This is a genomic window from Agrobacterium sp. 10T429 (assembly GCF_056393925.1).
Map to the genome: position 1 here is coordinate 1 of NZ_JBFTGV010000004.1, position 57,671 is coordinate 57,671.

53 protein-coding genes (1 of these 53 running past the window's edge) are annotated in these 57,671 nt (G+C 58.1%); 27 read left to right on the plus strand and 26 right to left on the minus strand.

Annotated features, from left to right (window positions below):
* The first annotated feature begins 457 nt into the window (after nt 1-457).
* The 3 genes from hrpB (at nt 458) to AC1DCP_RS11405 (ending at nt 4,933) form a co-directional block, all read left to right on the plus strand.
* The gene (gene hrpB, locus AC1DCP_RS11395) at nt 458-2,944 is read left to right on the plus strand and encodes an ATP-dependent helicase HrpB (protein WP_065688744.1); all 2,487 of its coding nucleotides are present in this window, start codon (nt 458-460) and stop codon (nt 2,942-2,944) included.
* 29 nt (nt 2,945-2,973) lie between these two features.
* Nucleotides 2,974-4,281 carry an ActS/PrrB/RegB family redox-sensitive histidine kinase gene (locus AC1DCP_RS11400; RefSeq protein ID WP_075807707.1) on the plus strand — a complete coding sequence of 436 codons (1,308 nt, stop codon included), beginning with the start codon at nt 2,974-2,976 and terminating at the stop codon, nt 4,279-4,281.
* Between the two features lie 67 nt (nt 4,282-4,348).
* Nucleotides 4,349-4,933 carry an ActR/PrrA/RegA family redox response regulator transcription factor gene (locus AC1DCP_RS11405; RefSeq protein WP_003516258.1) on the plus strand — a complete coding sequence of 195 codons (585 nt, stop codon included), beginning with the start codon at nt 4,349-4,351 and terminating at the stop codon, nt 4,931-4,933.
* Between the two features lie 59 nt (nt 4,934-4,992).
* Here AC1DCP_RS11405 and AC1DCP_RS11410 read toward each other — a convergent pair whose 3' ends face one another.
* Nucleotides 4,993-5,478, minus strand: a complete 486-nt coding sequence (locus tag AC1DCP_RS11410) for an MmcB family DNA repair protein (protein ID WP_013635204.1) — start codon at nt 5,476-5,478, stop codon at nt 4,993-4,995.
* A 183-nt stretch (nt 5,479-5,661) separates the two neighbouring features.
* Here AC1DCP_RS11410 and AC1DCP_RS11415 point away from each other — a divergent pair, with 183 nt between their 5' ends.
* On the plus strand, nt 5,662-6,363 hold the full coding sequence (locus AC1DCP_RS11415; RefSeq protein WP_003516268.1) for a L,D-transpeptidase: 702 nt from the start codon (nt 5,662-5,664) through the stop codon (nt 6,361-6,363).
* 152 nt (nt 6,364-6,515) lie between these two features.
* On the opposite strand, the gene AC1DCP_RS11420 is transcribed toward AC1DCP_RS11415, so the two are convergent.
* The 4 genes from AC1DCP_RS11420 to hslV all read right to left on the minus strand — a co-directional run bounded on the left by AC1DCP_RS11420 (nt 6,516) and on the right by hslV (nt 11,879).
* Nucleotides 6,516-8,684 (minus strand): malate synthase G, encoded by a 2,169-nt coding sequence (locus AC1DCP_RS11420; RefSeq protein ID WP_065688743.1) that lies wholly within the window; start codon nt 8,682-8,684, stop codon nt 6,516-6,518.
* 121 nt (nt 8,685-8,805) lie between these two features.
* Nucleotides 8,806-9,771 carry a DUF1402 family protein gene (locus AC1DCP_RS11425; RefSeq protein WP_003516272.1) on the minus strand — a complete coding sequence of 322 codons (966 nt, stop codon included), beginning with the start codon at nt 9,769-9,771 and terminating at the stop codon, nt 8,806-8,808.
* Nucleotides 9,772-9,959: 188 nt separating this feature from the next.
* The gene (hslU, locus tag AC1DCP_RS11430; RefSeq protein WP_003516274.1) at nt 9,960-11,267 is read right to left on the minus strand and encodes an ATP-dependent protease ATPase subunit HslU; all 1,308 of its coding nucleotides are present in this window, start codon (nt 11,265-11,267) and stop codon (nt 9,960-9,962) included.
* An 87-nt stretch (nt 11,268-11,354) separates the two neighbouring features.
* A complete protein-coding gene (hslV, locus tag AC1DCP_RS11435; RefSeq protein ID WP_003516283.1) occupies nt 11,355-11,879 on the minus strand; it encodes an ATP-dependent protease subunit HslV in 525 nt (174 codons plus the stop codon).
* Nucleotides 11,880-12,082: 203 nt separating this feature from the next.
* On the opposite strand from hslV, the gene hisB reads away from it, so the two are divergent.
* The 7 genes from hisB to coaA are packed head-to-tail and all read left to right on the plus strand — an operon-like array spanning nt 12,083 to nt 16,705.
* Entirely contained in the window at nt 12,083-12,679 is a 597-nt protein-coding gene (gene hisB / locus AC1DCP_RS11440; RefSeq protein WP_003516285.1) for an imidazoleglycerol-phosphate dehydratase HisB, read from the plus strand.
* Between the two features lie 23 nt (nt 12,680-12,702).
* Complete coding sequence (locus AC1DCP_RS11445; protein ID WP_025594749.1) at nt 12,703-13,197, plus strand: DUF2628 domain-containing protein; 495 nt, start codon at nt 12,703-12,705, stop codon at nt 13,195-13,197.
* Nucleotide 13,198: 1 nt separating this feature from the next.
* Nucleotides 13,199-13,849, plus strand: a complete 651-nt coding sequence (gene hisH, locus AC1DCP_RS11450; protein WP_003516289.1) for an imidazole glycerol phosphate synthase subunit HisH — start codon at nt 13,199-13,201, stop codon at nt 13,847-13,849.
* A gap of 1 nt (nt 13,850) precedes the next feature.
* Nucleotides 13,851-14,594, plus strand: coding sequence for a 1-(5-phosphoribosyl)-5-[(5-phosphoribosylamino)methylideneamino]imidazole-4-carboxamide isomerase (gene hisA, locus AC1DCP_RS11455; protein WP_013635199.1), 744 nt, complete (start codon nt 13,851-13,853; stop codon nt 14,592-14,594).
* Entirely contained in the window at nt 14,591-15,367 is a 777-nt protein-coding gene (hisF, locus tag AC1DCP_RS11460; protein WP_013635198.1) for an imidazole glycerol phosphate synthase subunit HisF, read from the plus strand. The genes hisA and hisF overlap by 4 nt, the downstream gene beginning before the upstream one ends.
* Nucleotides 15,368-15,383: 16 nt before the next feature.
* Entirely contained in the window at nt 15,384-15,707 is a 324-nt protein-coding gene (locus AC1DCP_RS11465) for a phosphoribosyl-ATP diphosphatase (RefSeq protein WP_003516295.1), read from the plus strand.
* Nucleotides 15,704-16,705, plus strand: coding sequence for a type I pantothenate kinase (gene coaA / locus AC1DCP_RS11470; RefSeq protein ID WP_019565929.1), 1,002 nt, complete (start codon nt 15,704-15,706; stop codon nt 16,703-16,705). The genes AC1DCP_RS11465 and coaA overlap by 4 nt, the downstream gene beginning before the upstream one ends.
* A 48-nt stretch (nt 16,706-16,753) precedes the next feature.
* Here coaA and lysM read toward each other — a convergent pair whose 3' ends face one another.
* The 3 genes from lysM to AC1DCP_RS11485 all read right to left on the minus strand — a co-directional run bounded on the left by lysM (nt 16,754) and on the right by AC1DCP_RS11485 (nt 19,447).
* Complete coding sequence (lysM, locus tag AC1DCP_RS11475) at nt 16,754-17,203, minus strand: peptidoglycan-binding protein LysM (RefSeq protein WP_003516300.1); 450 nt, start codon at nt 17,201-17,203, stop codon at nt 16,754-16,756.
* A gap of 86 nt (nt 17,204-17,289) precedes the next feature.
* Complete coding sequence (gene arfB, locus AC1DCP_RS11480) at nt 17,290-17,724, minus strand: alternative ribosome rescue aminoacyl-tRNA hydrolase ArfB (protein WP_019565930.1); 435 nt, start codon at nt 17,722-17,724, stop codon at nt 17,290-17,292.
* 112 nt (nt 17,725-17,836) lie between these two features.
* Nucleotides 17,837-19,447 carry a phosphoenolpyruvate carboxykinase gene (locus AC1DCP_RS11485; RefSeq protein WP_003516305.1) on the minus strand — a complete coding sequence of 537 codons (1,611 nt, stop codon included), beginning with the start codon at nt 19,445-19,447 and terminating at the stop codon, nt 17,837-17,839.
* A gap of 339 nt (nt 19,448-19,786) precedes the next feature.
* Between AC1DCP_RS11485 and chvI the strand changes: the two genes are divergently transcribed.
* The 12 genes from chvI to trxA all read left to right on the plus strand — a co-directional run bounded on the left by chvI (nt 19,787) and on the right by trxA (nt 37,339).
* A complete protein-coding gene (chvI, locus tag AC1DCP_RS11490) occupies nt 19,787-20,515 on the plus strand; it encodes a two-component system response regulator ChvI (RefSeq protein WP_003516307.1) in 729 nt (242 codons plus the stop codon).
* 52 nt (nt 20,516-20,567) lie between these two features.
* The gene (gene chvG / locus AC1DCP_RS11495; protein ID WP_013635194.1) at nt 20,568-22,358 is read left to right on the plus strand and encodes a two-component system sensor histidine kinase ChvG; all 1,791 of its coding nucleotides are present in this window, start codon (nt 20,568-20,570) and stop codon (nt 22,356-22,358) included.
* Nucleotides 22,348-22,812, plus strand: a complete 465-nt coding sequence (locus tag AC1DCP_RS11500) for an HPr kinase/phosphorylase (RefSeq protein ID WP_038489257.1) — start codon at nt 22,348-22,350, stop codon at nt 22,810-22,812. The genes chvG and AC1DCP_RS11500 overlap by 11 nt, the downstream gene beginning before the upstream one ends.
* Nucleotides 22,813-22,937: 125 nt before the next feature.
* Nucleotides 22,938-23,339 carry a PTS sugar transporter subunit IIA gene (locus AC1DCP_RS11505; protein ID WP_003516318.1) on the plus strand — a complete coding sequence of 134 codons (402 nt, stop codon included), beginning with the start codon at nt 22,938-22,940 and terminating at the stop codon, nt 23,337-23,339.
* A 12-nt stretch (nt 23,340-23,351) separates the two neighbouring features.
* Nucleotides 23,352-23,627 carry an HPr family phosphocarrier protein gene (locus tag AC1DCP_RS11510; RefSeq protein WP_003516321.1) on the plus strand — a complete coding sequence of 92 codons (276 nt, stop codon included), beginning with the start codon at nt 23,352-23,354 and terminating at the stop codon, nt 23,625-23,627.
* Nucleotides 23,628-23,757: 130 nt separating this feature from the next.
* A complete protein-coding gene (gene ahcY, locus AC1DCP_RS11515) occupies nt 23,758-25,158 on the plus strand; it encodes an adenosylhomocysteinase (RefSeq protein WP_003516323.1) in 1,401 nt (466 codons plus the stop codon).
* 208 nt (nt 25,159-25,366) lie between these two features.
* Complete coding sequence (locus AC1DCP_RS11520; RefSeq protein ID WP_065688742.1) at nt 25,367-27,949, plus strand: sensor histidine kinase; 2,583 nt, start codon at nt 25,367-25,369, stop codon at nt 27,947-27,949.
* A complete protein-coding gene (gene tsaE / locus AC1DCP_RS11525; protein ID WP_065688741.1) occupies nt 27,946-29,451 on the plus strand; it encodes a tRNA (adenosine(37)-N6)-threonylcarbamoyltransferase complex ATPase subunit type 1 TsaE in 1,506 nt (501 codons plus the stop codon). Before AC1DCP_RS11520 ends, tsaE begins: the two co-directional genes overlap by 4 nt.
* A gap of 23 nt (nt 29,452-29,474) precedes the next feature.
* The gene (locus AC1DCP_RS11530; protein ID WP_013635190.1) at nt 29,475-30,212 is read left to right on the plus strand and encodes a nucleotidyltransferase family protein; all 738 of its coding nucleotides are present in this window, start codon (nt 29,475-29,477) and stop codon (nt 30,210-30,212) included.
* Entirely contained in the window at nt 30,209-33,394 is a 3,186-nt protein-coding gene (gene addB / locus AC1DCP_RS11535; protein ID WP_013635189.1) for a double-strand break repair protein AddB, read from the plus strand. Before AC1DCP_RS11530 ends, addB begins: the two co-directional genes overlap by 4 nt.
* Nucleotides 33,384-36,941 (plus strand): double-strand break repair helicase AddA, encoded by a 3,558-nt coding sequence (gene addA / locus AC1DCP_RS11540; RefSeq protein WP_013635188.1) that lies wholly within the window; start codon nt 33,384-33,386, stop codon nt 36,939-36,941. Before addB ends, addA begins: the two co-directional genes overlap by 11 nt.
* A 77-nt stretch (nt 36,942-37,018) precedes the next feature.
* The gene (gene trxA / locus AC1DCP_RS11545; protein WP_003516334.1) at nt 37,019-37,339 is read left to right on the plus strand and encodes a thioredoxin; all 321 of its coding nucleotides are present in this window, start codon (nt 37,019-37,021) and stop codon (nt 37,337-37,339) included.
* Nucleotides 37,340-37,388: 49 nt separating this feature from the next.
* On the opposite strand, the gene AC1DCP_RS11550 is transcribed toward trxA, so the two are convergent.
* The 8 genes from AC1DCP_RS11550 to AC1DCP_RS11585 all read right to left on the minus strand — a co-directional run bounded on the left by AC1DCP_RS11550 (nt 37,389) and on the right by AC1DCP_RS11585 (nt 45,641).
* Nucleotides 37,389-38,768, minus strand: coding sequence for a bifunctional folylpolyglutamate synthase/dihydrofolate synthase (locus tag AC1DCP_RS11550; protein ID WP_013635187.1), 1,380 nt, complete (start codon nt 38,766-38,768; stop codon nt 37,389-37,391).
* Between the two features lie 85 nt (nt 38,769-38,853).
* Nucleotides 38,854-39,747: an acetyl-CoA carboxylase, carboxyltransferase subunit beta gene (gene accD / locus AC1DCP_RS11555; RefSeq protein WP_112153252.1), complete on the minus strand. Its 894-nt coding sequence runs from the start codon at nt 39,745-39,747 to the stop codon at nt 38,854-38,856.
* Between the two features lie 27 nt (nt 39,748-39,774).
* Nucleotides 39,775-40,614 (minus strand): tryptophan synthase subunit alpha, encoded by an 840-nt coding sequence (gene trpA, locus AC1DCP_RS11560; RefSeq protein WP_003516338.1) that lies wholly within the window; start codon nt 40,612-40,614, stop codon nt 39,775-39,777.
* Between the two features lie 3 nt (nt 40,615-40,617).
* Nucleotides 40,618-41,838 carry a tryptophan synthase subunit beta gene (gene trpB, locus AC1DCP_RS11565; RefSeq protein ID WP_019565940.1) on the minus strand — a complete coding sequence of 407 codons (1,221 nt, stop codon included), beginning with the start codon at nt 41,836-41,838 and terminating at the stop codon, nt 40,618-40,620.
* Nucleotide 41,839: 1 nt separating this feature from the next.
* Nucleotides 41,840-42,502: a phosphoribosylanthranilate isomerase gene (locus AC1DCP_RS11570; protein WP_065688736.1), complete on the minus strand. Its 663-nt coding sequence runs from the start codon at nt 42,500-42,502 to the stop codon at nt 41,840-41,842.
* 102 nt (nt 42,503-42,604) lie between these two features.
* Nucleotides 42,605-43,372 (minus strand): M48 family metallopeptidase, encoded by a 768-nt coding sequence (locus AC1DCP_RS11575; RefSeq protein ID WP_065688735.1) that lies wholly within the window; start codon nt 43,370-43,372, stop codon nt 42,605-42,607.
* Nucleotides 43,373-43,440: 68 nt separating this feature from the next.
* The gene (locus AC1DCP_RS11580) at nt 43,441-44,673 is read right to left on the minus strand and encodes a polyhydroxyalkanoate depolymerase (protein ID WP_019565942.1); all 1,233 of its coding nucleotides are present in this window, start codon (nt 44,671-44,673) and stop codon (nt 43,441-43,443) included.
* A gap of 125 nt (nt 44,674-44,798) precedes the next feature.
* Nucleotides 44,799-45,641: a fumarylacetoacetate hydrolase family protein gene (locus AC1DCP_RS11585; protein WP_038489218.1), complete on the minus strand. Its 843-nt coding sequence runs from the start codon at nt 45,639-45,641 to the stop codon at nt 44,799-44,801.
* A 127-nt stretch (nt 45,642-45,768) separates the two neighbouring features.
* On the opposite strand from AC1DCP_RS11585, the gene AC1DCP_RS11590 reads away from it, so the two are divergent.
* Nucleotides 45,769-46,371: a nitroreductase family protein gene (locus tag AC1DCP_RS11590; RefSeq protein ID WP_013635180.1), complete on the plus strand. Its 603-nt coding sequence runs from the start codon at nt 45,769-45,771 to the stop codon at nt 46,369-46,371.
* 103 nt (nt 46,372-46,474) lie between these two features.
* Here AC1DCP_RS11590 and gyrB read toward each other — a convergent pair whose 3' ends face one another.
* The 5 genes from gyrB to AC1DCP_RS11615 all read right to left on the minus strand — a co-directional run bounded on the left by gyrB (nt 46,475) and on the right by AC1DCP_RS11615 (nt 51,801).
* A complete protein-coding gene (gyrB, locus tag AC1DCP_RS11595; RefSeq protein WP_476774293.1) occupies nt 46,475-48,910 on the minus strand; it encodes a DNA topoisomerase (ATP-hydrolyzing) subunit B in 2,436 nt (811 codons plus the stop codon).
* A gap of 155 nt (nt 48,911-49,065) precedes the next feature.
* A complete protein-coding gene (locus tag AC1DCP_RS11600) occupies nt 49,066-49,431 on the minus strand; it encodes a helix-turn-helix domain-containing protein (RefSeq protein WP_003516346.1) in 366 nt (121 codons plus the stop codon).
* Entirely contained in the window at nt 49,428-49,997 is a 570-nt protein-coding gene (locus tag AC1DCP_RS11605) for a Smr/MutS family protein (RefSeq protein WP_013635178.1), read from the minus strand. Before AC1DCP_RS11605 ends, AC1DCP_RS11600 begins: the two co-directional genes overlap by 4 nt.
* Nucleotides 49,994-51,106 carry a murein transglycosylase A gene (gene mltA / locus AC1DCP_RS11610; protein ID WP_038489214.1) on the minus strand — a complete coding sequence of 371 codons (1,113 nt, stop codon included), beginning with the start codon at nt 51,104-51,106 and terminating at the stop codon, nt 49,994-49,996. Before mltA ends, AC1DCP_RS11605 begins: the two co-directional genes overlap by 4 nt.
* Nucleotides 51,103-51,801 (minus strand): Tim44/TimA family putative adaptor protein, encoded by a 699-nt coding sequence (locus AC1DCP_RS11615; protein WP_003516349.1) that lies wholly within the window; start codon nt 51,799-51,801, stop codon nt 51,103-51,105. Before AC1DCP_RS11615 ends, mltA begins: the two co-directional genes overlap by 4 nt.
* Before the next feature lie 141 nt (nt 51,802-51,942).
* On the opposite strand from AC1DCP_RS11615, the gene AC1DCP_RS11620 reads away from it, so the two are divergent.
* Both AC1DCP_RS11620 and secB read left to right on the plus strand, forming a co-directional pair.
* The gene (locus AC1DCP_RS11620) at nt 51,943-52,500 is read left to right on the plus strand and encodes an FxsA family protein (RefSeq protein ID WP_065688733.1); all 558 of its coding nucleotides are present in this window, start codon (nt 51,943-51,945) and stop codon (nt 52,498-52,500) included.
* A gap of 99 nt (nt 52,501-52,599) precedes the next feature.
* Entirely contained in the window at nt 52,600-53,082 is a 483-nt protein-coding gene (gene secB / locus AC1DCP_RS11625) for a protein-export chaperone SecB (protein WP_003516359.1), read from the plus strand.
* 120 nt (nt 53,083-53,202) lie between these two features.
* On the opposite strand, the gene dnaQ is transcribed toward secB, so the two are convergent.
* From dnaQ to AC1DCP_RS11650, 5 genes are read right to left on the minus strand one after another with little or no spacing between them, the layout of a single operon-like run.
* The gene (gene dnaQ / locus AC1DCP_RS11630) at nt 53,203-53,904 is read right to left on the minus strand and encodes a DNA polymerase III subunit epsilon (protein ID WP_003516361.1); all 702 of its coding nucleotides are present in this window, start codon (nt 53,902-53,904) and stop codon (nt 53,203-53,205) included.
* Nucleotides 53,897-54,505 carry a dephospho-CoA kinase gene (gene coaE, locus AC1DCP_RS11635; protein ID WP_065688732.1) on the minus strand — a complete coding sequence of 203 codons (609 nt, stop codon included), beginning with the start codon at nt 54,503-54,505 and terminating at the stop codon, nt 53,897-53,899. The genes dnaQ and coaE overlap by 8 nt, the downstream gene beginning before the upstream one ends.
* Nucleotides 54,505-55,365, minus strand: a complete 861-nt coding sequence (locus tag AC1DCP_RS11640; RefSeq protein ID WP_003516366.1) for a shikimate dehydrogenase — start codon at nt 55,363-55,365, stop codon at nt 54,505-54,507. The genes coaE and AC1DCP_RS11640 overlap by 1 nt, the downstream gene beginning before the upstream one ends.
* The gene (locus AC1DCP_RS11645) at nt 55,358-55,957 is read right to left on the minus strand and encodes a Maf-like protein (protein ID WP_019565949.1); all 600 of its coding nucleotides are present in this window, start codon (nt 55,955-55,957) and stop codon (nt 55,358-55,360) included. Before AC1DCP_RS11645 ends, AC1DCP_RS11640 begins: the two co-directional genes overlap by 8 nt.
* 31 nt (nt 55,958-55,988) lie before the next feature.
* On the minus strand, nt 55,989-56,810 hold the full coding sequence (locus AC1DCP_RS11650; RefSeq protein WP_003516369.1) for a pyruvate, water dikinase regulatory protein: 822 nt from the start codon (nt 56,808-56,810) through the stop codon (nt 55,989-55,991).
* A 407-nt stretch (nt 56,811-57,217) separates the two neighbouring features.
* Here AC1DCP_RS11650 and hemE point away from each other — a divergent pair, with 407 nt between their 5' ends.
* Nucleotides 57,218-57,671 carry the 5' end (the start) of a uroporphyrinogen decarboxylase gene (gene hemE, locus AC1DCP_RS11655; protein ID WP_019565951.1) on the plus strand. It continues 581 nt past the right edge of the window, so 454 of the gene's 1,035 nt are visible here — the first part of the coding sequence; the start codon lies at nt 57,218-57,220; its stop codon lies off the right edge, out of view.

Consider the following 57,671-nt stretch of genomic DNA (forward strand, 5'->3'; position numbering starts at 1 on the left):
CGCTCATTGCAGTCACAAAATCAAACCCCAAAAGCAAAAGCCTTTGGAAAACAACAAGCAGTCAGCTCATCAACATGATTTCTTTAGAACGAAAGACTTCGTCGCCAGCAGCGCCGCCGCCCTCGTTCAGTGAGCGGACTTATAAGAGATCACCCTCAAACAAGTCAACACACCTATCGTCAAAAAACTGACATTTTTGCTAACCGTATGAAAATAAAATATATTTTCAAGGCGGACAGCAAGGGAGGCATAGAAAGGACGGAATCCTCGTCTCTTTTGGCGGCGCATGCGGGAACCCCTTCCCACCCTTCACGACAGATAGCTTGCGAAGAACCGCAATTTTGCCGGAAGAGCTCTTGCGAAACCCTCTCCGCCGGCTGTCAAAGCACCGGGCCGTGCTTTAGAAACGGCAAAAGAGACGCTTAGACATCAACCCGATTGCCCCAGGCCTGTTTGCATGACCAGAACGCCAGCCCATATAAAGATCGATCTGCCCGTACTTCCCGTCAGCGACGTTCTGGCCGAGATTGCCCAAGCGTTGGACGGGTCAAAGCGTGCCGTTCTCTCGGCTCCTCCGGGTGCGGGCAAAACGACGCTGGTGCCGCTTCATCTCCTGCGTGAGGAATGGCGGGGCGACGGCAAGATCATTCTTCTCGAACCACGTCGGCTTGCCGCCCGGGCCGCGGCTGGACGCATGGCTGATCTTCTTCAGGAGAATGTTGGAGAAACCGTCGGCTATCGTATGCGGCTCGACAATCGCATCTCCTCAAGAACCCGGATTGAAGTGGTGACTGAGGGTGTCTTTGCCCGGATGGTTCTGGACGACCCGGAACTTGCCGGCGTTTCGACGGTGATTTTCGACGAGTTTCACGAACGTTCACTCGATGGCGATTTCGGACTGGCACTTGCGCTCGACGTTCAGGAGGGACTGAGAGACGATCTGCGCATCCTCGTGATGTCCGCCACCCTTGATGTGGAACGCATCAGTGCGCTGATGGGCGATGCCCCTGTCATTCAGAGCCTCGGCCGCACATATCCAATCGACATCCGCTACGAGGACCGCTGGCAGGGTGTGCCTGTCGAAGAGAAAGTCACAAAGGCGATTACCGAAGCTCATGCATCGGAAACAGGCTCCATTCTTGCCTTCCTTCCGGGGCAGGCAGAAATTACTCGCACGGCCAACCGGCTGGAGGGGCGTTTTTCCGACGATACAGATATCATCCCGCTTTACGGCAATCTTTCGCAAAAGGAGCAGGATGCGGCGATCAAGTCGGCACCGGCCGGACGGCGCAAGATCGTGCTTGCCACATCGATCGCAGAAACATCGATCACCATAGATGGCGTGCGTGTGGTGATTGACAGCGGGTTGCAGCGACTACCGGTTTTCGAACCGGCAACGGGAATCACGAGACTGGAGACAGTGCGGGTTTCGCGCGCCTCCGCCGACCAGCGGGCGGGCCGAGCCGGACGAACGGAACCCGGCGTTGCGATCCGCCTGTGGCATCCGGGACAGACGGCAGCGCTCAACGCCTTCACGCCACCGCAAATTCTGGCGAGTGATCTTTCCGGCCTTGCACTCGACCTTGCCCATTGGGGCGTTCATGATCCTTCCGCGCTTTCATTTCTGGATGCCCCTCCCGAAGCGGCATTGAAGGAATCGATCGCGCTTCTCAAAAATCTGGGCGCACTCGATGAAAGCGGCGCGCTCACACGACGCGGCCACCTGATGCGCAGCCTCTCATTACCGCCACGGCTTGCGGCAATGGTAATTGCAGCGGCGAGCGAAGGTTCGGGAAAAAAGGCGGCGATGCTCGCCGTCATGCTGACTGAACAGGGACTGGGCGGAACCGACATTGATCTCGATGAAAGATTGCGGCGCTTTCTTTCCGAGAGAAGCGAAAGGGCGCAAGCGGCGCGCAAGCTGGCGTCTAGACTTCTAGATGCGATCGGCGATGCGCAGACTATGAACGAACAGCCAAGCGAGGCTGGCCCCTTGCTGCTGCACGCCTATCCGGACAGGATTGCGCTTCAGCGAGGAGCGCGCGGTCGTTATGTGATGGCGAACGGCCGGGGTGCGGAACTTGCCGAAACCGAACGGCTGGCGGCGAGCAGGATGCTGGTGGTTGCCGATATTACCGGGCGTGCGGCACAGCCGCGCATCCTTTCCGCAGCAAGCATCGAGCGCACCGATATAGAAGAGCGGATGCCGCATCTTATCGTGCAGCAGGACCAGCTGCTGTTTGACAAGGCAAGCGGTCAGGCGCGTGCACGCCGTGTCACGCGCCTAGGCGCCATCATCCTCGACGAAACGCCCCTGCCCCGCCCGGAGGGTGAACAGGCGGCGCAGGCACTTGCCAACGGCGTTCGGGAATTTGGTGTCGGAATTCTTCCGTTCACAAAAGAAACCCAGCAGTTGCGCGACAGGATAGGCTTTCTGAATGCCAGCATCGGCGACCCCTGGCCGGATGTCAGCGATGCTGCATTGCTTTTACGGTTGGATGAATGGTTCGTGCCCTTCCAGCACGGCGCCCGCAGCCTTCAGGATATCCGGCCCGGCAGCCTTTCCGAGGGACTTTTAGCCCTGGTGCCTTATGAGGTCGCACGCGATCTCGGCAGGCTTGCGCCGACGCATTTCGAAGCGCCGACGGGCCAGCGGCATCCTATTCGTTACGATGCCAGCGAACCGACGCTTTCCATTCGTGTGCAGGAGCTTTTCGGGCTGACGGCTCATCCCGCCATCGCGCAGGGGCGGTTGCCGCTGCTGCTGGAATTGACCTCGCCGGCGCACAGGCCGATACAGACGACACGCGATCTTCCGGGTTTCTGGGCAGGATCGTGGAAAGATGTACGGGCGGACATGCGCGGGAGGTATCCGCGCCATCCATGGCCTGAGGACCCGGCATCGGCATTGCCGACCAGCCGCGCAAAACCGCGCGGAACGTGATGACGATGAAAAGCACAAAGGAGATGAAGGTGGCTGGCCATCCGATCGAAACAACAAGGCTTGGCCGCGCCAGCCGCAGGATAAGGCTGCAAACCATCGTATGGTTGCGCTGGCTGGCGGTGGCCGGGCAAAGTGCGACGATCCTGCTTGTTGCTTTCGGCTTGAACTTCCCCCTGCCACTTCTGGCTTGCAGCCTTTTGATCGGTGCACTGGCGCTTGCCAACCTGTTTCTCACTGCGCGTTTTCCCTCCACCTATCGTCTGGAGCCGTGGGAAGCGACATTGCTGCTGGCATTCGACCTGCTGCAATTGACGGCGCTCATCTACATCACCGGTGGTCTTTCCAATCCTTTCGCACCGCTGATCTGCGTGCAGGTCATCATCGCCTTCGCCTCGCAGCCGCTTCGGCACTCGCTTATTCTGCTCGCCTTTGCCGTCATCTGCTCGACGGCAATCGCTTTTTCGCCGTTTCCGGTTCCGTGGTATCCCGGTGAGGTGCTGCCGATCCAGCTTCTGCTGCATGTGGGCACCTGGGTCGCGATCATTGCCACGACCTCTTTCGCGGCCTTTTATGCCTATCGCGTTTCACACGAGGCCAATCAGCTGGCCGATGCGCTGGCTGCGACCGAACTGGTGCTGGAGCGGGAAAAACATCTCTCGCAGCTAGACGGTCTGGCCGCCGCTGCGGCCCACGAGCTGGGCACGCCGCTGGCGACAATCAGCGTCGTCGCCAAGGAAATGGAACGGGAACTCGGAAATGATGAAAGGTTTGGCGAAGACATAGCGCTGCTGCGCAGCCAGAGCGAAAGATGCCGTGATATTCTGCGCCGCCTCACATCACTTTCCACCGATGATGAGGAGCATATGCGTCGCCTGCCGCTCTCCTCGCTGATTGAGGAGGTGATGGCGCCGCACCGGGAATTCGGCATCCGTCTCGATCTCGTCGAAAAGAACAACCGGATCGACGAGCCGGTCGGCATCCGGAATGCCGGCGTTATTTACGGGCTGGGCAATCTCATCGAAAACGGCGTGGACTATGCGCGGGAAAAAGTGACCGTGACCGTGGACTACGATTCGCAGAATGTCGCCGTCACCATTGAGGATGATGGACCGGGTTATGCCCATGACGTGCTTGCCCGCATTGGTGAACCCTATGTGACCGAACGTCACAACGATACCCGGGCGGGAGGGCTGGGACTCGGGCTTTTCATTGCAAAGACATTGCTGGAACGCTCCGGCGCCACCGTTACCTTCGAAAATCGCGGTTTGAGCGGAACCGGAGCGCGGGTCACAATCGTCTGGCCTCGAGCGCTTATGGACGATAAAAGAGACCGTTGACTTTACCATTCACGTGGAAGCGGCGATAAGAAGAAAAAGCCGACTAAGTTGCCGAAAGGCCTGAGACATGACGACAGAAGACCAGACCCCCATCAGCGCGACAACGGATGACGACGACCCGATCGGAGCTGACAGATCGCTGCTGATCGTCGATGACGACGGTCCCTTCCTGCGCCGGCTTGCCCGGGCCATGGAAACACGCGGATTTATCGTCGATACCGCCGAGACGGTTAGCGAAGGCATTGCCCGTTCCAAGGCTGCGCCGCCCAAATATGCGGTCGTTGATTTGCGGCTTACGGATGGCAATGGTCTCGAGGTCATCGAAGCCATCCGGCAGTACCGGGACGATACGCAGATTGTCGTCCTGACCGGCTACGGCAATATCGCAACCGCCGTTACCGCCGTGAAGCTTGGGGCGCTGGATTATCTTGCCAAACCGGCCGATGCGGACGATGTCTTCAATGCGCTGACGCAGCGCAAGGGTGAAAAGACTGAAGTGCCCGAAAACCCGATGTCGGCCGACCGGGTGCGTTGGGAGCATATTCAGCGCGTTTATGAAATGTGCGAGCGCAACGTCTCGGAAACCGCCCGCCGGCTTAACATGCACCGGCGAACGCTGCAGCGCATTCTGGCGAAACGCGCGCCGAAGTAGAGCATTTACAGTACAAGTGAGAAGCGGTTTTACATCCGGATACGGTCTGGAACCGGGCATTACTCTCCGAAGCTGCGCCCGGTCGTCCACTCCGCCAGCATCAGCCGGGTTGCAGCGGTTCTCGAGAAATCCAGCATCACCGATTTGCGGGTTGCGGGCGGTAATTTATGCTCCGGCGCATCGCGAAGCATATGGGCGCCATAGCCATCCGACAGGATAAGCCCACATTCTTCCGGAAAGATTTCGACCGGCACTTCCGGATGGGTGGCAAAAAACAGCCGGTCGCAATGCAGGCGGTATTCCGGCCATTTACGATCGACACGGAAGTCCTCGATCGAGGATTTGATTTCGATAATCCAGATTTCACCCTTTGCCGAAAGGCTGATGAGATCGGCCCGTCGTCCGCTTGCAAGCGGCAGTTCCGGCAAAACCGAATGTCGCATCTCGTGCAAAAGCACCTGAACGCCGCGGCGCACCAGCATCGCCTTGTCCGACTGGCGACCGTCGATTAACGGATTATTGTTGGTAAGCGAAAGAATAGTCATGGATAAAGGCTACTGAGGCGTTTGGCCTATTGTTGCAAAAAGGCAATCAACCGGCAATTTTAAAGTCACATTCGTCCTGCAGCAGCGTATCGGCTTGCCAAGAACGGCTTAATGGAAAATAACCGATTTATCCAATTAAGCCTACTCCTTCGCACAATTTGGCGAATTTTCCGCGAGAACGATATGCGCATCCGTACCTCATTGACTGCACTCGGTCTGACGGCAGCACTGGCTCTGGCCGGCTGCGCCGAAACCACATCCCAATCATCCGGCCAGGTAGCGGCGTCAGTGCCGGTCGCTAACCCGGTTCCGGCAAAGGTCGAAACCGTCCAGATCTTCAACGATGTTTACGGCCCTGTGACCGACGCGGGCTATGCGCTGCCCGCCATCCCGATCAATCGTGTGAACGAGAAGTTCCGTCGTCAGATCGTCGAATTCCAGAATAACGAACGGCCGGGCACGATCATCGTCAATACGCGTGAGCGTTTCCTTTATTATATCCTGCCCGGCAACCGCGCAGTTCGTTACGGCATCGGCGTTGGCAAGGCTGGTTTTGCCTGGGCCGGCGAAGCCTATGTCGCCTGGAAGCAGGAATGGCCGATGTGGCATCCGCCGAAGGAAATGGCCGACCGCAAGCCGGAAGTCGCAAAGTATGTCGAGGCAGGCATGGGTCCGGGTCTTTCCAACCCGCTCGGCGCGCGCGCCATGTATCTCTTCAACGAAAAGGGACAGGACACGCTGTTCCGTATCCACGGTTCGCCTGAATGGGCATCGATCGGCACCGCCGCCTCTTCCGGCTGCATCCGCATGATCAACCAGGACGTCATCGACCTTTACAGCCGCGTCCGTCCCGGCCGCAGCACCAAGGTTGTCGTGATCCAGTAAGATCAGATACCAGACAAAGAAAAAGCCGCCGTGGAATTCCCGGCGGCTTTTTTGTTTCTGGAGCATTCCCAGTAAAAGTGCATAGCAGTTTTAAGGTAGAGCACGTCGAACATTGCATTCAGACAAGACGTGCTCTGGATTTCCTATCGGCCTCAAGCCGCCTGCTTCGCCTTCAGTTCGAGGCGACGGCGGTGCAGAACCGGTTCCGTATAACCGTTAGGCTGCTCCCGGCCTTTCAGCACAAGTTCGACGGCGGCCTGAAAAGCGACCGATCCTTCAAAGTTGGACGCCATCGGCAGATAGGCCGGATCTCCGGCATTTTGGCTATCGACCACGGCGGCCATGCGTTTCATGGTCTCAACGATCTGCTCTTGCGTAACCACGCCATGGCGCAGCCAGTTGGCCATATGCTGCGCGGAGATGCGCAGCGTGGCGCGGTCCTCCATCAGTCCGACATTGTTGATATCAGGCACCTTGGAGCAGCCGACGCCCTGATCGACCCAGCGCACGACATATCCCAGAATACCCTGCGCGTTGTTGTCGAGTTCGCGCTGGATTTCCTCGGGCGTCCAATTGGGACGCGGCACGACCGGCACCGATAGAATATCGGAGAGTTTTGCCCGGCCCCGGCTTTTCAGGTCGTCCTGAACGGCTGCGACATCGACCTTGTGATAATGCGTGGCATGCAGCGTCGCAGCCGTGGGTGAAGGTACCCAGGCGGTGTTGGCGCCTGCCTTCGGATGCGCGATCTTCTGCTCCAGCATGGCGGCCATCAGGTCAGGCATGGCCCACATGCCCTTACCGATCTGCGCATGGCCGGAAAGGCCGCATTCCAGACCGATATCGACGTTCCAGTTCTCGTAAGCCGCAATCCAGGCCGCCTGTTTCATATCGCCCTTGCGGATCATCGGACCCGCTTCCATCGAGGTATGAATTTCGTCGCCCGTGCGGTCGAGGAAGCCGGTATTGATGAAGACGACCCGGTCTTTTGCCGCGCGAATGCTTTCCTTGAGGTTGACCGTGGTGCGGCGTTCCTCGTCCATGATGCCCATTTTCATGGTGTTCGGCGCCATGCCGACAAGCTTTTCGGCACGCGTGAAAATCTCGTTGGCGAAGGCGACTTCCTCCGGCCCGTGCATCTTCGGCTTGACGACATACATGGAACCGGCACGGGAATTCTGGCGACGGCCGGAGGGGCCGACATCGTAAAGCGCAATCAGCGCTGTGACGACGGCGTCCATGATACCTTCCGGCACCTCGCGGCCATCCTTGTCAAGGATCGCCGGATTGGTCATGAGGTGACCGACATTACGCACCAGCATCAGGGAGCGCCCCGGCAGAGTAAGTGCTCCACCATCGGGGGCGGTGTAATAACGATCCGGGTTGAGACTACGGGTGAAGGTGTTACCACCCTTGGAAACCTTCTCCGTCAGGTCGCCGCGCATCAGGCCAAGCCAGTTGCCATAAACCAGCACCTTGTCCTCGGCATCAACAGCGGCAACGGAATCCTCGCAGTCCATGATGGTTGTCAGCGCCGATTCGAGAATGACATCCGAGATGCCCGCCTTGTCACCCTTGCCGATTTCCGTCGAGGGATCGATGACGATCTCGGTGTGCAGACCATTCTTGCCAAGCAGGATCGTTGCCGGCTTTTCCGCATCGCCGGTAAAGCCCTTGAATTGCTCGGCATCTTTCAGGCCCGTTTTGCTGTCACCGATTGCAAGCTGCAAGAGGCCGTCAACGATCTTGAAGCCGGTCACATCCGACCAGCCTGCCGTTTCGAGCGGAGCTGATTCGTTGAGGAAGTTCCGCGCCCAGGCAATGACCTTTTCGCCGCGTTTCGGATTATAGCCCCTGCCCTTTTCCGCACCATCGGCGTCAGAAATGGCATCCGTGCCGTAAAGCGCATCGTAAAGCGAACCCCAGCGGGCATTGGCGGCGTTCAGCGCATAACGGGCATTCATGACCGGCACGACAAGCTGCGGGCCTGCGACAGCGGCAATTTCCGAATCGACGTTGCTGGTTTCGACCTTGAAGCCGGGTCCTTCCGGCAGCAGATAGCCGATTTCCTTCAGGAAGCCCTCATAGACATCAAAATCCGTCGGGGCGCCATTCTGCCGGTACCAGCCATCCAGTTTTTCCTGCAAGGCGTCGCGCTTTGCGAGCAATTCACGATTCTTCGGGGAAAGCTCGTGGACGATGGCGGAAAAGCCTTCGAAGAAGATTTCTGCATCAAGACCCGTGCCCGGCAGAACGTCATCCGTCAAAAAAGCATAAAGCCTGTCATCAATGGAAAGACCGAATTTATTGGTGCGGCTCACATGCGCCTCCTCTTTATCTTAAGGGCGCAGATTGGACGCTGAGGCAGGCGCTCGTCAATTGCGAGAGGCAACCAAATATTATTTCCGTTTTGGAAAGAATGCCGACGATAATCGTCTTTTTCTACAAAAGCGCCTGCAAATCCTTGATGCGATCGTTCACCAGCCAGCCGTAATAGTTTTCTTCCGGCAAAAGCGGCTGTTCCCCACCTGCGGCGCGCTGACGATTTTTCTGGGCGAGAGCGGCAGCGCGCTGCGCGGATCCGCCGACATTATAAAGCGTGGACGTTACACCAGGATTTTTGGAAACATCCATGTCGGCAATCGACCTGTAGTCGTCGATCGATTTGCGGATGGAAGCTGCCATGAAGGCGAGCGAGCGATCCGGGTCCATGATCGCGGTATAAACGGCGGTCGCATCGTTTTCGTCGAGCTTCTCATAACCTGAGGTTTTCGACACCATGTCGGACAACATCAATGCCGTGAGCGGATTGATCTGGCCGAGACCGAAGGTCTGTCCGGCATAAAAGGGCTGGAAAAATACAGCGCTGAAACGATTGTTCGGATAGGCAACGCCATCTACCGTCTTACCGCGGAAGCTGTCGTCCCAGACGTCTTCCCGACAGTTCCAAAGGCTATAGGAATCCTTTTTCGACTGGCACCTGGCGAATTGCGAATGCGTCAGAAACTGCGCGATGGTTTCGTCCTTGTAGCCGAAACGGAAGCTGCTGCCGGCATAGGAGGCAGCCTTGACGTAGTAGGATTGCAGGCGGTCATAGGCGTCGACGTTATAGGTATGCTCGCCGACAATCGCCCCGATCATGTGGATCGGATCGATACCGTAGCGCCCGGCAGTAGACTTGATCTTGCCGATCAGTGCCTTGTCGGAAGACAGGAGGTCGATCACCTTCTGGTATTTACGCTCGAAAGACGTATTGGAACCCTTGGTTCGACGTGCGGAAGCCCCCGGAATGCCCGGCTGTTCGGCATTGCGATTGCCAGGCGGGACGACCGTCGCGGCCTCGGCATAAGAAGACGAGACGACGGTGAACGTCAAAGCGGCGGCAAATGCCAGAAGAGTTTTGCGCACGAGCGAATGCCTTTTCTCAAGCCGACCTCTCCCGAACCAAGAGAAAACCGGACCATTCCATAAAGCGGTTCCAACCGGAATGCAGCCTTTCCCATAAACAAAAAGGGGGCTGAATGCGAGACAAGGCCATAAAATAAAAGAGTGCGGCAAATGTGGCCGCACTCTCGTGTCTTTGCTGTCCAAGATATTCAGAGAATATAGCGGGACAAATCCGTATCGGCGGCAAGATCGCCGACGTGCTTTTTGACATATTCCTGATCGATCTTGACGGCAGAGCCACCACGATCGGGTGCGTTGAAGGAAATCTCGTCGAGAACACGCTCCATCACTGTCTGAAGGCGGCGCGCACCGATATTCTCGACCGACGAGTTGAGATGAACAGCCACGTCGGCCAGAGCGTCGATCGCATCGTCCGTGAAGTCGAGATCGAGTTCTTCCGTCGCCATCAGCGCCTTGTACTGGCGGATGAGGCTTGCTTCCGTCTCGGTCAGGATACGGCGGAAGTCCTCCTTCGTCAGCGGCTTCAGCTCGACACGGATCGGCAGGCGGCCCTGAAGCTCCGGCAGAAGGTCGGACGGCTTTGCCACATGGAACGCGCCGGAAGCGATGAACAGAACGTGGTCGGTTTTCACCGGCCCGTATTTGGTCGAGACAGTCGTGCCTTCAACGAGCGGCAGAAGATCGCGCTGCACGCCTTCACGCGAGACGCCGGCACCCATGCCGCCATCGCGCGCAGCAATCTTGTCGATCTCATCGAGGAAGACGATGCCGTCATTTTCCACCGACTTCACCGCTTCGCGCTGGATCATGTCATTGTCGAGCAGCTTGTCGGATTCGTCGCGAACGAGATCGGTATAGGATTTCGAGACGGTGGTGCGCACCTTCTTGGTACGTCCGCCCATCGCCTTGCCAAACATTTCCGACAGGTTGAGAACGCCGATATTGGCGCCCGGCATGCCGGGTATTTCAAAGCCGGGCATGCCCGAACCGCTGTCGGCCACTTCGATGTCGATTTCCTTGTCGTCCAGCTCGCCATCGCGCAGCTTCTTGCGGAAGCTCTCACGTGTCGCGGGTGACGCGGTCGATCCGACCAGTGCGTCGAGCACCCGCTCTTCGGCGCTCTGATGCGCCTTGGCCTGTACTTCCGCGCGCTTCTTTTCACGCACGAGGCCAATGCCGATCTCGACCAGATCGCGGATGATCTGCTCGACATCGCGACCGACATAACCGACTTCGGTAAATTTGGTCGCTTCGACCTTGATGAAGGGCGCGCCGGCAAGCTTGGCGAGACGGCGCGAAATCTCCGTCTTGCCGACACCGGTCGGTCCGATCATCAGGATGTTTTTCGGCATCACCTCGTCGCGCAGGCTCTCATCGAGCTGCTGGCGACGCCAACGGTTGCGCAGCGCAATCGCGACCGCACGTTTCGCATCATGCTGGCCGATGATGTGGCGATCCAGTTCCGAGACAATTTCCCGGGGAGAAAAAGTGGTCATTCTGTCCTCTCGGCTTTCCTGTTCCGGCCGGCCATTCTGGCCCGGCCCACAGGACCCTTGGGTGAGAAATGGGGGTGAGAAATATGCTTATTCGGCGTCGAGGGTCTCGATGACGAGGTTATGGTTGGTGTAAACACAGATATCGGCGGCGATATCGAGCGACTTGCGCGCCACCTCCTCTGCCGACTTGTCCGTATCCATCATGGCGCGGGCAGCCGCAAAGGCGTAGTTGCCGCCGGAGCCGATGGCGATCGCGCCATGTTCGGGTTCCAGCACGTCACCATTACCGGTGATGGCGAGTGTCGTGGATTTGTCGGCCACCAGCATCATGGCTTCGAGGTTGCGCAGATATTTATCCGTGCGCCAGTCCTTTGCAAGCTCTACGGCTGCGCGCATGAGCTGACCGGGATATTGCTCGAGTTTCTTTTCGAGACGGTCGAGCAGCGTGAAGGCATCCGCCGTTGCGCCGGCAAAACCTGCAATCACTTCACCCTTGCCAATGCGTCGAACCTTGCGGGCATTGCCCTTCATGACGGTCTGGCCAAGACTTACCTGACCATCGCCAGCCATGACGACCTTGCCGCCCTTCCTGACTGTAATAATCGTTGTCATCAAACACCTGTCTGCCCTACCGGGCCTGCGGTTAACGGGCCGGCATCCGGCCCTTCTGGGCATCTATGTAAGTTTGCTTTTCACGATTGCAAATCCTGCCCGCACTGCACTGTTTTGCGCAGATCATGCAAGACGATGGAACAACTGGATATTTATGTCTCGTGCTGATAAGGAACGGCGACATTTTCACGGAGCGGCCAAAGATGGCAGAACGTAAAGGCGAGATCATCCGCAAGACCAACGAAACCTCGGTTTCGGTGCGCGTGGATATCGACGGCACCGGCAAGTCGACAATTTCCACCGGGGTGGGATTTTTCGATCATATGCTGGACCAGCTGAGCCGCCATTCGCTGATCGACATGGATATCGAGGTTCAAGGTGATCTGCATATCGATGATCACCATACGGTGGAAGATACCGGCATCGCCATCGGCCAGGCCATCGCGAAGGCGTTGGGTGACAGGCGCGGCATTACCCGCTACGCCTCGCTCGATCTTGCCATGGATGAGACGATGACCAAGGCTGCCGTGGATATTTCCGGCCGTCCCTTCCTTGTGTGGAATGTCAACTTCTCCGCGCCGAAGATCGGCACATTCGACACCGAGCTTGTGCGCGAATTCTTTCAGGCGCTGGCCCAGAATGCCGGCATCACGCTGCATATCCTGAACCATTACGGCGCCAACAACCATCATATCGCCGAAACATGCTTCAAGGCCGTTGCCCGCGTTCTTCGCGCGGCAACCGAGATCGACCCCCGGCAGGCAGGCCGCGTTCCCTCGACAAAGGGCATGCTGGCCTGACCGCCAAAGCTGTCAGGAAGCCCATGACAAGCTATCTCGTTCTGGAAGCCCCCAACGGGCCGGACAGGGACCACAAGACGACCCGCTTCATAGCAGACCGTTTCGTCTGGCTGGCACTTATTGCGCCCTGGCTGTGGCTGGCCGTAAACCGGCTGTGGCTGGCCGCGATCGTCGTATTTGCAGTTCTCGTTCTGGCCGGTTGGGCATCAATGTTACCCGGATTCGAACCGGTGGGCATTTTGTGCAGCGTCGCCATTGCCCTCATCACTGCACTGGAGGGGCGCGATTTTCTCGTCCGGCACCTGATAGGCAAGGGCTGGAAGATGACTTCGGTCATTTCCGCCCCTGATCTTTCGAGTGCCGAAGAGATATATTTCTCCGATCTTTCCGAAAATACCGAGCCGTCGGGACAGCTGTCGCAGCCGGTATGGACCCCCTCGCCGCAGAAGAGCGGTGACAAAAACTTCGTCAACGATCCCTCCGGATCGTTTCTTTTCGACTTGAATGGAAGGCGCTGACATGCGCGTCGCGATCATCGACTACGGTTCTGGCAACCTGCGTTCGGCCACCAAGGCTTTCGAGCGCGCCGCCCGCGAAGCCGGCATCAATGCAACCATTGACCTGACCGATAAGCCGGATCACGTCGCATCTGCGGACCGCATCGTACTGCCAGGCGTCGGCGCCTATGCCGATTGCCGCGCCGGTCTCGAAGCTGTGCCCGGCATGCATGAGGCGCTTATCGAAGCCGTCGAGAAAAAAGCTCATCCCTTCCTCGGCATCTGCGTCGGAATGCAGCTGATGTCTTCGCGCGGTCTCGAAAAGACTGTCAGCACGGGGCTTGGCTGGATCGAAGGCGATGTCATTGAAATGACGCCCTCCGATCCGACGCTTAAAATCCCGCAGATTGGCTGGAATACGCTGGAAATCCGGCATCAGCATCCCCTGTTCGACGGTATCAGGACCGGCGCTGACGGCTTGCATGCCTATTTCGTGCATTCCTATCATCTGGCGGCGAAACATCCGGCGGATGTCATCGCCACCACCAATTACGGTGGCGCGATGACGGCTTTCGTTGGTCGCGACAATATGGCTGGCGCGCAGTTCCACCCGGAAAAAAGCCAGACGCTCGGCCTCGCCCTGATTTCCAATTTCCTGCGCTGGAAGCCCTGACATGATTCTTTTTCCCGCAATCGATCTTAAAGACGGCCAGTGCGTTCGCCTGAAACTCGGCGATATGGAGCAGGCAACCGTTTACAATACGGACCCTGGCGCACAGGCGAAGTCCTTCGAGGACCAAGGCTTCGAGTGGCTGCATGTCGTCGATCTCAACGGCGCCTTCGCTGGCCAGACGGTGAATGGCGAAGCGGTAGATGCCATTCTCAAGGCCACGACAAACCCGGTGCAGCTTGGCGGCGGCATCCGCACTCTCGATCATATTGAGGCGTGGCTCAGCCGTGGGCTTGCCCGCGTCATTCTCGGCACCGTGGCGGTGCGCGATCCCGTTCTGGTTATCGAAGCCTGCAAGCGTTTCCCCGGTCAGGTCGCTGTCGGCATCGACGCCAAAGGCGGCAAGGTTGCTGTTGAGGGCTGGGCGGAAGCCTCAGAACTCGGCGTCATCGAACTTGCCAAACGTTTCGAAGGTGCCGGCGTTGCCGCCATCATCTACACCGATATCGATCGCGACGGCATTCTGGCTGGCATCAACTGGGCCTCTACACTCGAACTGGCAGATGCCGTGTCGATCCCGGTCATCGCCTCCGGCGGCCTTGCTTCCATCGAAGACATCAAGCGCATGTTGCAGCCGGATGCCGCAAAGCTAGAGGGCGCAATTTCAGGCCGCGCGCTTTATGACGGGCGCATCGATCCTGCCGAGGCGCTCGCCCTCATCAAGGCTGCCAAGGAGATAAGCGCATGACCCTCAAAGCCCGCGTTATTCCCTGCCTCGATGTAAAAGACGGCCGCGTCGTCAAGGGTGTGAACTTCGTCGATCTTATCGACGCCGGCGACCCAGTCGAGGCGGCGAAGGCCTATGATGCGGCGGGAGCGGACGAACTCTGCTTTCTCGACATCACTGCCTCGTCCGACAATCGCGACACGATTTTCGACGTCGTATCGCGCACCGCAGACCATTGCTTCATGCCGCTGACCGTCGGTGGCGGCGTCCGCGCCGTCGCTGACATCCGCAAGCTGCTTCTCTGCGGTGCTGACAAGGTCTCCATCAATTCCGCAGCGGTGAACGATCCTGATTTCGTCGCGCAGGCCGCCGACAAATTCGGCAACCAGTGTATCGTCGTCTCCATCGACGCCAAGCGGGTTTCGAAGGACGGGGAAGACGGCCGCTGGGAAATCTTTACCCATGGCGGACGTCAGCCAACCGGAATCGACGCCGTGGAATTTGCCATCAAGATGGTCGAACGCGGTGCCGGCGAATTGCTCGTCACCTCGATGGACCGCGATGGCACCAAAAGCGGATACGATATCGGCCTGACACGCAGCATTGCCGATCAGGTTCGCGTGCCCGTCATCGCCTCGGGTGGCGTCGGAACGCTGGATGATCTGGTAGCCGGCGTTCGCGATGGCCATGCGACCGCGGTGCTTGCCGCTTCCATCTTCCACTTCGGCACCTATTCGATCGGGCAAGCCAAGAGCTACATGGCCGAGCATGGCATCGCCATGCGTCTCGACTGATTGCAGGAACCTTTCCATGAGCGCATTTTCCCTTTCCGATCTGGAACGCATCGTCGCGACACGCGCCGCCGCCTCTCCCGATGAATCCTGGACGGCCAAACTTGTTGCGGCGGGCCAGGAACGTGCGGCGAAAAAACTGGGCGAAGAGGCTGTTGAGGCCGTGATCGCCGCCATCGCGAAAGACCGCGACGGGCTGAAAAACGAAGCCGCCGATCTGCTTTATCACCTGCTGGTGGTGTTGAAGATCGCCGACATTCCCCTTGCCGACGTCTTTGCGGAGCTGGAGCGCCGGACCGGACAGACCGGACTTGCGGAAAAGGCAGCGAGGCCGACATCATGAATGTCAAGGCAGGCAGCGGGGAGAGAGGCATGCCGAGCACACTCGATCATTTCCGCCCGGATGAATATTCGCCCTATCACTTCTTCAGCTCGGAAGAATGGGCAAAGTTTCGCGCCGACACACCACTCACCCTTTCCGCCGACGAGGTCAAAAGACTGCGTTCGCTGGACGACCCGATCGATCTGGACGAAGTGCGGCGTATCTATCTGTCGCTGTCGCGCCTCCTGTCATCGCATGTGGAAGCATCGCAGCTGCTGTTCGAACAGCGCAACCGCTTCCTGAACATGGCGGATGTCAACAAGACGCCCTTCGTCATCGGCATTGCCGGGTCGGTGGCGGTTGGAAAATCGACAACGGCGCGTATTTTGAAGGAGCTTCTGGCCCGCTGGCCTTCCAGTCCGAAGGTCGATCTCATCACCACCGACGGGTTTCTTTACCCGAACGAGGTGCTGCGGCGCGAAAACCTGATGGAGCGCAAGGGCTTTCCGGAAAGCTACGACATCGGTGCGCTGCTGCGTTTCCTCTCGGCGATCAAGGCGGGCCAGCCAAATGTGAAGGCGCCACGCTACTCGCATCTGACCTATGACGTGCTGCCCAACGAATTCACTGTCATCGACCAGCCGGATATCCTCATCTTCGAAGGCATCAACGTGCTGCAATCACGCGACCTGCCGGCGGGCGGGCGGATCGTGCCGATCGTTTCCGACTTCTTCGATTTCTCGATCTACATCGATGCGGATGAGGACTTCATTCACAACTGGTATGTGAACCGTTTCATGAATCTGCGGCAAACCGCCTTCCGAGACCCGAATTCATTCTTCAATCGCTATGCGTCGATCAGCGAAGAGGCGGCGCTCAGCATTGCCGAGGGCCTCTGGCAGAACATCAACCTGAAGAACCTGCGCCAGAACATCGTGCCCACGCGTCCACGCGCCGATCTTATCCTGCGCAAGGGCAAAAACCACCTGATCGACACGGTGGCGCTTCGCAAGTTGTGAAAGATGCCGCAAAAGCGGCATCTCCATCGCAGCGGTTAAAATCCGTTATTAGGCAAGGTCAGGAATGCGCAGAACCTGACCGGGATAGATTTTATCGGGATGGGTCAGCATCGGTTTGTTGGCTTCGAAGATGATGTTGTTCTTGCCACCATTTGCCTTGCCGTACTGGGCTTCAGCGATCTTCCAGAGATTATCGCCCTTTTTGACCGTGTAGAAAACGGGTTCCTTCGCCGGCGCTTCTGCCACCGTCAGTTCGCCGGCCTCGACCTTGGAAATGCCGAGCGTATTGCCAACGGCGATGACTGCCTTTTCGAAAATCGACTGGTCGGCCACTTCGCCCTTCAGAACGACCTTATCGTTCACCACCTCGACCTGAACCTTGTCGGTGCCGAGATCGTGGGAAGCGAGTTCTTTTTTGACGGCTTCGACATCGGGGGCATCATCTCCACCGATACCAAGCTTCTTTCCCGCTTCCTTGATGAAATTGAACAGACCCATAGCACCCTCCTTGGTTGTAGGAGGTCTACCAGACGATATCTGAAGGTCTATGACAAGTGCGAAACATTTTGCCATCCAGCTGCGACCTAGTCGCCTGATGGCTTGCCACGCATTTTCTTGACATCCGACCGGCCGGATTTTGCCTTGAGGCGGCGCTCGACGGAACCCTTGGTCGGCTTGGTGGCCTTGCGCACCGGCGGCGGCGGCGCTGCCGCTTCAAGAATCAGTTCCTTCAGCCGTTCACGCGCGTCTTCGCGATTGCGCTCCTGGCTTCGAAACCGGCTAGCCTCGATCATGAGCACGCCTTCTTTCGAAACACGCCGCCCGCCCAGACGCAGGGCATTCGCCTTCACCCGTTCCGGCAAGGAGGGAGAATTGGCGATGTCGAAAAACAGCTGAACCGCCGTCGAGACCTTGTTGACATTCTGGCCACCCGGCCCGCCGGCCAGCACGAATTGCTCCGTCAGCTCCCAGCCGGCGATGGTAATTCGGTTGCTGATGTAAAGCGGGGCGCTGGCCATGTTTTTTCTCCGCGCCGGTGATGCCACAGATCGGGAAAAATGAAAACAAGGCACGAAACGAAAGAACCCGGCACAAGGCCGGGTTCCCCTCCTCCTCATAAATGAGGCTTATTCATTCTGCCGCAAGCAGCAGTCCCGGTGCTGCATCGCGCACCTTGCTGTCGACGTGATCTTCGAACTTGGTGAAGTTCGTAACGAACATCGACACAAGCTTCTTCGCCTGCGCGTCGTAAGCTGCGCCGTCGGCCCAGGTCGAACGCGGGTCGAGGATCGCGGCATCGACGCCTTCCAGCGACAGGGGCACGGCGAAACCGAAATTCGCATCGGTGCGGAATTCGGCACCCTTCAGCTCGCCGGTGAGGGCTGCCGTCAGAAGCGCGCGGGTCGCCTTGATGGGCATACGCTTGCCGATGCCGTAAGCACCGCCGGTCCAGCCGGTGTTGACCAGCCAGCAGTCCACGCCATGCTTGCCGATCAGCTCACGCAGCAGGTTGCCGTATTCCGCCGGGTGGCGCGGCATGAAGGGTGCGCCGAAGCAGGTGGAGAACGTCGCTTCCGGCTCAGTCACGCCCTTTTCCGTCCCGGCAACCTTTGCCGTGTAGCCGGAAAGAAAGTGGTACATGGCCTGTTCCGGCGTCAGCCGGGCAATCGGCGGCAACACGCCGAAGGCATCCGCAGTCAGCATGATGATCGTCTTCGGATGACCGGCAATGCCCGTTTCCGATGCATTCGGAATGAAGTGCAGCGGATAGGCACTGCGGGTGTTTTCCGTCAGCGAATTGTCGTTGAAATCCGGAACACGGTTTTCGTCCAGCACGACGTTTTCGAGAACGGTGCCGAAACGGCGGGTCGCGGCATAGATTTCCGGCTCGGCTTCGGCCGACAGCTTGATCGCCTTGGCGTAGCAGCCGCCTTCGAAATTGAAGATGCCGTGTTCGCCCCAGCCGTGCTCATCGTCGCCGATCAGCGTACGCGACGGATCAGCCGACAGCGTGGTCTTGCCGGTGCCGGACAGGCCGAAGAACACGGCGGAATCACCCTCGGGACCGACGTTGGCCGAGCAATGCATCGGCATGACGCCCTTGGCCGGCAGCAGGTAGTTCAGCACCGTGAAGACCGACTTCTTGTTTTCACCGGCATAGGAGGTACCGCCGATGAGGACGAGACCATTGGTGAGATCGCAGGCGATGACGGTTTCCGAACGGACGCCGTGACGCGCCGGATCAGCCTTGAAGCTCGGCAGATTGATGATGGTCAGCTTCTGTTTGAAGCCTGCCAGTTTCTCCCGCTTCGGGCGGATGAGCAGGTTGCGGATGAACAGCGAATGCCAGGCAAGCTCAGTGACGACACGGGTCGACAGGGCGTTTTCCTCATCGGCACCGCCGATCAGGTCCTGAACATAGAGCGTCTTGCCGGCGGCGTGCGCAAGCATGTCCTGACGCAGCAGCTCGAAGTTTTCCGGCGACAGCGGCTTGTTGTTGTCCCACCAGATAGTGTCTTCGGTGGAAGCGTCGCGGACGACGAATTTGTCCTTCGGAGAACGGCCCGTATGCTGACCGGTAACGGCACGAAGTGCGCCATCCGCCGTCAGCTCGGCTTCGCCGTTGCGGATCGCCTCTTCGTACAATTCGCTTTCGTTGAGGTTATAAAAGACGCGGGAGGCCTCGCCCAGTCCGAGTTCCGCAACTCCATTGGCAGGATTATGAACCCCAAGCTCGTTCATGACGCGTTCCTTGTAAATGACGATAAGGCCGTTGAAATTTTCACGGAAAATACGTGGCGGCTTTTAGAAACGCAAGAGTGAAACTTTAAATAACTTAGTGATTTCAATATATTAATCGATTTAAAAGATTTTATTTCTTTTTAAATCGGTTGAAGACGCATTAGAATCCAGCTGCGGCGTTTTCCCGGAATTGCCCTAGTCACACCAGGCGATTTGGTTGTGAGTTTTCCTTTGCCACAATTTGTTCCACCTTTATACTCATGAGAGTGGCTCGCGGCGCGCAACCTTGGCTGGGTGGATGTCGGGAGTTACGAGAAAATGACGATGGAGACCAACTACATGCAGACGATCGCGCTTGTCGACGACGACCGGAATATTCTCACTTCGGTATCGATCGCGCTCGAAGCCGAAGGCTACCGGGTCGAAACGTATACGGACGGCGCCTCCGCGCTTGACGGACTGATTGCCCGTCCGCCGCAGCTCGCCATTTTCGACATCAAGATGCCGCGCATGGACGGCATGGAGCTTTTGCGGCGTCTTCGCCAGAAATCGGATATTCCGGTTATCTTCCTGACCTCCAAGGATGAAGAGATCGACGAATTGTTCGGCCTGAAGATGGGTGCTGACGATTTCATCACAAAACCCTTCTCGCAGCGCCTTCTGGTGGAACGCGTCAAGGCCATCCTGCGCCGCGCCAGCAGCCGCGAGGCTTCCGCTGCGACCGGCGGCAGCACGCTGAAGCCGACGGCTGATCAACAGGCGCGCACGCTCGAACGCGGCCAGCTGGCCATGGATCAGGAACGCCACACCTGCACCTGGAAGGGCGAGCCGGTGACGCTGACCGTTACCGAATTCCTTATCCTGCATTCGCTTGCACAGCGACCAGGCGTGGTGAAAAGCCGCGACGCGCTGATGGATGCGGCCTACGACGAACAGGTCTATGTTGACGACCGCACGATCGACAGCCACATCAAGCGCCTTCGCAAGAAGTTCAAACTGGTCGATGGTGACTTCGATATGATTGAAACGCTTTATGGCGTAGGATATCGCTTCCGCGAAGCGGCTTGAACGAGCCGCAATCGGGAGAGACCACCGGAATTGTGGTGGCGAGGACATAGACTTGTTGAAGAAAACGCCGGAAACAGTCTCGGACAGTGACGATGCCGAAGATCGCGGCAGCGAACGCCGCCATCGTATCCATCCGCTGACGATCGTCCGACGCATTTTTGGCAATGCTGTGTTTTCCAGCCTCACGCGCCGCATCCTGTTCTTCAACGTGGCCGCGACGGTCGTTCTGGTCGGTGGCATTCTCTACCTCAACCAGTTCCGCGAGGGGCTGATCGATGCGCGGGTGGAAAGCCTTTTGACGCAGGGCGAGATCATCGCCGGCGCCATCTCGGCCTCCGCCTCGGTGGATACCAACTCCATCACCATCAATCCGGAAAAGCTGCTGGAATTGCAGGCGGGGCAAAGCATCACGCCCGCCCCCAATGACGAGGACTTGAGTTTCCCGATCAATCCGGAACGGGTGGCGCCGGTGCTGCGCCGGCTGATTTCGCCGACACGGACCCGCGCTCGGCTTTTCGATGCCGATGCCAACCTGCTTCTCGATTCCCGCCATCTCTATTCACGCGGCCAGGTCCTGCGCTTCGATCTGCCGCCGGTGACGCCGGAAACCCAGACCTGGGGTGAATGGTTCACCAGCATGTTCAACCGCATGCTGCAACCGAGCAGCCTGCCGCAATACAAGGAAGCGCCAGGTGGCGACGGCTCGATCTATCCGGAGGTGATGAATGCGCTGACCGGCGTGCGCGGCGCAGTCGTTCGCGTTACCGAAAAGGGTGAGCTGATCGTTTCGGTCGCCGTTCCGGTGCAGCGCTTCCGGGCCGTGCTCGGGGTTCTGCTCCTGTCCACGCAGGCCGGCGATATCGACAAGATCGTGCATGCGGAGCGCCTTGCCATCATGCGCGTGTTCGGCATCGCCACGCTCGTCAACATCGTACTTTCCCTGTTGTTGTCCTCCACCATCGCCACGCCGCTTCGGCGGCTTTCGGCGGCTGCGATCCGCGTGCGTCGCGGAGCGAGAACCCGCGAGGAGATACCGGACTTTTCGGCGCGTCAGGATGAAATCGGCAACCTTTCCATAGCGCTTCGTGAAATGACGACGGCGCTCTACGACCGTATCGACGCAATCGAAAGTTTCGCCGCCGATGTCAGCCACGAGCTCAAGAACCCGCTGACTTCGCTGCGCAGCGCCGTGGAAACCCTGCCGCGTGCCAAGACGGAAGAGTCCAAACAGCGGCTGACAGAGATCATCTTCCACGATGTCCGCCGCCTCGACCGCCTGATCAGCGATATCTCGGATGCCTCGCGGCTCGATGCCGAACTGGCGCGCGTCGATGCATCGCCGCTGGATCTCGACGTTCTTATGAAGGGTCTGGTGGATATCTCCCGCCAGATCAGCACAAAGAAAAAGAGCGTGGCGATCGACTATGTCGCCGACCGGAAGGCGGGAGCCAAAACCTCCTTCGTCGTGAACGGTCACGATCTTCGCATCGGGCAGATCGTCACCAACCTGATCGAGAATGCGCGCTCTTTCGTTTCCGAGGAAAGCGGCCGCATCACCGTGCGCCTTTCCCGTCACAAGGACCGCTGCATCGTGCAGGTGGAAGACAATGGCCCCGGCATTCAGGCCGAGGATATCGACCGGATTTTCGAGCGCTTCTACACCGACCGACCGGCAAGCGAAGGTTTCGGCCAGAATTCCGGCCTTGGCCTTTCCATCAGCCGCCAGATCGCCGAAGCCCATGGCGGCAGCCTGAGGGCAGAAAATGTCGTCGACAAATACGGCGTGATATCAGGCGCGCGCTTCACCCTGTCGCTGCCGGCGGCCGAAACCCATGAACGCTGAACGCTTCAACCTGCACGCAACCGCCATTGTCGTCGACAACACCGGCATTCTCTTCACCGGACCGTCCGGCAGCGGCAAAAGCGAGCTTGCTTTCAGCTTTCTGACGGAGGCGCAACGGTGCGGATTGCCGGCGGCACTGGTCGCGGATGATCAGATTTTCGTGTATCGCGACGGCGAAAACATTATCGCCGAGCGGCCGGAAGCGATTGCAGGACTACTGGAATTGCGCGGCAGCGGCATCGTTAACGTCAACAGCGTCCCGAGCGCCGGACTAAATTTCGCCGTTACGACAGTTCTTTCACCGGAAAATCCAAGACTTCCGGAAGATGACGAGGTGTTGTTGCTGCCCTGCGGCGGGCATCTTCCGCTTCTGCGTATTCCGCTTTCCAGTCTTACGCCCTATGGAAAATTTGCTGCACTTGCTCAAAATCTTTTTAAAACGAACGTGAAGTGACCACGATTCAGGCGATTTTAGGCTTGCGATTCGCATTTTCCTCATCAAGATGAAATCCCACCGATGGACAGGATTGCCGCGTTGCGATAGTCGGCAATGAGAGTGCGTGTGCAAGGGAGCATTTCATGATCGGACTAGTGCTTGTCACCCATGGCAAGCTGGCTGAGGAGTTTCGCCATGCGTTGGAGCATGTCGTCGGTCCCCAGAAATTGATCGAGACGGTTTGTATCGGTCCCGAAGACGACATGGATCAGCGCCGGCAGGATATCATCGACGCCGTTACGCGCGTCAATGATGGAAATGGCGTTATTATTCTGACGGATATGTTCGGTGGCACACCGTCCAATCTTGCCATCTCCGTCATGAACAACGGTAATGTCGAAGTCATCGCCGGGGTCAATCTTCCCATGCTGATAAAACTCGCAGGCGTTCGCAGCGAAGACAACATGGACAAGGCGCTCCAGGACGCATCCGACGCCGGTCGCAAATACATCAACGTCGCCAGCCGCGTTTTAAGCGGCAAATAAGAAGTCAGCCCCATGTCGCCTCACTCCCGGGAATTGCCGATCATCAACAAGCGCGGTCTCCACGCCCGGGCATCTGCAAAATTCGTGCAGATGGTCGAGGGTTTCGACGCGACGATTACGGTGTCGAAGGACGGAATGACCGTTGGCGGCACCTCCATCATGGGTCTGATGATGCTGGCGGCCAGCCCGGGATGCAGTGTCTATGTCGAGGCGAGCGGCAACCAGGCGGAAGAGGCGCTCGCCGCACTCGAGGCACTTGTTGCCGACCGCTTCGGCGAAGAAGCCTGACCCCCACCCCCATATAAAGACATAAAGACTTCTTTATATCGTTATTGCCAGATCGTTTTTGGCCTGCTAAACCGCTGCTACGTTTAAAAGCCGGGCCAATAGGCATGGCATTTCTGATCTGGAGAACTTCATGAGCCTTGAGAAGGACTACATCATCGCCGATATCAACCTTGCCGCATTCGGCCGCAAGGAACTGGACATCGCCGAAACCGAAATGCCTGGCCTTATGTCCTGCCGCAAGGAATTCGGCGAGAGCAAGCCCCTGAAGGGCGCGCGTATTACCGGTTCTCTTCACATGACGATCCAGACCGGCGTTCTGATCGAGACGCTAAAGGAACTGGGCGCAGACATCCGCTGGGCGTCCTGCAACATTTTCTCGACGCAGGACCATGCCGCAGCAGCCATTGCAGCGGCCGGCATTCCTGTTTTCGCGGTCAAGGGTGAGAGCCTGACGGAATATTGGGAATATACCGACAAGATCTTCCAGTGGACCGATGGCGGCCTCTCCAACATGATCCTCGATGATGGCGGCGATGCCACCATGTACATTCTGCTCGGCGCGCGCGCCGAAGCCGGTGAGGACGTTCTTTCCAACCCCGGTTCGGAAGAAGAGGAAATTCTTTTCGCGCAGATCAACAAGCGCCTCAAGGCTTCCCCCGGCTGGTTCACCAAGCAGCGTGACGCGCTGAAGGGCGTGACGGAAGAAACGACGACAGGCGTTCATCGTCTCTACGATCTCGCCAAGAAGGGCCTCCTGCCCTTCCCGGCCATCAACGTCAACGACAGCGTCACCAAGTCCAAGTTCGACAACAAATACGGCTGCAAGGAATCGCTGGTAGACGGCATTCGCCGCGCAACCGACGTGATGATGGCTGGCAAGGTTGCCGTGGTCTGCGGTTACGGCGATGTCGGCAAGGGTTCCGCCGCCTCGCTGCAGGGCGCTGGCGCCCGCGTGAAGGTCACGGAAATCGACCCGATCTGCGCGCTTCAGGCCGCCATGGACGGTTTCGAGGTCGTTCGCCTGGAAGACGTTGTGTCTTCCGCTGACATCTTCATCACCACCACCGGCAACAAGGACGTCATCCGCATCGAGCACATGCGCGAGATGAAGGACATGGCCATCGTCGGCAATATCGGCCATTTCGACAATGAAATTCAGGTCGCTTCGCTGCGTAACCTCAAGTGGACAAACATCAAGCCGCAGGTCGACATGATCGAGTTCCCGAAGGGCAACCGCATCATCCTGCTGTCCGAAGGCCGCCTGCTGAACCTTGGTAATGCCACAGGTCACCCTTCCTTCGTCATGTCGGCGTCGTTCACCAACCAGGTGCTGGGCCAGATCGAGCTTTTCACCAAGCCGGGTGAATACAAGAACGAAGTCTACGTGCTGCCGAAGCACCTCGACGAAAAGGTTGCACGCCTTCATCTCGAGAAGCTTGGCGTGCGCCTGACCGAACTTTCCGACCTTCAGGCTGATTATATCGGCATCTCGAAGCAGGGTCCGTTCAAGGCAGAACACTACAGATATTAATTTCATAGTTAATATCCACTGAAATTACACAATATGTAGATGCCGTGCGCTTGACAAAGCGCGCGGCATCTTTTTTGCGCGCTCCCTTTCCGCAGATTTATGAAGACGGTATTGTCATCGAACTTGATTCGGACACGCCAAAGGGCGGCGGGGACGAAATGGGATGTCTTGTCGAAGATGCGGCACATAGGACGGAGACAGACCGGGGATGACGGTTCACAATTCGGATCTGCGCGAGCAGACAGTTCAACGCGTTGAAAACACGCATGCTGGCGTGGCATTGGGCGCGGCCATGGCGCGTTGCCGGCTGGCGATCAGTGCTGTGCGGACAGGCTTTTCGCGGCTTCCCGTCCTGATGTCCGGCACGGTTCTCGCCGGCTCTGCAAATGTGGCGCTGGCGCAGGACGGTCTTGTCGCAAAGACCGGCGCGCGGCTGTTTTCATCCGGAGAAACCATCACCTATTCGCTTTTTGTCGGCATGCTTTCGGCAACGCTGTTTTCCGTCGTCTGGCTGGTGCGCCAGCGCGGTAATATCGAGGCGGAGAGCGGTGAATACCGCAAGGCGCTGGCAGAATCCCACCACAAGATCGCGAAATACGAGGCGCTTATCTCCGACAAGAGCCGGCGCATCGTCATCTGGGACGGCGTGGACAAGCGCCCCGAATTTCTGGGGCAGCTGCCCGTAGAGACGGGCGCACCGCAGGCGGATCACGATTTTCTGGCCTTCGGGCGCTGGCTGAAGCCATCATCCGCGAGCCAGCTTGAAAAATCCCTCGAAAAACTTCGCAGCCACGCACAGAGTTTCGATCTGACCATCGAAACGCAGCGCGGCGAAGTCATTGAAGTTCAAGGCCGGGTTTCCGGCGGCAATGCCTTCGCGCGTTTCGTCGCCCTCAACAACCTGCGCGCCGAACTGGCCGAATTGCAGGTGGAGCGCGAGCGCCTGATCGCCTCGGTCTCCACGTTTCAGGAACTTCTCGATTCAATCGAACAGCCCGTCTGGCGGCGCAATGGCGAAGGCGAACTCATATGGGTGAACCACGCCTATGCGCACGCTGTGGATGCGCGCGATGCCGAACAGACCATTCAGGAGAAACGCGAGCTTCTTAACACCGTTACCCGGCAGAAGATACGTGCGGCTGCCACGCCGAGTTCCCCCTACCACGATCGCATTTCGACGGTGGTTTCCGGAAACCGTACCTTCTTCGACGTTGTCGATATCAAGACGGCGGGCGGTTCTGCAGGCATCGCCATCGATGCCACCGAAGCGGAAACCACCCGCGAGGAAATGAAGCGGGTTCTGAAAAGCCACGCCGAAACGCTGGATCATCTCGCAACGCCCGTCGCCATTTTCGACGGCCGGCAGCGGCTGCAATTCTACAATCAGGCCTTTGCCACCCTGTGGGGCTTCGATCTGGTTTTTCTGGAATCCGGCCCCGATAATTCCGAGCTTCTCGACAGGCTGCGCACCGCCGGCAAATTGCCCGAGCAGCTGAACTGGAAAAACTGGAAAGAGACGGCACTCTCCGTTTACCGCTCTCTCGATACCAAGACCGATCTGTGGCACCTGCCCAACGGCCAGACGTTGCGGGTTATCGCGACCGCCCACCCGCAGGGTGGCGCGACATGGGTCTTCGAGAACCTGACCGAACAGGTCGATCTGCAGATGCGCTACAACACCTTGGTGAAGGTGCAGGGCGAAACCATCGACCATCTGGCCGAAGGTGTCGCCGTGTTTGGTGCGGACGGACGTATTCGCCTTTCCAACCCGGCATTCAGGGCCCTCTGGGGCGTTACCGCCGAGCAGGCGGAAACTGGAACCCACATCCGCGCCGTGGAGGCCGCCTGCACGCAATCCTACGACAAGCCGGATGGCTGGCGCTCTTTCAGCCAGTTCATCACCAGCTTTGACGATGAACGCCCGTCGAGACAGGGAACGCTGGAGCTACTATCCGGCCTGGTCCTCGACTACGCCATTATTCCGCTGCCGGATGCGCAGACCATGCTGACATTCGTCAACATGACTGACAGCGTGCGGGCCGAGCGGGCGCTCAAGGAAAAGAACGACGCACTGCTCAAGGCCGACGAGCTGAAGAACGATTTCGTACAGCACGTCTCTTATGAGTTGCGCTCGCCGCTGACCAATATCATTGGCTTCACCGATCTCCTGAAGACCCCGGGTATTGGAGAATTGACGGACCGGCAGGCAGAATATCTCGACCATATTTCCACCTCGTCCTCGGTTCTTCTGACCATCGTCAACGACATCCTCGATCTCGCGACCGTCGACGCGGGCATCATGCAGTTGAACTACTCGGACAACGATCTCAACGAATTGCTCGATGACGTTTCGGTGCAGATTGCCGACCGGCTACAGGAAAGCGGTATTTCGCTCGAGATCGTCGCACCCGCGCATCTCGGCAGTCTGGTGGCGGATCACCAGCGCCTGAAGCAGATCCTCATCAAGCTCCTCACCAATGCAATCAATTTTGCGCCGGAAGGGTCTTCCGTTCAGCTTTCATGCCAGCGCAGCGAGGGTGACTTCCTGTTCTCGGTGGCCGACAAGGGACCGGGTATCCCCGAAGACATGCTCAAGGCCGTGTTTGACCGCTTCGAGACGCGCGGCAACGGCGGACGGCGGACCGGCGCTGGCCTTGGCCTTTCTATAGTGGAAAGCTTCGTCAGCCTGCATCACGGCACTGTCAGCATCGACAGCCGGCCCGGCAACGGCACCATCGTCACCTGCCGCATTCCTTCGGGCGTGCACCCGCATTCCATCGCCGCAGAATGAGTGACGATATCCTGCCGATCACCCTTTCCCTTAATGGGGAGAAGGACACCATCCGGTTAGGCGAAGATCTGGCGCTGGCTTTGGGAGCTGGCGATTGCCTCGCGCTGATCGGAGATCTCGGCGCGGGCAAATCCACTCTCGCCCGCGCCTTCATCCGGGCGATGGCGGATGCACCTGATCTTGAAGTTCCAAGCCCCACATTCACGATCATCCAGACCTATCCAACACGTATTCCCGTTGCCCATCTTGATCTATACCGACTGTCTGACGTCTCGGAACTGGACGAACTCGGCATCGACGAGATGCTGGAAGACGGTATCTGCCTGATCGAGTGGCCTGATATTGCCGCCGACATCCTACCGCCAAACCAGACCATCAGCCTGCGGCTGGAGCACTCCGGTGACGGGCGTCTGGCCGTAATCGATGCTCCCGCGAAACAGAAAGCACGGCTTGAGCGCGTTTTTGCCATTCGCGATTTTCTTGCGAAAAATGGCAAGGGCGATGCGACCCGCCATTTCCTAAGCGGCGATGCTTCCACACGCGCCTATGAGACCATTTCCACCGATGGTCCGGACCTTATCCTGATGGACTGGCGACGCCCTTTGAGAGGTGCGATCGTTGCTGACGGCAAGACCTATGCGGAAATCGCCCATCTTGCCCAGAATGCCCGTTCCTTCGTGGCGATCGGCAATTATCTGCGAAATAGCGGCTTTCGCGCGCCTGAAATACTGGCGGCGGATACCGGTCAGGGCATTCTCCTCCTGGAGGACCTCGGGCGGGATGGGGTGCTTGCGCCTGATGGAACGCCGATTGAGGAACGTTATCTGCAAAGCGTCGCGTGCCTCGCCGCCCTTCATAAAGCTCCGGCACCGCGCAAGCTGCCGGTCGGTGACGGCAGCACCTACGAAGTGCCTCCTTTCGATCGACCGGCGATGAAGATCGAGGTGTCGCTGCTGGTGGAATGGTATCTGCCCCACAAACGCGGCAAATCACTGTCCGATACCGAGAAGCGTGACTATTATGCTCTTTGGGACGGCCTGATAGACGCGCTCAGTGGCTGCGAAAGCGGGCTACTTCTGCGCGATTTCCATTCGCCGAACATTCTCTGGCAAGAGCAAAATGCAGGCATACGGCAAGTCGGACTGATCGATTTTCAAGACGCGATGATCGGCCCGACTGCCTACGATCTCGCCTCCATCGTGCAGGATGCGCGGGTTACCATTTCGCCCGAACTGCAGGAACGCCTGCTTTCGCACTATCTCGACATTAGACGAGACGAGCCGTCCTTCGATGAGGCGTCCTTTCTCAAGGCTTTCGCCATCATGTCGGCGCAGCGCAACTGCAAACTGGCCGGTATCTGGGTAAGGCTGTTGGAACGCGATGGCAAACCCGGTTATATGAAACATATGCCAAGGACGTTTCGCTATCTTTCCGCAGCGCTTTCGCATCCCGAACTGGCACCGCTCAAAGACTGGTGCGTCCACATGGGCATGGAATTTTAAAGACTGAAAGACGGTTGACCACAATGACGATCAAGAACGCGATGGTGCTGGCCGCCGGGCTCGGCACCCGGATGCGCCCGATCACGGATACGATCCCGAAACCGCTCGTCAAGATCGCCGGCAAACCGATGATCGACTACGCGCTCGACGCCCTTGTCGAGGCCGGCGCCGAGAAGATCGTCGTCAACGTCCATCACCATGCCGATCAGATGATCGCCCATCTTGAAACCCGTACCGACGCCGAAATCCTGATTTCCGACGAGCGGTCGCAGCTGATGAATTCCGGTGGCGGGCTTGCCAAGGGCCTGAAACTTCTGGAGCCAGGTCCCGTCTTCGTCATGAATGCCGATCTTTTCTGGATTGGCGAACAGCTGAATGCCGTCAGCAACCTGCGCAAGCTTGCGCAATTCTTCGATGCCACGCGCATGGATATGGCGATGCTCTGCGTCGATATGGACCGTACCACCGGTCATAACGGCAAGAGGGATTTCAACCTCTCTTCGGATGGTAGACTGGCGCGGTATCGCGACGGGGACACGAACCCGGTGGTTTATGCCGGGGCCATTGCCATGGATTCGCACCTGCTGGATGATGCGCCGGGGGATGCTTTCAACTTGAATATCTATTTCGACCGCGCCATCGAGAAAGAACGACTTTTCGGACTTTCACTGGATGGCCACTGGATCACCGTCGGCACTCCCGATGCTATAGACGATGCCGAAAGTATCATCCGGCAATTCAGGGAAAAGCGCTCTGCATGACTTTCACCCATCACGCAAAGCGCGTCCTGACGATCGCTGCGGGAACACCGTTCCTCAAAACGCTCGCGGAAACGCTGTGTGACGGGACACTGACAGCCGGCTATAAATATGACCCTGCGGATCCGCTTTCGCTTGCCAAGGTGACGATCTATGTTCCGACCCGGCGCTCCGCCCGCGTGCTGCGCTCAGAGTTTGTCGATCTTCTGGGCGGTCGTTCCGCCATTTTGCCACTGATCCGGCCGCTCGGCGAAACCGATGACGACAGCGGCTTCTTCGAGATCGAAAATCCTGAGATCATGGATCTGGCGCCCCCGATTTCCGGCACCGGCCGGCAAATCGAGCTGGCGCGCCTCATTCTGGCATGGCGCAACAGCCTGCCGGACGCCATCAGGGCCATCCATTCGGACTCACCACTTGTCGCACCAGCCAGCCCTGCCGACGCCATATGGCTGGCGCGCGCGCTTGGCGAAGTGATCGATGCGATGGATACGGAAGAAAAGGAATGGGAGGCGCTCGCGCATCTCGATACCGGCGATCACGCCCAATGGTGGCAGCTGACGGCGGATTTCCTGAAAATCGCCAGCGTCTTCTGGCCTGCCCGTCTTGCCGAACTCAATCGAACTTCCGCAGGCCGACATCGCAACGGCATCCTGAGGGCGGAGGCGAACCGGCTTGCCAACCTGCCGGACACCGGACCGATCGTCGTTGCGGGCTCCACGGGCTCAATTCCGGCAGCAGCAGACCTTATCGCCTCTGTCGCCTCGCTGCCCCAGGGCGTCGTCGTGCTTCCGGGCCTCGATCTTACGATGCCGGAGGAGCAATGGGAGGCTATTGCCGAGGACCCTACTGATCCTTCAAGCCGCACCCATTCGCAATACGGGCTCTACATGCTGTTGCAGAAGCTCGACATCATGCGAGACGATGTCGTTCAGATCGGCGTCATCGATAGCGATCTTGAAAAACGCGCGGCGGTTTTTTCGGCAGCACTTGCTCCTGCCAAATCCACCAGTGACTGGAACCGCTGGCGTGAGGACAAGCAACCCGGATTTTTCGACGATGCTTTTGCGGCAGCGACCCTGATAGAAGCTGCCAACGAGCGCGAAGAGGCAACCGCAATTGCGGTGGCGCTGCGGCTGGCGCTTGAAGCGCCGGGCGCTGGCCGCCCGTCTCAGGCCGCGCTGATCACGCCCGATCGCGGACTGGCCAGGCGCGTGGCGACGGAATTGCAGCGCTTCGGTATCGAAGCCGACGATTCCGCCGGTACGCCGCTTTCCGCCACGCCGCAGGCCGGACTGACGCAACTCGCACTGGAAGCTATCCTCAGGCCCGGAGATCCGGTGCCGGTCATTTCCCTTCTGAAACATCCGCTCAGCCGTTTCGGGCTTTCGCTGGAGGCTTTTACAAAAGCATCAAAGGCGCTGGAATTGATCGCACTTAGAGGCGGCCGCGTCGAAACCGAAATCGGCAATCTGGAGGCGGTTCTCGATGCGCAACTGGCGGCACAGCGCGATGACCGGCATCCGCCTGCCTGGAGGCTGGCACTGCCCGAGGGAAGCGTAGACGCCGCGCGCGATCTGGCACGCCGGATCGCCGTTTCGACAGAGCCGCTTGGCAGCGCATTCGTTCGTCGCGACCGCTCAGGCCGGTCTTTCACGGACAAATTGCCGCTTTCCGATTGGGCCGAGCGGACGGGCCGGGTGATCGAAGCCATCTGCGCGGATGACAACAACGATCTTGCCACTCTCTGGTCCGGCGAGGCAGGCGACAAGCTTTCCGGCCTGTTTGGCGAATTGATGGAAAGCGGCGAAATCCTTGATGCGGATGGTCCGCAATGGGCTGATATCTTCGCGGCACTGGTGGCTGGCGAATCGATCAAGCCGCGATCCATGCGCCATCCGCGCATTTTCATTTTCGGTGCCCTTGAGGCAAGACTGCAAAGCGTCGACACTGTCGTGATCGGCGGTCTCAATGAAGGGCTTTGGCCGGGCCAGACGGCAAACAACCCGTTTCTGTCCCGCAACATGAAGACAGCCATCGGTCTGGAACCGCCGGAGCGGCGCATCGGCCAGCTGGCGCACGATTTCGAGATGGCGAACGGGACACGGCAGATTTTCTACAGCCGCGCGCTCAGACAGGGCTCGACACCCGCAGTCGCATCGCGCTGGCTGCAGCGATTGCTGGCACTCGGCGGCGAGGATTTTGCCGACCAGCTGAAGAAGCGCGGCGAGACCTATCGCCACTGGGCGGCACTGATGGATGCGAGCATCGACCAGGAAGCAGCAAAGCGCCCTGCCCCCAAACCGCCGGCCGACTTGCAGCCGAAGAGCTATTCCTTCAGCGAAGTGGGCAGGCTGCGCCGTGACCCCTATTCGATCTACGCGCGGCGTATCCTGAAGCTCAACCCGCTTGATGGCTTCAACCGCGATCCCAATGCCGCCGACCGTGGCACGCTCTATCATGCAATCATCGAGCGCTATTCCCGCGAGGGGCATATTCCCGGCACGCCGGCATCGCTCGAGGCCATGCAGCGTATTCTGGATGAAAGTTTCGACGCGGAAGATCTTCCTGCACATGTCGATGTCATCTGGCGCCCGCGATTCGAGGCGGTGGCACGCGCCTTCATCGACTGGGAGAAAGAACGACATCCATCCATCCGCCGCAGCTTTTTCGAGGCGCGTGCCGGACAGGAAATCCCCGAGGCAGGAATAAGGCTGACCGGCATCGCCGACCGCATAGATATCAAGACCGGCGGTCAGGCGGATATTATCGACTACAAAACGGGGCTTGCGCCTTCAGTCAATCAGGCGCGCGCGCTGCTCGACCCCCAGCTCGCGCTGGAAGCGGCAGCACTGATGCGGGGTGCCTTCCGCGAGGCGGGTTCGCAGACACCTGAAAACCTTATCTATGTGCGCCTGCGGCCGGGTACCCGTTTTTTTGCCGACCAGGTTAACAACGAACACTCCAACCGGGGTGGCAAAAAAGCACCGAAATCGGCAATTGAGCTGGCAACCGAATCAATCGATCAGCTGGCCAAGTTCGTGCGTTCGCTGCGTGATGGCGAGAACGGTTTTGCCTCGCGGCTGGTGCCGGAGGAGCAGCAGTCCTACGGTGGGGAATACGACCACCTCGCCCGCGTTTCGGAATGGTCGACGGCAGAACCGGGAGACGGCGATGATGATTGACCCTATCGATCACGGGCCTGCCACGGACACCCCGCAAAGCTGGATAGACTGGACGAGCGACCGGCAGCGGCTCGCCTCCGATCCGGCAAGTTCCGCCTGGGTTTCGGCCAATGCCGGTTCCGGCAAGACCCATGTGCTGACCCAGCGCGTCATCCGCCTGCTTCTGGCCGGGTGCCGACCCTCCGCAATTCTGTGCCTCACCTATACCAAGGCAGCGGCGTCCGAAATGTCGAGCCGCGTTTTCGACCGTCTGGCGGAATGGGCTACGTTGCCGGATAACGATCTTGGGGATCGCGTCGCTGCCATCGAAGGAAAGATGCCGGATCGCATCAAGCTGGCCGAAGCGCGGCGGCTGTTCGCCAAGGCGCTGGAAACGCCCGGTGGGCTGAAGATCCAGACGATCCACGCCTTCTGCGAAGCCTTGTTGCATCAGTTCCCGCTGGAGGCCAATGTCGCCGGCCACTTCTCCGTCCTTGATGACCGCGCCGCAACAACCCTGCTGGCCGAGGCACGTCGGTCGCTTTTAACGGCGGTTTCGACGGAGGGAGACACCGATCTCACGCAGTCTCTCGCTTATGTGCTTGATTTGGCGGACGAAAGCGGGCTCGAATCGCTACTCACCGCCATCATCGCCAATCGCAGCGCCCTTCGTGCCTTTTTGATCGATGCAAAACAGGCTGATGGCATCGATGCCCAATTGCGGCAGGCAATGCAGATAGACGCGGGTGAAACCGAAGAAACGGCAGCGGCGGCATTCTGGCCCTTGCCAGGTCTCTCGGGGCTTTCCCTCGATACCTATCTGACGCTTGCCGATGAAGTGGGCGGATCGCGCGTCATAGATGTCGCTTATGCCCTGCGGGAAGCGAAACGGCAGACGGATTCCGTGCGGCGCATGGAATTCATCGAAGCTGCGCTGTTGACAGCCAAGGGCGAGAAAAAATCCGATGCCTATGTCATCAACAAGGGCATGCAGAAATCCGCACCCGATCTCGTCGACGCGCTGACGCTTGCGCGGGACCATGTCGTGGCCTGTCGCAACCGCTATCGTCTGGTGCGAATGCTGGAGGCGACGAAATGCGCGCTTGTTCTGGCTGAGAGACTGATCGGCGATTTCGAGGATCTGAAAAAGCAGCGAAGCCAGCTCGATTTTGAGGATCTGATCGAGCGCGCCGCCAATCTCCTCAACCGCGATACGGCGGGCGCCTGGGTACATTACAAGCTAGATCAGGGTATCGACCATATCCTCGTCGATGAGGCGCAGGATACCAGCCCTGTGCAATGGTCGATCATCCAGTCGCTGGCGGCGGACTTCTTCAGCGGCGAGAGCGCCCGCATGGGGCGGCGCACGCTTTTTGCCGTCGGTGATGAAAAGCAATCGATCTATTCGTTCCAGGGCGCGCGACCGGAGCGGTTTTCGCAGGAGCGCGACGAGACCAAAAGGCGTGTCGATTCGGTGGAGCAGGCATTTCACCGCATCCGCCTGCCGCTGTCCTTCCGTTCCACGGAAGATGTGCTGGCCGCCGTCGATCAGGTCTTTTCGGACCCTAAAAATGCCAGCGGCCTCAGCGCCGATAACGAGCCAGTCGAACACCGCTCCAACCGCGCCGGCCACCCCGGCACCGTGGAAGTCTGGGATATGGTGGCGCCGGAAACCGCCGAGGACGAAGAAGACTGGACGGCGCCTTTCGATGCACTTCGGGAAAGCGCGCCGGCCACCATCGTTGCCCGCCGGATCGCCGCGCGCATTGCCGGCATGATCGGCAACCAGACAATCATCGAAAAGGGCGTGGAACGCGCTATTGAGCCCGGCGATATTCTTGTGTTGGTTAGAAAACGCCATGCTTTCGTCAATGCGCTGACCCGTGAGCTGAAACGGCGCAAGAACATTCCCGTCGCCGGTGCCGACCGTCTTCGCCTGACCGATCACATCGCCGTGCAGGACCTTCTGGCGCTTGGCCGTTTTGTCGTGCTGCCTGAGGATGACCTTTCTCTGGCCGCGCTGTTGAAAAGCCCGCTTTTCAATCTCTCCGAAGACGATGTTTTCGACGTCGCTGCCACGCGATCCGATACGGAGAGCGTGTGGCAAAGATTGCAGACGCTTTCGCAAGACGAGAACAGCCGCTTCTCCGTAGTCGCCAACAAGCTCAAGAACTTTATCGCGCTTTCGAAAACGGCAACGGTGCATGATTTCTTCGCTGCGGTTCTGACCCTGCATGACGGGCGCAAAAAATTCCTGGGTCGTCTCGGCAACGAGGCGAGCGATGTTCTGGACGAGTTCCTGTCCTTTGCGCTTGACCATGAAAGGACCGGCTTGCCCGGCCTGCAAGCCTTCCTATCCGTCCTGGAAACGGATTCGCCGGAGGTGAAACGCGAACAGGACAAGGATCGCGGTGAAGTGCGGATCATGACCGTGCACGCCTCCAAGGGTCTTGAAGCGCCGGTTGTTTTTGTGGTCGATGGCGGTTCGAAGGCCTTCAACCACAGTCATGTCCCGAAACTGCGCTTCGTTGAAGCAGACGGGGATGCCTTCCCCGTCTGGCTGCCTGGCAGCGGTTTTTCCAATCATCTCATTCGCGCCGATGAGGAACGCCTGAAGACGGCCGCGGAAGACGAATATCGTCGGCTGCTTTATGTGGCGATGACACGTGCCGCCGATCATCTGGTCGTTTGCGGTTATCGCGGCCAGAAGGAAAATCCCGAATGCTGGCACGCCATCGTCAAGACAGCACTTGCCGACAATGAAAAGCACTGCCAGCCGCAACAGTTTATGGCCGATGGTGAAGAGTGGCAGGGGCTTGTCTGGCGCAAGTCCGATGCTCGTTCGACCCCCGCTCCGCAAAGGCTGCCTGAACCACAGACGCAAGAAGAATATGCTCTCCCGGCGGGGCTTCTTACCCCCTTGCCCGCCCTGCCATCATTGCCGAGGCCACTCAGCCCTTCCGGCGCGGGCACCATCATTGATGACGGTGCGGACGATCTTGCCGTGCGTTCGCCGCTTTTTGGCGAAAAAGCCGATGTCTCCTCGTTGGCATTGCAACGCGGTCGGCTGGTGCATCGCATGCTGCAGGCCCTGCCGGATTTTGCCGAGAGTGAGCGGGAAGAGGCAGCTCGCCGTTATGCCGAACGTGCCGCACGGTTCTGGCCGTCTGCCGAGCGCGAACATCTGATACGGGCGGTTTTGCGGGTCATGTCCGAACCAGCGGTGCAGCCGGCATTTTCGCCCAATAGCCGCGCAGAAGTTTCCATTATGGGGACCATGACGATCGGCAGGCAGCATTATGCGGTTTCCGGCCGTATCGACCGGCTGGCGGTGGATGGCGACCGCGTCATTCTGGTCGACTACAAGACGAACCGCGTGCCGCCGCGCGACGCGCACGAGATACCCTTCTCCCACACGGCACAGCTTGCCATCTATCGCGAAATTCTGTCACCGCTTTATCCCGGCAAGGAATTTGTCTGCGCGCTGATTTATACGGAAAATGCCGCTTTTATGACGGTTGGTGACGATGCCATGATGCAAGCCCTTGCCGCAATAAAGACAAAGTGAGATACCGGGGCATTGAAATTTCGACGCGCCCGCATCACATCGATAGTGGAAAAGATTCACTGAAAGGAGAGCCAGATATGGCTACCGTAAAAGTCGACGCCGCCAACTTCCAGTCCGAAGTCCTCGAATCCTCCGAACCAGTCGTGGTGGATTTCTGGGCCGAATGGTGCGGCCCGTGCAAAATGATCGCGCCGAGCCTTGAAGAAATTTCGTCCGAGCTTGCCGGCAAGGTCAAGGTCGCGAAGCTCAACATCGACGAAAACCCGGAACTGGCTGCCCAGTTCGGCGTTCGCTCAATCCCGACTCTTGCCATCTTCAAGAGCGGCGAAGTGGCTGACATCAAGGTCGGTGCTGCGCCCAAGACAGCGCTTTCGGCCTGGATTTCCGGCGCCGCGTAAGCGACTTTCCATGGAATAAAGAAAAGCCCGGCAGCGATGCCGGGCTTTTTTATTCGGGAACCGTACCGTTCAATGCAAGCGCGTTTCCGGCAAGATAAAGCGAGCCGCCGATCAGGATGCGCGGCGGCGGCCCTTCGGGATCGAAGCGACGCGATAGCTCGTCCAGCGCCTCGGTCAGCGAAGATGTAGGTGCCGCAACCAGACCGGCATCAAAGGCCGCATGGGCAAGCACGACGGGATCGATCGCGGCATCTGTACCGCCGATCGGAACCGTGAAGACATACTCCGCGATATCGGCGAAAGCCTTGAAATAGCCCACCGGATCCTTGGTGTTGATCATGCCGGCAATGATGAACAGCGGGCGCGGTGTCTTTTCTTCAAACCCCGCCATTGCCTCGGCAATGACTTCGCCCGCGCCCGGGTTGTGACCACCATCGATCCAGATTTCCGCATCCTTCGGAGCGATTTCAGCGATTTTTCCGGTTAGAACACGCTGAAGACGGCCGGGCCATTCCACTGTTGTCATGGCCTTTTCGATCATCCGCTCCGTCACCTCAAAACCGGCAGCCTTGACGGCCCGGATCGCGGCAGCGGCATTGGCAAGCTGGTGTCGACCGGGAAGACGTGGCAGCGGCGCGTCGGTCAGGCCGAATTCATCCTGGTAGACCATACGGCCGAATTCTTCATGGGCGGAAAAATCCTGCCCATAGACTGATGCCGGGCAACCAAGACGCTCAGCCGTGGAAACGAGGGTATCCAGCGCCGCATCATACTGCTGATGACCAATGACGACAGGGAAACCCGACTTCATGATGCCGGCCTTTTCAGCGGCAATCAGTTCCACCCGGTCGCCGAGATAGGCCTGATGATCGAGCGATATCGGCATGATAACGGAAACGGCCGGGTTGTTGATCACATTTGTCGCATCGAAGCGCCCACCGAGCCCAACCTCGACCACGGCAGCATCTGCCGGATGCTCCGCGAAGAGCAGAAACATCGCGGCGGTCAGAATTTCGAAAACCGTTATCATCTGGCCGCCGTTGGCAGCTTCGATGCGGCGCAGCGCATCCGCAAAGACGGCATCATCGACATAACGGCCTTTTTCGCCGGAAACGCCGATGCGATAACGTTCATGCCAGTTCACGAGATGCGGAGAGGTGTGAACGTGCACGGAAAGTCCTGCCGCCTCCAGTAATGCGCGGCAAAAGGCCGTAACCGAACCCTTGCCGTTGGTGCCTGCGACATGAATAACCGGCGGCAACCTTTTCTGAGGGCTGCCTAGTTTTTCCAGAAGACGGGAAATTCTGTCCAGTGAAAGATCAAAACCCTTGGGGTGAAGCTGCATCAGCTTTTCGATGATCTGTTCGGCCTCGCCGATTGCGGGCTTCGTCATATCTTCTGTTCGCCTTTCAGGCGTTGTATTAGCCATTTGTCCGCCGCACCCGAGATGAAATCATGCAACGTGTAACGTCATCCCGAAGGCGCTTCCCGCCTCCGGGCGACATATTTTTCCGTCAGGCCGAAGCCGCAAGCGGAATGACCGCGTTTGCTTCTGCCGGAGCCTTCATCATGATCTTGAGAAGGCTTGCCAGCGTATCGGGAATTTCGCGGCGATCGATCACCATATCCACCATGCCGTGCTCCAGCAGGTATTCCGATGTCTGGAAGCCTTCCGGGAGCTTTTCGCGAATGGTCTGTTCGATCACGCGCTTGCCCGCAAAGCAGATTTCGGCGCCCGGCTCGGCGATATGCACGTCACCCAGCATGGCGTAGGAAGCAGTGACACCACCCGTCGTCGGGTTCGTCAGAACCACGATGTAGGGCATGCCCGCTTCTTTCAGCATGTTGACAGCAACCGTGGTGCGCGGCAGCTGCATCAGCGACAGAATGCCTTCCTGCATACGGGCGCCACCGGAGGCCGGGAACATGACCAGCGGGCAACGCTCTGAAATGGCGCGCTCGAACGCCTTGACGATGGCTTCGCCGGCCGCGATGCCGAGAGAACCGCCCATGAACTGGAATTCATGCACAACGGCAACGATCTTCAGGCCTTTCAGGAGACCAACGCCGGCAAGGATAGTATCTTCCTGCTCTGTCTTCGTGCGGCTGTCGCGCAGACGGTCGGTGTATTTCTTGGAATCGCGGAACTTCAGCGGATCCTGCGCTACCTTCGGCTGCGGCAAGGCCTCATAGACGCCACCATCGAAAAGATCGACGAGACGCGCCTTTGCCGGCATCTTCATGTGGTAACCGGAAGCGGGAATGACCCACTTGTTATCTTCCAGATCCTTGTGGAAGACCATCTCGCCCGTTTCCGGGCACTTGATCCACAGGTTCTCAGGAACCTCCGGGCGGCGGCCAAGCATGGAATTGATCCGGGGCCGTACGTAATTGGTGATCCAGTTCAACTGACTACTCCTGACTGGGCCGCGCGCTTATTCCGCAGCGGCAAGGCGCGACGCACGCACGCCCGTTGAAAGTCCTTTTACCAGCGTCGTGACGGATGGCACGGTATCGGCGGTTGCCTGCCCGTCCTTCGTCAGACTGCCGGCAATCTGGTTGACGATGGCCGAACCGACCACCACGCCATCCGCCACGGCACCGATCGCTTTGGCATGATCGGCCGTCTTGACACCAAAACCGACGCAAACCGGCAGTTCCGTATGCGCCTTGATACGACCGACCGCGCCAGAGATCAACGAGGGATCGGGCAGTGCGGAACCGGTAATACCGTTCATCGATACGTAATAGACGAAACCTGAGGTATTTTTAAGAACGGTCGGCAAGCGCTTGCCATCCGTCGTCGGCGTGGCGAGACGGATGAAATTCACGCCGCGGGCCAAGGCGGGCACGCAAAGCTCATCATCCATTTCAGGCGGCAGATCGACCACGATCAGACCATCGACGCCAGCCGCCAACGCATCGTCCAGAAATTTGTCGACGCCGTAGATGTAGATCGGATTGTAATATCCCATCATCACGATCGGGGTCGCGTCGTCTTCCTTGCGGAACTCGCGGGCGAGATCGAGTGTGGTTTTCAGCGTCTGGCCGCCTTTCAGCGCGCGCTGTCCTGCCAGCTGGATCGCCGGGCCATCCGCCATCGGGTCGGAAAACGGCATGCCGAGCTCGATAACATCGGCGCCTGCTTCCGGCAGGGCCTTCATGATGCCGAGCGAGGTTTCAAAATCCGGGTCGCCGCCCATGAAATAGGTAATCAGAGCCGGGCGGTTTTCAGCGCGCAGATCGGCAAAGCGCTTGTCCATACGTGCAGTCATGTCTTACATTTCCATTCCGAGGAACTTGCTGACGGTGTGGACATCCTTGTCCCCACGACCCGAAAGATTCATCAGGATGATCTCATCCTTGCCCATCTTCGGTGCGCGCTTGATGACTTCCGCCAGCGCGTGGCTTGGCTCCAGAGCGGGAATGATGCCTTCGAGGCGGGTCAGCATCTGGAAGGCGTCCAGCGCCTCATGGTCCATGATCGGTACATATTCCACGCGGCCGATATCGTTCAGCCAGGAATGCTCAGGGCCGATGCCGGGATAATCGAGACCTGCGGAGATGGAATGGCCTTCCTTGATCTGGCCATCCGCATCCTGAAGAAGGTAGGTGCGGTTTCCGTGCAGAACGCCCGGCGAACCGGCCGTGATCGAAGCGCAATGCTCCTCGCCCGAAAGACCCCTGCCGCCAGCCTCGACGCCGACGATACGGACACTCTTGTCATCAAGGAAAGGATGGAAGATGCCGATGGCATTCGAGCCACCGCCGACAGCCGCAATGACCATATCCGGAAGACGGCCCTCCGCCTCCAGCATCTGTGCCTTTGCTTCCTCACCGATGACGGCCTGGAAATCGCGAACCATTTCCGGATAGGGATGCGGGCCGGCAGCTGTGCCGATCAGGTAATAGGTGTCATCGACATTGGTGACCCAGTCGCGCAGCGCCTCGTTCATGGCATCTTTCAGAGTGCCGTGGCCAGCCGTTACCGGCTTTACCTCAGCGCCCAGAAGCTTCATGCGGAAAACATTCGGCGCCTGACGGGCAACATCCGTCGCGCCCATATAAACGACGCAGGGCAGGCCGAAGCGTGCGGCGACGGTCGCCGAGGCAACGCCGTGCTGGCCGGCACCGGTTTCGGCAATGATGCGGGTCTTGCCCATGCGCTTGGCAAGCAGGATCTGGCCAAGGCAATTGTTGATCTTGTGCGAGCCGGTGTGATTCAGCTCTTCGCGCTTGAAATAGATCTTGGCGCCGCCCAGTTCGGCCGTCAGGCGTTCCGCGAAATAAAGCGGGCTCGGGCGGCCGGTGTAATGAGCGCCGAGATATTTGAGTTCTGCCTGAAATTCGGGATCGGTCTTTGCCTTCTCCCACTCCGCCTGCAAATCCAGAATAAGCGGCATCAGCGTTTCGGCAACGAAGCGGCCTCCGTAAATGCCAAAACGGCCGTCCTCATCGGGACCGGCGCGGAAAGAATTGGGTGTTGGCGCGTCGTTCACTTCAAGCTCCCTTTGGGCCTTTCGACCAATCATTCACCACATCGAAGAATGCATCAATCATCGCAAGATCCTTGACGCCCGGCGCGCTCTCCACACCGGACGACAAATCCAGTCCGCCAGCTCCGGTTTCGGCCAGAGCCTCCGCGACATTGTCCTTGTTCAATCCCCCGGAAAGCATGTAATCGATACTTCCGTCAAGAGAGCGCAGGATGGTCCAGTCGAAGGATACTCCGTTGCCGCCCGGCAAATCGGAACCCGCAGGCGCCTTGGCATCCAGCAGGAAACGGTCGGCTATGCCTATATAGGGATCAATCTTGGCAAGATCAGTGGCGTCGCGAACGGAAAGCGCCTTCATTACCGGAAGGCCGTAGAGTGCTTTGATGTTCAGCACCCTCTCCGGGCTTTCACTACCGTGCAATTGCAGAATATCCGGTCTCAGCAGATCAACGATCTCGTCCAGATCATCATTGTCGGCATTGACGGTAACGGCGACCACCTTTGCGGCGCCACGGACGGCTTCCGCCAGTCTGCCGGCGATATCGGGCTCGATGTTGCGGGGGCTCTTTTCAAAGAAAATAAAGCCGACATGGGAGGCGCCGCGCCTGACGGCACGCTCCAGCGCTTCCGGTGTCTTCAATCCGCAAATCTTGATATCCGGTTTCATACCCGCGACCTGACACGAAATGCGACAAGAGTCGAGCCAAATCGCACCCGTTTTCCATGGAATGTTTCACGTGAATCCAGATGGCGATGCACGCCTCCACTTTCAATCAAAATCGATGGCGTGGAGTTTAGAGCCGTGACGTTTCAGCCATTCCTTGGCTTCCTGCGTATGCGGGCAGAGTTTTTCGCACAGGGCCCAGAATTTCGGGCCGTGGTTCATTTCCCGCAGATGCGCGACCTCGTGGGCTGCGAGATAATCGATGACCTTTTCCGGAGCCATGACGATACGCCACGAGAAACTCAGATTTCCATCATGGGAACACGAACCCCAGCGGCTGCGGGTGTCCTTCATGCTGATGGATCGCACGGGCTTTCCGGCCGCGCTCGCGTGAACCGCAACAAGCCTCTCCAGATCAGTCTTCGCTTCCTTTTTCAAAAACATGGCCACCCGTCTGCGCAGGTGTTCGGGCGCTCCGCTGACTTTCAATACCGCGGTGCCGTCCTCGTCTTTGGAGATATGAGTCAGGCCACGCAGGCTGCCAGTGTGATGGATACGATGGGATACGCCGCGAATATCAACCGACGCACCATGACACAAACCGTCATCTGGGGTGATTTTCGAAAGCTTGCCTTCAATCCAGCCCTGATGCCTTTCGAGAAAATCATCCACCTGGCCATGGTGAAGCCCCATCGGGATCGTCAGCTTCAGGGCCCGGCCGCCGGGTTCGATGCGCAAGGTGATGCGCGTGGCGCGCGGGTTTTCCTTCACCGTAATGGGCACATGACGGCCAGCCACCTCGACGGTGCGCTGGCTGGGCGCTACCTTTTTCGGCGCCGGCGAATTCACGGATTTTCTGAGGAACGAAAACATGGACTGTTCATAGCCGATTCGACACCGGCTTGGCCACGCAAATGCGCGGCATCGCCTGGCTTCCAGCGCTAGACAGTCTGATTCTTGCGGATGAATTCCACCATGCGCGGCACAATCTCCTTGCGGAAACGCGACCCGTTGAAAACGCCGTAGTGACCGACGTCGGGCTGCATGTAGTGCGCACGCTTTTCATCGGGGATGTTCCGGCAAAGATCGTGCGCGGCTTTGGTCTGGCCCACACCGGAAATATCGTCGTTTTCGCCTTCCACGGTGAACAGCGCGACGTTACGAATGGCAGCGGGATCGACCGCCCTGCCCCTATGCTGCATGTTTCCCTTGGGAAGCGCGTGTTCGATGAAGACGGTTTCCACTGTCTGCAGGTAGAACTCCGCCGTCAAATCCATCACGGCCAGATATTCATCGTAAAAATCGCGATGCTTCTCAGCGGAATCGCCGTCGTTCTTGACGAGGTTCAGGTAGAAATCCTTGTGTGCCGTCATGTGCTTGTCGAGGTTCATAGACATGAAGCCGGATAATTGCAGGAAGCCGGGATAGACATTCCGGCCAAAAGCCGGCTGCGGCCACGGTACCTGCATGACGACATTGTCGCGGAACCATTCGATTGGCTTGGCCGTGGCCAGACCGTTGACAGCTGTGGGATTGATGCGCGTATCGATCGGACCGCCCATCAGCGTCATGGATGCAGGCGCGAAACCGTCACCATCGGCTTCCATCAGGGACACTGCGGCCAGAACCGGAACCGAGGGCTGACAAACGGCGACCACATGGGCGCCGGGCCCGATCTCGCGCAGCATATCGATGACGTAGCTGATGTAATCGTCGAGATCGAATGTCCCTTCGGTGACTGGCACCATGCGGGCATCGATCCAATCGGTGATATAGATATCCGCCGATGGCAGCAGCGCCTCGACCGTTCCCCGCAGCAATGTGGCGTAGTGGCCTGACATAGGCGCCACCAGCAGCACCTTCGGATCTGGTTTGCGGGCCGCATCGAGTTCTTTTTTGAAATGAACGAGATTGCAGAAGGGACGCGACCAGATGATCTCTTCAGTGACGGCAACGGTCCGGTCATCGACGGTGGTAGTCGCCAAACCGAACTCCGGCTTGATGTAACGGCGCGTCAGCCGCTCGAATACCTCAAAGCCTGCGTCGAGGCTTCGCCCGAAGGCGGTGCTGGAAAGCGGGTTCAAAGGATTGCTGCATGCCTGGCGCATCATATCGGCACCGGCGCGCAATGGCGCCATCGCCGCATGGTTCATTTCATAGAGGTGGTAGAACACTGATTACGCCTCCTCGCGGATCAAGCTCTTTTTTTGACCATAGCAGCTTTTCGCAACTGCACAAAATCGAAGGCGCCGGTGGTTTCCCTCCGGCGCCTCAATTTCAGTTGAACGTTTGTTGATAATCAGATGTCGGCAACGAAGGTCTGTTTCTGGGAACCGAGGCCTTCAATGCCGAGTTCAACGACATCGCCGGTCTTGAGGTAACGCGGGGGCTTCTGGCCCATGCCGACGCCGGGAGGCGTGCCGGTGGAAATGACGTCGCCGGGATGCAGAGACATGAACTGGCTGAGATAGGAAACGACATGCGCAACGCCGTAAACCATGGTCTTGCTGGAGCCGTCCTGCATTGTCTGGCCGTTGACCTTAAGCCACATTCCGAGGTTCTGCGGATCGGTGATTTCGTCCTTCGTGACCAGCCAGGGGCCGATCGGACCGAAGGTGTCGCAGGATTTACCCTTGGTCCACTGTCCGGCACGCTCCGTCTGGAACGCCCGCTCGGAAACATCGTGCGAAACGCAATAACCGGCGACGTAGTCGAGAGCATCGGCCTCAGATACATATTTCGCGGTCTTGCCGATGACGACGCCGAGTTCGACTTCCCAATCGGTCTTCTCAGAACCGCGCGGAATGACAACATCGTCGTTCGGACCGACGATTGCCGAGGTCGCCTTCATGAAAATGACCGGTTCCGGCGGTACGGTCGCACCGGTTTCAGCGGCGTGGTCAGAGAAATTGAGGCCGATGCAGATGAATTTTCCGGTTCCGGCAACGCAAGCGCCAATGCGCTCTTCGGAGATTACGGGAAGAGTGCCGAGGTCGATGGCGGCAATCTTCTTCAGGCCTTCCGGAGAAATGGCTTCACCGCCGATGTCTTTGACATGAGCAGACAGATCGCGGACTTTTCCTTCCGCGTCGAGGATCGCAGGTTTTTCCTGGCCAGGCTGGCCAACGCGCATCAATTTCATGGAACTCTCTCCCGGTTGTCAGACAAGGTGATGCATATATGAACGATACATTCATACTTGTCACCCCTTGACTGCTTCGACTTTCGAAAAATACCTTTTCCCTCCCGACAATCAAAAGGACACGCCCGTGACGAACAGCAATTCCCGGCAATCCGAATATCCAGTCGATCCACTCTTCCTCGATCGGTGGTCTCCTCGCGCATTCGATGGAGATGCGATGCCAAACGAGCATCTGCTGACCATTCTCGATGCCGCGCATTGGGCGCCATCGGCATCCAACCAGCAACCGTGGCGGTTTGTCTACGCGCACAAGGATAGCGAGGATTGGCCGCTCTTCGTGGAACTGCTGATGGAAGGAAACCAGCGCTGGGCAAAAAATGCCTCAGTGCTACTCTTCGTCCTTTCCCGCGACCACAATATTTCACGAGAGGGTGAGAAAAAGCCTTCAGCGACCCATTCCTTCGATGCCGGTGCGGCATGGTTTTCACTTGCCATGCAGGCGCATCTGCTCGGTTACCACGCCCATGGCATGGCAGGCATATTTAAAGACCAGATCGTGGAAAAGCTTGATGTTCCGGATGGATATAAGGTGGAGGCCGCAGTTGCCATCGGCACATTGACCGACAAGGCTGTTCTTCCTGACGATCTGGCAGAACGGGAAGTGCCCAGCAAGCGCCTCCCCCTTTCGGACGTAGCTTTCAAGGGGCGGTTCACCGGCAAGGCCGATTGATATCCGACAACACAGATGACAAAAGGCCCGGCGGAAATTGACCGCCGGGCCTTTCGTTAAAGTTTCGTTTCACGTGAATCGTCACGCGAGACGTCCCACAGGATTAAATGTCGAGATTGGCAACGCTGAGCGCATTTTCCTGAATGAAGTCGCGGCGCGGTTCCACCTCATCGCCCATCAGGCGCGAAAACAGACCATCGGCATCCGTCGCATCGTTGACCTTGACCTGCAGCAGCGAACGTACATTGGCGTCGAGTGTGGTTTCCCACAGCTGCTCGGCGTTCATTTCACCGAGACCCTTGTAACGCTGCATGGAAAGACCCTTGCGGCCGGCGGCGAAAATAGCATCCAGAAGCGCACGCGGTCCGGCCAGTTCCATAGTGCCGTCCTTGCGTTGCAGAACCGGCGGAGTGACGTAAATATCGCGCGTGCGGGCCGCGAGCTGATCGATATGACGGGCATCGACCGAACCGATCAGGCCCATATCGAGCGTCGAGATTTCCTTGACACCGCGTACCATGCGCTCGAAGCGCAAGCCGCCATCTTCCAGCACCATGCCGGACCAGCCGCGTTCGGTTTCTTCCGCGATCATGTCCAGACGCCGGGCCACTTCGGCAACGGTTTCCTGGGCACGGGCAGCATCGGCCGAAAGCTCGGGGTTCAGGGCGCCGGCAATGGCGGCCTGTTCCACGATGGAGCGGCTGTAGCGGGAATGCAGACCGTCGATCAGCGTGCGCATGCGCACCGCATCGAGAATGACCTCACGAAGGTCAGCGCCGATGCGTACTTCGCCGGAGCCGAGCGTCAGCGACGTATCCTCGATGCCCATCGAGATCAGATATTCTTCCAGCGCCTTCTCATCCTTGAGATACTGCACGGATTTGCCGCGCGTCACCTTATAAAGCGGCGGCTGGGCGATATAGAGATGGCCACGCTCGATCAGTTCCGGCATCTGGCGGAAGAAGAAGGTCAACAGCAGGGTACGAATGTGGGCGCCGTCGACGTCAGCATCCGTCATGATGATGATCTTGTGGTAGCGCAGCTTGTCTGCGTTGAATTCGTCCTTGCCGATCGACGTGCCGAGCGCGGTGATCAGCGTGCCGATTTCCTGGCTGGACAGCATCTTGTCGAAACGGGCGCGCTCAACGTTCAGGATCTTACCGCGTAGCGGCAGGATGGCCTGCGTTTCGCGCGAGCGGCCCTGCTTGGCCGAACCGCCTGCGGAGTCACCCTCGACGAGGAAGAGTTCGGATTTCGCCGGATCGCGTTCGGAGCAATCGGCAAGCTTGCCGGGCAGAGAGGCGATATCGAGCGCACCTTTGCGGCGCGTCAGTTCGCGCGCCTTGCGGGCGGCTTCACGGGCAATGGCCGCTTCCACCACCTTGCCGACAAGGATCTTGGCGTCGGACGGATGTTCCTCGAGCCAGGTGGACAGGGCCTCATTGACGAGACTTTCCACGACAGGGCGCACTTCGGACGAAACGAGCTTGTCCTTCGTCTGTGAAGAAAACTTTGGGTCGGGAACCTTGACGGAAAGAATTGCCGTCAGTCCTTCGCGGCAGTCCTCACCCTGCAAGCTGACCTTTTCCCTTTTCATGATGCCGGAAGTCTCGGCATAGGATGTCATCTGACGCGTGAGCGCCGCGCGGAAGCCGGCCATATGGGTGCCGCCGTCGCGCTGCGGAATGTTGTTGGTGAAGCAGAGCACATTTTCGTGGTAGCTGTCGTTCCACCAGAGCGCGACCTCAACCGTGATGCCGTCCTTTTCGCCATGAATGGCCACCGGCTTGTCTACCAGCGGTTTCTTAGCCCGGTCGAGATAACGCACGAAGGCTTCAAGACCGCCATCGTAGAGCAACTCTTCCTGCTTGATATCAGAATGACGCTTGTCGGTGAGCACGATACGAACACCGGAATTCAAAAACGCCAGTTCGCGCAGGCGATGCTCCAGCGTACCAAAATCATAATCCGTCATGGTGAAGGTGCCGGGGCTCGCCAGGAAGGTGACTTCCGTGCCGGAGCGGCCTTCATATTCGCCAATGACCGAGAGCGGAGCATCGGCAACCCCATGGGTGAAGCCGATTTCGTGCAGCTTGCCATTGCGGCGGATTCTGAGCTTCAGCCAAACCGAGAGCGCATTTACGACCGAAACGCCCACGCCATGCAGACCGCCGGAAACCTTGTAGGAGTTCTGGTCGAATTTTCCGCCCGCATGAAGCTGCGTCATGATGACTTCCGCGGCGGAAACGCCTTCGGAAGAATGGATATCAGTCGGAATGCCGCGTCCGTTGTCCGTTACCGTCACCGAACCGTCGGCGTTMAGCGTCACCGTCACCAGATCGGCATGACCCGCGAGCGCCTCGTCGATGGCGTTGTCGACCACCTCGTAGACCATGTGATGCAGACCGGAGCCGTCATCGGTATCGCCGATATACATGCCGGGCCGTTTGCGCACAGCATCAAGACCCTTGAGGACCTTGATCGAATCGGCTCCGTATTCAGTGTTGGCGCCGACTTCGCTTGACGATGTTTCGGTCATAAGTACTCTTTCCAAAATTTCCTGGCCAAGTTTTCAGTGAGAAGGCCTGAAGCCCGCGAATCACTCAAATCCGACATACGACTATAGAAATTCTACACTCAATCCCAAAGGCCACATGCCTCAGAACGCTGCATAAAGCAGGGGATAGAGGGGTTTCAATCGCAAGAACGGCTTTTTTGTAGCACCGCTGACAGTTCCTCTATCACACTCAGCGGCAGCTTGCGAATATCCCGCGCCAGCCGATTGGCAAAAGCCGTATATTGCGGCGGCAGACCGACCGTGTCGATCGCCACTTTGGGGTCGGAGGAGCCGGCGAGAAAGAACAATTCCTCCGCCTCATCCCAGATGATGTTGAAATATCCGGCGATGCGCTGGAGGAGATCGAAGCTCGGTTTGCCGCGTTTGCCGTGCTCCAGTGCCGAGAGATAAGCGGGGGAAACGCCGATTGCCGCTGCCATCTCCTTCTGTGTCACGCCCTTGCGCTCACGAAGCAGCCGCACAGCTTCTGCAAAGGGCGTCATGATTTTTCACCCTTGCGGCGCGCCAACCGGACATAGAGAGCGCCATCGCCGCCGTGATTGGCGGATGCGTCCTCATAGGATGAAATCAAATAACGATATTCCGGTTTGGCGAACCACATGGGCACGGCCCTTTTCAGCGCACCATCGCTGCCGATGGAGCGACCCTTGCCGGTGATGACGAGCACGTGCCGGAGGCCCCGTTCGTGCGCCCGCAATAGAAAATCGAGCAGAACCGCATGGGCTTCGCTCTGAAACATGCCATGCAGATCGATACGGCCTTCCAGCGGCAACCGCCCGCGCGTCAACTTGCGCTTAACCGGCTTTTCCATCGGTTGATGAATTTTTGGCTTCTTGTCCGGCGTAAAGGGCGAAACGTCCACCGGCTCCGCGAGCATCCTAGGGAAGACGGCGTTTGCCGTTTGCGGGACGACAGGTTCCGCCGCGGCTTCCTCGATATCGTCGAAAGCCAGCAAATCCTCCAGCCTGCCGGAGATGGGTCGGGCTGTTCTTGCGACCTTACCCCACAGAATGCGTTCTTCCTTGCCAAGCTTTCGACTGCCCTTCATCGCCGATACCTTTTCGCAGCAACATGCGGCAGCAGCATATAGAAATCGGCGTCGTTGCGCACTGTGCCTGCAAGTTCCCCGGCTTCAAAACCCGAGCCGGTGAAAATGTCGCCGCGTGCCGGGCCAACGATGGCCGAGCCGGTATCGAGCGCCAGCATCAACCGCGCGAAGGGCTTGCCATTATCCAGGTGGGTCAATGACGGCGCATGGATAAAGAAGGGAAAACCGAAGGTGTGGATGAGCCTGTCCACCGCAAGCGCCCGCCCGGCGACCAGCGGCACCTTGGCGGCGGCGATCGGTCCCATATCCAGGCCGGCAACATCAGCCTCCCGGAAAAAAATATAGGAGCGATTATGCCATAGCACCCCATCCACCTCATCCGGATGGTCGGCGAGCCATTTGCGAATTGTCTGCATCGAGATCGTTTTCGGATCCAGTTCCCCACGATCCAGAAGCAACCGACCGATCGGCGAGAACGGATGCCCGGCCTTGGCGGCATAGGTGATGCGTTTCACCTCTCCATCAGGAAACAGAAGACGGGCAGCACCCTGAACGTGGACGAAAAACAGATCGACCTTCGATCTCGCCCAGGCAATCTCAAGCCCCCTGCCCTGCAGATATCCTTCGTCGATCGCGCGGCGATCGGGAAAATAGGAAATGCCGTCCTCGCCCTCTCTGCCAAAAGCATAGGACGGATCAAAACCGCTCGGGCGATTTTCGTCGTCGATATCCACCAGCTCCGGTGGGCGGCGGTAGACCGGATACTTCCAGACATCGTCGCGGACTGACGATACCTCAAGCTCCGGTTCATAAAAGGCAGTTACAAAACCGCGTTTTCCGCCGGGTGGTGAAATTTTGAAAGGTACACAATTCGTCTCGAAAAACCGGCGGGCCTGCTGGGGACTATCCGCTTGTTCCTCATCGGCCAGTTCCAGAAGCGAGGCCAGTTCGCCGGCGGTGAGACCCAGCGCGCCGGTCCTGTAGGGTTTTGAATTCCGAAGATGTGACAGGATCGTCCGCATCGCCGGAAACAGCTTACGCGGATCATCCTCCTGCCATCCCGGCAGATCACCGAAAGAAACTTCTTCGAACGAAAAGGGCGTGTTCATTGCTCGGATTCAGTGGCGATCAGCTTCCAGTTGGGATCGCGCGAGCGGACATCACGCGAGAAGGTCCAGATGTCGTCCACTTCCGCAACCGCATCGGGATCGCCGTCCACCAGCTTGCCATCCTTGTCATAGGTGGCCGAAATCAGCTGGCTGACTATTCTGAGCGTGATCTGCTCTTCGGAATCGCGGATACCGGCCTGGGTGATATCGGCCTTCTCTATTCCCACGAAAGTGGACTTGACCACCTCGCCGCGACTTTCCCGCTCGGAAATGGCCGCCTCGAACCCGTCGAAAACTTCCTTCGACAGAAGGTTCTTCAACGTCTTGCGGTCACCATCGGCAAAACCCATGACGATCATCTCATAGGCCATGCGGGCGCCGTTCAGGAATTCCTTGGGGCGGAAGGTCGGGTCCTTGGTCATCAGCTCGCGCAGGGATGTATTCAAGGCAGTATCGACGGGTGCCAGAGCATCCGCCTCGGCAAAGCGGTTTTCGTCCTCCGCCTCAGAGCGTTTGGGCAGGGTCACGACCTTGTTATCGTCCGTGACGGGGCCTTTCGCGACATCGCGCGGCGTGTAAGGGTCGAATGGCGGCTTCTCATTGCCGGTTCGGCGACCAAGAACGCTGCGCAGCTGAAGAAAGATCAGCACCGCTGCAACGAGAAAAAACAATGTGATAAAGTCGCTAAAGCCCATCTTTTACCAAAACCGCCATTTAAATTCAAAAACCTGAACATCATATAGTCTGCATCTTATCATCATTCAAATGTGCAGATTCAATCATCGGTGTTCTCGGGAACCGGCAATCTGCCAGAGATGCACACGCAAGGCTAGAAGATGCGTTTTTCCTTTCTCCCAATTGTCATCCTGATGATGCCAATCCTGGAAATTGCCGGTTTCATCATCGTCGGCAAGACAATCGGTCTGTGGCTGACATTGGCGCTCGTCCTGTTCACGTCGTTTCTGGGGTTGCTGATCCTGCGGCTCGGCGGCATCGGCATGGTGAGAAATCTCCAGGCCGCAGGGCGCACCGGCGCCCAGCCTGCCGATGAGCTGGTCAATGGCGCCATGCGCGTCGTGGCGGGCATCCTGCTGTTCATCCCGGGTTTCATCACCGATATCCTCGGTCTCCTGCTTCTGTCGAAAACGGTGAGACGTTTTTTCTGGAAGATCCTCGGACCCCGCGTCGTCGTGGCCGGTTCTTTTCGCCAGTCGGGTCAACCCGGCGGCCAGACCGGCCCGCAACCCGGTGACTTTTCCGGGTTCAGCAATGGTCAGGCAAATAAGGGTAGCTCCAAGGTCGTGGACCTCGACGAAGAGGAGTTTCACCGCGAAGGGCCCAAGGATTCTCCCTGGTCCCAAAAGCCGGATGATCGCAACCTGCCCAAACCCTGAAGCACGGCAAAGGGTTAGAGAGGCGAGAGCACGAGGGTTGTAAGGCTCAAGTCGAAATGATAGACCGCCTTCCACGAAATCACGCCGCGAGGAAACGTAATGACCGCTGAAAATGGCGCACAGGGCGCAGTTAGTCCTTCCCTCAACATTCTTACCCAGTACATCAAGGATCTTTCTTTCGAAAATCCGGGTGCTCCTCGTTCGCTTCAGGCTCGTGACAATGCGCCGTCGATCAACATCAATGTCAATGTCAACGCAAACCCGATTTCTGGTTCGGATTTCGACGTTGTGCTAACGCTGAATGCCGAAGCCAAGGATGGCGACAAGGTTCTGTTTGCTGCCGAGCTGGTTTATGGCGGCGTGTTCCGCATTGCCGGTTTCCCGCAGGAACATATGCTGCCGGTGCTGTTTATCGAGTGCCCGCGCCTGCTGTTCCCCTTCGCACGCCAGATCATCGCCGATGTCACCCGCAATGGTGGCTTCCCGCCGCTGATGATCGATCCGATCGATTTCGCGCAGATGTTTTCGCAGCGCGTTGCCGAGGAACAGGCCAGAGCCAAGGTTCAGGCCGTACCGAACTGAATTGTACGTGACGCCGCTCTTTTTAGAGTTCACACAAAACAAAACCCGGGTTCATCGCCCGGGTTTTTTATTTGACGCTTCTCGTCATTTTTCAACGGCGCATCTAAGCGCCAGGCGCACTTAATTCTGGTAACGGTTCCAGATCGCCTTGTCGCCCATGCCGAGAACGAGCTTGCCGTGCGCCGCGATGGTCTCCGCATCCAGTCTTGATGGTAGAGGATGGGGCCTTTGCAACGGCTCATTCGGGACATCATCATCCTCGATAGTGACCGCTTGCTGTTTGGAGCCGGAACCGAAACCGAGCGCTGTCTGGCGCCCACCAATCATTTCTATGTAGACTTCGGCGAGCAGTTCGGAGTCGAGAAGCGCGCCGTGCTTGGTGCGGTGGGAGTTGTCGATCCCGTAACGTCGGCAAAGTGCATCGAGGGAATTCGGACCCATCGGGTGCTTGCGGCGTGCAAGCGAAAGCGTATCCGTCACCAATTCAGACGAGACCGGCGCAATGCCGAGGCGGGCAAATTCCGCATTGATGAAACCCATGTCGAATGTCGCATTATGCGCCACCCAGCGGGCACCTTCAAAAAATTCGCGGATTTCGTCGACGACTTCGGCGAATTTCGGCTTGTCTTTCAGGAAGTCGTCGGTGATGCCATGCACCGCAAGCGCGTCCGGGTGAACCTTGCGATCTTCCGGGTTGATATAAATATGCAATGTGCGGCCGGTCGGAAAATGGTTGTTGAGCTCGATGCCGCCGATTTCGATCACGCGGTCTAGTTTCGATTCAAGGCCTGTGGTTTCCGTATCGAAAATGATCTCACGCATTTTTCTCTCCGTTGCCCGAACCGGCACTTAGTCTCTGCAGAATTTCTCTTACCTGATCCCGTGCCGCTTCGACACCATTTCCGCTATCGATGATAAAATCGGCGCGCCGGCGCTTTTCGGCATCGGGCATCTGCCGGGCCAATATCATTTCGAATTTCTCTTCCGTCATGCCGGGACGGGACAAAACCCGCTGGCGCTGTATTTCCGGCGCGCAACTAACAACGACTACTTTATCGACCCTCGTTTCCCCGCCGGTTTCAAACAGTAGCGGGATATCGAGAACGGCGAAATTTTGATTTTCCTCTCTCGCCTTACGGAGAAAAGCTTCCTGTCTTTCACGAACAAGCGGATGGACGATTGCTTCCAGCATTCTAAAATTAGCCGGATTCTCCCTGAGGATGTTACCGAGTTCAAGACGGTCGACCGTGCCGGAAATGGTCGTGCCCGGAAAGGCGGCTTCGATCATCGGCACGGCTTCTGCTGAATAGAGGTCGTGCACAACCGCATCAGAATCGAGAACCGGTATACCTTCCGCGGCAAACAGTTTCGCCGTGGTCGTTTTTCCCATTCCGATCGAGCCGGTGAGACCGATGACGATCATCAATGTTTCTCCATATCCTCAATGATGAGGCAACGAAGAGTGTCATCAACTTCCGGCGTTTTGCCGAACCATTTTTTAAAGCCGGGTTTTGCCTGATGAAGGAGCATGCCAAGCCCATCGACCGTCGCAATACCCTGCGTCTGCGCCATCTGGAGGATGGGGGTTCTCAACGGCACATAGACGATATCGGTTACAACAGCACTTGCAGCAAGCGGCGAAAAATCAATCTCGGGCGCTTCCGTTCCGTCCATACCCAGCGATGTCGTGTTCACAAACAACCCGGCGTCCTGCATGACTTCATGAAGCGCGCCCTGAGGATGAGAAAAAACCCGTGCACCGAAACGGTCGGCCATTTCACGGGCACGTTCGACCGTGCGGTTCAGGACATGGATTTCGGCAATGCCGCGGTCCCGCAGCGACTGAACGACGGCCCTGCTTGCACCGCCGGCTCCGAACACCACCGCCCGGTCGGTTTTCTCCCATCCGGGATGGCGCTCATCGAGATTGGAAACGAAGCCATAGCCATCCGTGTTGGTGGCATGCAGCCTGCCCTCTTCCATCCAGACGGTATTGGCTGCACCCAGTTCCTCCGCCAGCTCGTCGGGACTATCCGCCAACTTAAAGGCCGCTTCCTTGTGCGGGATGGTGACATTGCCACCCACCGCAGCACCAGGTCCCTGTTCCTTTAGTGCCGTGATGAAATCGGGGAAGTCATCGGGGGCAACCTCAATGGCCTTATAGGAGCCGGGTATCCCGAATTTCTTCAGCCAGTAGGAATGGATGATCGGTGACCGGGAGTGCTTGATCGGATAACCGACAACGAAGGCGTTTATAGTTAATGTTTCACGTGAATCAGCCATCGATGACATCCATGTCGCGCAGTTTCATTAAGAGAGGCAGAAGCGGCAGGCCAAGAATGGTGAAATAATCCCCCTCTATCGAAGTAAATAGCTGGATTCCTTCGCCCTCGAGCTGATAGGCACCAACACTGCTCAAGGCCTTTTCACCCACGCGTTGCAGGTGGCGGGAGACGAATTCGGCGCTCAAATTTCGCACCGAAAGCTCGGCACTGGAAATCGTCTGCCATACGACATCACCGCCGCGGGCAAGAACGGCTGCACTGTTCAGGCGATGAACCTTGCCGGATAATGAGAGCAGATGTGCTTCGGCTTCGGCCATGTTTTTTGGCTTGTGGTACACCCGGGCACCGAGCGCCATCGTCTGGTCGCATCCAAGAACGAGTGCTTGCGGATGCAGGGCACTTACCGCGAGCGCCTTGGCCTTGGCCAGTTCCAGCGCAACCTCTTCCGGCTTTGCGCCATTTTTTTCCAGCTGCTCGTCGAGCGCGCGCTCGTCAATATCCGCCGGGATTGCCGAAAAGGTCAGCCCCGCATTACGCATCAACATCTGACGGGATGCGCTGGACGAGGCGAGGATCAACTCTTGTTTCATCGACTATCTGCTCCGAATGGTGCGATCCGGATTATCGTGTCCTCGGGCGAAGGGCAAGGATTGCCGCGGCCGTTTCCTCTATGGAGCGGCGTGTAACATCGATCAGCGGCCAATTGTTACGGGCACAGAGCGCACGCGCATATTTCAGCTCTTCCATGATGGTGGCGCGATCCGTGTAGCGTCCGCTGTCAAATCCGCCGGTCGTGCCGAGTTCCCGGTTTTCACGAACCTGGGATATGCGGTCCGATGTCGCGACGAGACCAACGATCAAAGGACGGGTGGCGGCATAAAGGCTTTCCGGCAACGGCACGTTTGGAACGACCGGTATATTGGCGGTCTTTATGCCTCTGTTGGCGAGATAGATGCTTGTCGGTGTTTTCGACGTTCGACTGATCCCAATGATGACGATATCGGCTTCGTCATAGCTTTCCGGCATTTGCCCGTCATCATGGTCCATCGCAAAATTGAGCGCTTCGATCCGCGCGAAATAATCCGCGTTCAGCGCGTGCTGCGCCCCGACCCGCCGTCTCGAAGGTGCGCCGAGATAGGTCTGGAAAATGCCGATGATCGGTTCGAGCACGTTGACACAGGGCACCCCGATCGCGTGACAGCGCAAATCCAGGAACTCGGCCAGCTGCTGATCCACGATCGTATAAAGAACGATGCCCGGTTCCTTGTCGATCAGATCCACCACCTGGGCGAGCTGCTTCTGGTTCCTGATCATCGGATAAACATGTTCCACCGGCATCGAAGCGTGGAACTGCGCCGAGACGGCACGACCGGCCGACATGAGAGTCTCTCCGGTTGAGTCCGAAATCAGGTGCAAATGGAAGAAACTTTTTTTGTTCTCCACGCTGTTTTTCTCTCGCTGTTGATAAACCGGGACAAACTTCCGAATTGTTCCGCGGGCCGAGCCGCCTCGTGGATAAAGTGGGTTTTTTCCACAATCCGCAAGTGGCGTCCTTGCTATCAGGCATGCCTGTGAATTGTCTGGAAACTCTGAACTTGTTCAAAACTGTCCACAGATGATCCACAGGCAACGGCTTCAAAGGATATAACTTAAATCTCTGAAAATATTATATAAATATCTATTATCCAATTTATTGCCATGAAGCGATGAAATGCCGTGTTCAGGTATTGGCGCTTACACCCGACTGCGGCATATCGACTGGAAAGATTTTAATCCTTGCTACTCACCGACTCTAAGAAATAGAAAATCTTTTAAATCTCTTAGATTTTATTTTTTGGAAGTTGGGTGGCATGAGCGAGCGTAAGGTTTTAAAGGTGTTGAACGGGCAGACGGTCACACCTCCGCCCATATGGCTGATGCGGCAGGCAGGGCGTTACCTTCCGGAGTACAGGGAAACGCGAAAGAACGCCGGCAGTTTCCTCGATCTCTGTTATAATCCCGAACTGGCAACCGAAGTGACCCTTCAGCCCATTCGCCGGTTCGGTCTTGATGCAGCTATCCTCTTTTCCGATATTCTGGTGATACCGGATGGGTTTGATCGCAATGTTTCCTTCAGCGAGGGAAAGGGTCCGGCCATGGATCCGATCGACGCGGATGGCATCGACAGGCTGGATGCGAGCAATGTCATTGCGCATCTTTCGCCCGTTTTCGAAACCGTCTCACGCTTGCGCCAGACCTTACCGGATGAGACGACGCTTCTCGGTTTTTGTGGTGCGCCCTGGACGGTTGCAACCTACATGATTG

Bases quoted from the DNA above. Each gene is read 5' to 3' on its own strand.
- hrpB (WP_065688744.1), top strand. From the start codon at position 458: ATGACCAGAACGCCAGCCCATATAAAGATCGATCTGCCCGTACTTCCC.
- AC1DCP_RS11405 (WP_003516258.1), top strand. From the start codon at position 4,349: ATGACGACAGAAGACCAGACCCCCATCAGCGCGACAACGGATGACGAC.
- AC1DCP_RS11410 (WP_013635204.1), bottom strand. From the start codon at position 5,478: ATGACTATTCTTTCGCTTACCAACAATAATCCGTTAATCGACGGTCGC.
- AC1DCP_RS11415 (WP_003516268.1), top strand. From the start codon at position 5,662: ATGCGCATCCGTACCTCATTGACTGCACTCGGTCTGACGGCAGCACTG.
- hslU (WP_003516274.1), bottom strand. From the start codon at position 11,267: ATGACCACTTTTTCTCCCCGGGAAATTGTCTCGGAACTGGATCGCCAC.
- hslV (WP_003516283.1), bottom strand. From the start codon at position 11,879: ATGACAACGATTATTACAGTCAGGAAGGGCGGCAAGGTCGTCATGGCT.
- hisB (WP_003516285.1), top strand. From the start codon at position 12,083: ATGGCAGAACGTAAAGGCGAGATCATCCGCAAGACCAACGAAACCTCG.
- AC1DCP_RS11445 (WP_025594749.1), top strand. From the start codon at position 12,703: ATGACAAGCTATCTCGTTCTGGAAGCCCCCAACGGGCCGGACAGGGAC.
- hisH (WP_003516289.1), top strand. From the start codon at position 13,199: ATGCGCGTCGCGATCATCGACTACGGTTCTGGCAACCTGCGTTCGGCC.
- hisA (WP_013635199.1), top strand. From the start codon at position 13,851: ATGATTCTTTTTCCCGCAATCGATCTTAAAGACGGCCAGTGCGTTCGC.
- hisF (WP_013635198.1), top strand. From the start codon at position 14,591: ATGACCCTCAAAGCCCGCGTTATTCCCTGCCTCGATGTAAAAGACGGC.
- AC1DCP_RS11465 (WP_003516295.1), top strand. From the start codon at position 15,384: ATGAGCGCATTTTCCCTTTCCGATCTGGAACGCATCGTCGCGACACGC.
- coaA (WP_019565929.1), top strand. From the start codon at position 15,704: ATGAATGTCAAGGCAGGCAGCGGGGAGAGAGGCATGCCGAGCACACTC.
- lysM (WP_003516300.1), bottom strand. From the start codon at position 17,203: ATGGGTCTGTTCAATTTCATCAAGGAAGCGGGAAAGAAGCTTGGTATC.
- arfB (WP_019565930.1), bottom strand. From the start codon at position 17,724: ATGGCCAGCGCCCCGCTTTACATCAGCAACCGAATTACCATCGCCGGC.
- AC1DCP_RS11485 (WP_003516305.1), bottom strand. From the start codon at position 19,447: ATGAACGAGCTTGGGGTTCATAATCCTGCCAATGGAGTTGCGGAACTC.
- chvI (WP_003516307.1), top strand. From the start codon at position 19,787: ATGCAGACGATCGCGCTTGTCGACGACGACCGGAATATTCTCACTTCG.
- AC1DCP_RS11500 (WP_038489257.1), top strand. From the start codon at position 22,348: ATGAACGCTGAACGCTTCAACCTGCACGCAACCGCCATTGTCGTCGAC.
- AC1DCP_RS11505 (WP_003516318.1), top strand. From the start codon at position 22,938: ATGATCGGACTAGTGCTTGTCACCCATGGCAAGCTGGCTGAGGAGTTT.
- AC1DCP_RS11510 (WP_003516321.1), top strand. From the start codon at position 23,352: ATGTCGCCTCACTCCCGGGAATTGCCGATCATCAACAAGCGCGGTCTC.
- ahcY (WP_003516323.1), top strand. From the start codon at position 23,758: ATGAGCCTTGAGAAGGACTACATCATCGCCGATATCAACCTTGCCGCA.
- AC1DCP_RS11520 (WP_065688742.1), top strand. From the start codon at position 25,367: ATGACGGTTCACAATTCGGATCTGCGCGAGCAGACAGTTCAACGCGTT.
- tsaE (WP_065688741.1), top strand. From the start codon at position 27,946: ATGAGTGACGATATCCTGCCGATCACCCTTTCCCTTAATGGGGAGAAG.
- AC1DCP_RS11530 (WP_013635190.1), top strand. From the start codon at position 29,475: ATGACGATCAAGAACGCGATGGTGCTGGCCGCCGGGCTCGGCACCCGG.
- addB (WP_013635189.1), top strand. From the start codon at position 30,209: ATGACTTTCACCCATCACGCAAAGCGCGTCCTGACGATCGCTGCGGGA.
- addA (WP_013635188.1), top strand. From the start codon at position 33,384: ATGATGATTGACCCTATCGATCACGGGCCTGCCACGGACACCCCGCAA.
- trxA (WP_003516334.1), top strand. From the start codon at position 37,019: ATGGCTACCGTAAAAGTCGACGCCGCCAACTTCCAGTCCGAAGTCCTC.
- AC1DCP_RS11550 (WP_013635187.1), bottom strand. From the start codon at position 38,768: ATGGCTAATACAACGCCTGAAAGGCGAACAGAAGATATGACGAAGCCC.
- trpA (WP_003516338.1), bottom strand. From the start codon at position 40,614: ATGACTGCACGTATGGACAAGCGCTTTGCCGATCTGCGCGCTGAAAAC.
- AC1DCP_RS11570 (WP_065688736.1), bottom strand. From the start codon at position 42,502: ATGAAACCGGATATCAAGATTTGCGGATTGAAGACACCGGAAGCGCTG.
- AC1DCP_RS11575 (WP_065688735.1), bottom strand. From the start codon at position 43,372: ATGTTTTCGTTCCTCAGAAAATCCGTGAATTCGCCGGCGCCGAAAAAG.
- AC1DCP_RS11585 (WP_038489218.1), bottom strand. From the start codon at position 45,641: ATGAAATTGATGCGCGTTGGCCAGCCTGGCCAGGAAAAACCTGCGATC.
- AC1DCP_RS11600 (WP_003516346.1), bottom strand. From the start codon at position 49,431: ATGACGCCCTTTGCAGAAGCTGTGCGGCTGCTTCGTGAGCGCAAGGGC.
- AC1DCP_RS11605 (WP_013635178.1), bottom strand. From the start codon at position 49,997: ATGAAGGGCAGTCGAAAGCTTGGCAAGGAAGAACGCATTCTGTGGGGT.
- mltA (WP_038489214.1), bottom strand. From the start codon at position 51,106: ATGAACACGCCCTTTTCGTTCGAAGAAGTTTCTTTCGGTGATCTGCCG.
- AC1DCP_RS11615 (WP_003516349.1), bottom strand. From the start codon at position 51,801: ATGGGCTTTAGCGACTTTATCACATTGTTTTTTCTCGTTGCAGCGGTG.
- AC1DCP_RS11620 (WP_065688733.1), top strand. From the start codon at position 51,943: ATGCGTTTTTCCTTTCTCCCAATTGTCATCCTGATGATGCCAATCCTG.
- secB (WP_003516359.1), top strand. From the start codon at position 52,600: ATGACCGCTGAAAATGGCGCACAGGGCGCAGTTAGTCCTTCCCTCAAC.
- dnaQ (WP_003516361.1), bottom strand. From the start codon at position 53,904: ATGCGTGAGATCATTTTCGATACGGAAACCACAGGCCTTGAATCGAAA.
- coaE (WP_065688732.1), bottom strand. From the start codon at position 54,505: ATGATCGTCATCGGTCTCACCGGCTCGATCGGAATGGGAAAAACGACC.
- AC1DCP_RS11640 (WP_003516366.1), bottom strand. From the start codon at position 55,365: ATGGCTGATTCACGTGAAACATTAACTATAAACGCCTTCGTTGTCGGT.
- AC1DCP_RS11645 (WP_019565949.1), bottom strand. From the start codon at position 55,957: ATGAAACAAGAGTTGATCCTCGCCTCGTCCAGCGCATCCCGTCAGATG.